At 44.9% G+C, this 57,671-nt stretch carries 49 protein-coding genes (2 of these 49 cut by a window edge); 18 read left to right on the top strand and 31 right to left on the bottom strand.

Going from position 1 to position 57,671, the window contains the following annotated elements; genetic code table 11:
- The 7 genes from rnd to yoaA all read right to left on the bottom strand — a co-directional run.
- Positions 1-336, bottom strand: the start of a protein-coding gene (rnd, locus tag L9Q40_RS00535; RefSeq protein ID WP_498791648.1) for a ribonuclease D. 783 nt of this gene lie to the left of the window's left edge; only the first 336 of its 1,119 coding nucleotides appear in the window; it begins with the start codon at positions 334-336; the stop codon falls past the left edge of the window.
- A 79-nt stretch (positions 337-415) separates the two neighbouring features.
- Complete coding sequence (fadD, locus tag L9Q40_RS00530) at positions 416-2,107, bottom strand: long-chain-fatty-acid--CoA ligase FadD (protein WP_498791647.1); 1,692 nt, start codon at positions 2,105-2,107, stop codon at positions 416-418.
- 105 nt (positions 2,108-2,212) lie between these two features.
- On the bottom strand, positions 2,213-3,067 hold the full coding sequence (locus L9Q40_RS00525) for an alpha/beta fold hydrolase (protein WP_491842649.1): 855 nt from the start codon (positions 3,065-3,067) through the stop codon (positions 2,213-2,215).
- Positions 3,068-3,073: 6 nt separating this feature from the next.
- On the bottom strand, positions 3,074-3,631 hold the full coding sequence (locus L9Q40_RS00520) for a Slp family lipoprotein (protein ID WP_434172016.1): 558 nt from the start codon (positions 3,629-3,631) through the stop codon (positions 3,074-3,076).
- Positions 3,632-3,678: 47 nt separating this feature from the next.
- Positions 3,679-3,984: a chromosome partitioning protein ParA gene (locus tag L9Q40_RS00515; protein ID WP_498791646.1), complete on the bottom strand. Its 306-nt coding sequence runs from the start codon at positions 3,982-3,984 to the stop codon at positions 3,679-3,681.
- Positions 3,985-4,033: 49 nt separating this feature from the next.
- Positions 4,034-4,735 carry a tRNA (adenosine(37)-N6)-threonylcarbamoyltransferase complex dimerization subunit type 1 TsaB gene (gene tsaB / locus L9Q40_RS00510; RefSeq protein WP_330471238.1) on the bottom strand — a complete coding sequence of 234 codons (702 nt, stop codon included), beginning with the start codon at positions 4,733-4,735 and terminating at the stop codon, positions 4,034-4,036.
- A gap of 57 nt (positions 4,736-4,792) precedes the next feature.
- Complete coding sequence (gene yoaA / locus L9Q40_RS00505; RefSeq protein WP_014231167.1) at positions 4,793-6,703, bottom strand: DNA repair helicase YoaA; 1,911 nt, start codon at positions 6,701-6,703, stop codon at positions 4,793-4,795.
- 215 nt (positions 6,704-6,918) lie between these two features.
- Here yoaA and purU point away from each other — a divergent pair, with 215 nt between their 5' ends.
- The 3 genes from purU (at position 6,919) to L9Q40_RS00490 (ending at position 9,959) form a co-directional block, all read left to right on the top strand.
- The gene (gene purU / locus L9Q40_RS00500; protein WP_014231166.1) at positions 6,919-7,752 is read left to right on the top strand and encodes a formyltetrahydrofolate deformylase; all 834 of its coding nucleotides are present in this window, start codon (positions 6,919-6,921) and stop codon (positions 7,750-7,752) included.
- A 208-nt stretch (positions 7,753-7,960) separates the two neighbouring features.
- Positions 7,961-9,583, top strand: coding sequence for a trypsin-like serine protease (locus L9Q40_RS00495; RefSeq protein ID WP_498791645.1), 1,623 nt, complete (start codon positions 7,961-7,963; stop codon positions 9,581-9,583).
- Positions 9,584-9,587: 4 nt separating this feature from the next.
- A complete protein-coding gene (locus L9Q40_RS00490) occupies positions 9,588-9,959 on the top strand; it encodes a hypothetical protein (RefSeq protein WP_409390361.1) in 372 nt (123 codons plus the stop codon).
- Between the two features lie 116 nt (positions 9,960-10,075).
- Here L9Q40_RS00490 and L9Q40_RS00485 read toward each other — a convergent pair whose 3' ends face one another.
- Positions 10,076-10,669, bottom strand: coding sequence for a VOC family protein (locus L9Q40_RS00485; RefSeq protein WP_330471241.1), 594 nt, complete (start codon positions 10,667-10,669; stop codon positions 10,076-10,078).
- Between the two features lie 274 nt (positions 10,670-10,943).
- Between L9Q40_RS00485 and argS the strand changes: the two genes are divergently transcribed.
- Together argS and L9Q40_RS00475 are read left to right on the top strand one after the other, a co-directional pair.
- The gene (gene argS / locus L9Q40_RS00480; RefSeq protein WP_014231162.1) at positions 10,944-12,677 is read left to right on the top strand and encodes an arginine--tRNA ligase; all 1,734 of its coding nucleotides are present in this window, start codon (positions 10,944-10,946) and stop codon (positions 12,675-12,677) included.
- Positions 12,678-12,782: 105 nt separating this feature from the next.
- Positions 12,783-13,211, top strand: a complete 429-nt coding sequence (locus L9Q40_RS00475) for an HIT domain-containing protein (protein ID WP_014231161.1) — start codon at positions 12,783-12,785, stop codon at positions 13,209-13,211.
- A gap of 67 nt (positions 13,212-13,278) precedes the next feature.
- Here the strand turns inward: L9Q40_RS00475 and L9Q40_RS00470 are convergent, their stop codons facing one another.
- From L9Q40_RS00470 to znuA, 5 genes are all read right to left on the bottom strand, one after another.
- A complete protein-coding gene (locus L9Q40_RS00470) occupies positions 13,279-13,509 on the bottom strand; it encodes a FeoC-like transcriptional regulator (RefSeq protein WP_498791644.1) in 231 nt (76 codons plus the stop codon).
- Complete coding sequence (feoB, locus tag L9Q40_RS00465) at positions 13,506-15,782, bottom strand: Fe(2+) transporter permease subunit FeoB (RefSeq protein ID WP_498791643.1); 2,277 nt, start codon at positions 15,780-15,782, stop codon at positions 13,506-13,508. The genes L9Q40_RS00470 and feoB overlap by 4 nt, the downstream gene beginning before the upstream one ends.
- Positions 15,782-16,009, bottom strand: coding sequence for a FeoA family protein (locus tag L9Q40_RS00460; protein WP_014231158.1), 228 nt, complete (start codon positions 16,007-16,009; stop codon positions 15,782-15,784). Before L9Q40_RS00460 ends, feoB begins: the two co-directional genes overlap by 1 nt.
- 874 nt (positions 16,010-16,883) lie before the next feature.
- Entirely contained in the window at positions 16,884-20,252 is a 3,369-nt protein-coding gene (locus L9Q40_RS00455; RefSeq protein ID WP_498791642.1) for an AraC family transcriptional regulator, read from the bottom strand.
- A 201-nt stretch (positions 20,253-20,453) separates the two neighbouring features.
- The gene (znuA, locus tag L9Q40_RS00450; protein WP_239949853.1) at positions 20,454-21,335 is read right to left on the bottom strand and encodes a zinc ABC transporter substrate-binding protein ZnuA; all 882 of its coding nucleotides are present in this window, start codon (positions 21,333-21,335) and stop codon (positions 20,454-20,456) included.
- A 78-nt stretch (positions 21,336-21,413) separates the two neighbouring features.
- Here znuA and znuC point away from each other — a divergent pair, with 78 nt between their 5' ends.
- Together znuC and znuB are read left to right on the top strand one after the other, a co-directional pair.
- Positions 21,414-22,199 (top strand): zinc ABC transporter ATP-binding protein ZnuC, encoded by a 786-nt coding sequence (gene znuC, locus L9Q40_RS00445; RefSeq protein ID WP_498791641.1) that lies wholly within the window; start codon positions 21,414-21,416, stop codon positions 22,197-22,199.
- Positions 22,192-22,977: a zinc ABC transporter permease subunit ZnuB gene (gene znuB / locus L9Q40_RS00440; protein ID WP_020336308.1), complete on the top strand. Its 786-nt coding sequence runs from the start codon at positions 22,192-22,194 to the stop codon at positions 22,975-22,977. Before znuC ends, znuB begins: the two co-directional genes overlap by 8 nt.
- A 128-nt stretch (positions 22,978-23,105) precedes the next feature.
- Here znuB and sucD read toward each other — a convergent pair whose 3' ends face one another.
- The 8 genes from sucD to sdhC form a co-directional block, all read right to left on the bottom strand.
- The gene (sucD, locus tag L9Q40_RS00435) at positions 23,106-23,978 is read right to left on the bottom strand and encodes a succinate--CoA ligase subunit alpha (protein WP_014231153.1); all 873 of its coding nucleotides are present in this window, start codon (positions 23,976-23,978) and stop codon (positions 23,106-23,108) included.
- Positions 23,978-25,144 carry an ADP-forming succinate--CoA ligase subunit beta gene (gene sucC, locus L9Q40_RS00430; RefSeq protein ID WP_014231152.1) on the bottom strand — a complete coding sequence of 389 codons (1,167 nt, stop codon included), beginning with the start codon at positions 25,142-25,144 and terminating at the stop codon, positions 23,978-23,980. Before sucC ends, sucD begins: the two co-directional genes overlap by 1 nt.
- Before the next feature lie 194 nt (positions 25,145-25,338).
- Positions 25,339-26,544, bottom strand: coding sequence for a 2-oxoglutarate dehydrogenase complex dihydrolipoyllysine-residue succinyltransferase (gene odhB, locus L9Q40_RS00425; RefSeq protein ID WP_498791640.1), 1,206 nt, complete (start codon positions 26,542-26,544; stop codon positions 25,339-25,341).
- Between the two features lie 28 nt (positions 26,545-26,572).
- Positions 26,573-29,398 carry a 2-oxoglutarate dehydrogenase E1 component gene (gene sucA / locus L9Q40_RS00420; protein WP_498791639.1) on the bottom strand — a complete coding sequence of 942 codons (2,826 nt, stop codon included), beginning with the start codon at positions 29,396-29,398 and terminating at the stop codon, positions 26,573-26,575.
- Positions 29,399-29,562: 164 nt separating this feature from the next.
- On the bottom strand, positions 29,563-30,273 hold the full coding sequence (locus L9Q40_RS00415) for a succinate dehydrogenase iron-sulfur subunit (RefSeq protein ID WP_014231149.1): 711 nt from the start codon (positions 30,271-30,273) through the stop codon (positions 29,563-29,565).
- A 14-nt stretch (positions 30,274-30,287) separates the two neighbouring features.
- Positions 30,288-32,054: a succinate dehydrogenase flavoprotein subunit gene (gene sdhA, locus L9Q40_RS00410; RefSeq protein WP_014231148.1), complete on the bottom strand. Its 1,767-nt coding sequence runs from the start codon at positions 32,052-32,054 to the stop codon at positions 30,288-30,290.
- The gene (gene sdhD / locus L9Q40_RS00405) at positions 32,055-32,399 is read right to left on the bottom strand and encodes a succinate dehydrogenase, hydrophobic membrane anchor protein (RefSeq protein ID WP_014231147.1); all 345 of its coding nucleotides are present in this window, start codon (positions 32,397-32,399) and stop codon (positions 32,055-32,057) included.
- Positions 32,393-32,785 carry a succinate dehydrogenase cytochrome b556 subunit gene (sdhC, locus tag L9Q40_RS00400; RefSeq protein WP_014231146.1) on the bottom strand — a complete coding sequence of 131 codons (393 nt, stop codon included), beginning with the start codon at positions 32,783-32,785 and terminating at the stop codon, positions 32,393-32,395. The genes sdhD and sdhC overlap by 7 nt, the downstream gene beginning before the upstream one ends.
- A gap of 394 nt (positions 32,786-33,179) precedes the next feature.
- Between sdhC and L9Q40_RS00395 the strand changes: the two genes are divergently transcribed.
- On the top strand, positions 33,180-34,469 hold the full coding sequence (locus tag L9Q40_RS00395; RefSeq protein WP_065299261.1) for a citrate synthase: 1,290 nt from the start codon (positions 33,180-33,182) through the stop codon (positions 34,467-34,469).
- A gap of 75 nt (positions 34,470-34,544) precedes the next feature.
- Here the strand turns inward: L9Q40_RS00395 and L9Q40_RS00390 are convergent, their stop codons facing one another.
- A complete protein-coding gene (locus L9Q40_RS00390) occupies positions 34,545-35,303 on the bottom strand; it encodes a Nif3-like dinuclear metal center hexameric protein (RefSeq protein WP_498791638.1) in 759 nt (252 codons plus the stop codon).
- 149 nt (positions 35,304-35,452) lie between these two features.
- Between L9Q40_RS00390 and L9Q40_RS00385 the strand changes: the two genes are divergently transcribed.
- Positions 35,453-36,205, top strand: coding sequence for a DUF1853 family protein (locus L9Q40_RS00385; protein WP_498791637.1), 753 nt, complete (start codon positions 35,453-35,455; stop codon positions 36,203-36,205).
- 107 nt (positions 36,206-36,312) lie between these two features.
- Here L9Q40_RS00385 and pgm read toward each other — a convergent pair whose 3' ends face one another.
- Both pgm and seqA read right to left on the bottom strand, forming a co-directional pair.
- Positions 36,313-37,959 carry a phosphoglucomutase (alpha-D-glucose-1,6-bisphosphate-dependent) gene (pgm, locus tag L9Q40_RS00380; protein WP_372378112.1) on the bottom strand — a complete coding sequence of 549 codons (1,647 nt, stop codon included), beginning with the start codon at positions 37,957-37,959 and terminating at the stop codon, positions 36,313-36,315.
- An 89-nt stretch (positions 37,960-38,048) separates the two neighbouring features.
- Positions 38,049-38,591: a replication initiation negative regulator SeqA gene (gene seqA, locus L9Q40_RS00375; protein ID WP_020333373.1), complete on the bottom strand. Its 543-nt coding sequence runs from the start codon at positions 38,589-38,591 to the stop codon at positions 38,049-38,051.
- Between the two features lie 152 nt (positions 38,592-38,743).
- Between seqA and L9Q40_RS00370 the strand changes: the two genes are divergently transcribed.
- From L9Q40_RS00370 to fldA, 3 genes are all read left to right on the top strand, one after another.
- Positions 38,744-39,511: an alpha/beta fold hydrolase gene (locus L9Q40_RS00370; protein WP_498791636.1), complete on the top strand. Its 768-nt coding sequence runs from the start codon at positions 38,744-38,746 to the stop codon at positions 39,509-39,511.
- Between the two features lie 111 nt (positions 39,512-39,622).
- Positions 39,623-39,844, top strand: a complete 222-nt coding sequence (locus tag L9Q40_RS00365; RefSeq protein ID WP_005461613.1) for a DUF2788 domain-containing protein — start codon at positions 39,623-39,625, stop codon at positions 39,842-39,844.
- Positions 39,845-39,892: 48 nt separating this feature from the next.
- The gene (gene fldA, locus L9Q40_RS00360; RefSeq protein ID WP_014231139.1) at positions 39,893-40,426 is read left to right on the top strand and encodes a flavodoxin FldA; all 534 of its coding nucleotides are present in this window, start codon (positions 39,893-39,895) and stop codon (positions 40,424-40,426) included.
- A gap of 53 nt (positions 40,427-40,479) precedes the next feature.
- Here fldA and L9Q40_RS00355 read toward each other — a convergent pair whose 3' ends face one another.
- On the bottom strand, positions 40,480-40,983 hold the full coding sequence (locus L9Q40_RS00355; protein ID WP_065299257.1) for a DUF4442 domain-containing protein: 504 nt from the start codon (positions 40,981-40,983) through the stop codon (positions 40,480-40,482).
- 202 nt (positions 40,984-41,185) lie between these two features.
- Here L9Q40_RS00355 and fcrX point away from each other — a divergent pair, with 202 nt between their 5' ends.
- Entirely contained in the window at positions 41,186-41,635 is a 450-nt protein-coding gene (gene fcrX, locus L9Q40_RS00350) for a ferric iron uptake transcriptional regulator FcrX (RefSeq protein WP_014231137.1), read from the top strand.
- 111 nt (positions 41,636-41,746) lie between these two features.
- Here the strand turns inward: fcrX and glnS are convergent, their stop codons facing one another.
- Positions 41,747-43,417 (bottom strand): glutamine--tRNA ligase, encoded by a 1,671-nt coding sequence (gene glnS, locus L9Q40_RS00345; RefSeq protein ID WP_498791635.1) that lies wholly within the window; start codon positions 43,415-43,417, stop codon positions 41,747-41,749.
- 235 nt (positions 43,418-43,652) lie between these two features.
- The gene (nagE, locus tag L9Q40_RS00340) at positions 43,653-45,224 is read right to left on the bottom strand and encodes an N-acetylglucosamine-specific PTS transporter subunit IIBC (RefSeq protein WP_014231135.1); all 1,572 of its coding nucleotides are present in this window, start codon (positions 45,222-45,224) and stop codon (positions 43,653-43,655) included.
- 492 nt (positions 45,225-45,716) lie between these two features.
- On the opposite strand from nagE, the gene nagA reads away from it, so the two are divergent.
- The 4 genes from nagA (at position 45,717) to asnB (ending at position 51,717) form a co-directional block, all read left to right on the top strand.
- Positions 45,717-46,853, top strand: coding sequence for an N-acetylglucosamine-6-phosphate deacetylase (gene nagA, locus L9Q40_RS00335; protein WP_014231134.1), 1,137 nt, complete (start codon positions 45,717-45,719; stop codon positions 46,851-46,853).
- Between the two features lie 2 nt (positions 46,854-46,855).
- Complete coding sequence (gene nagC, locus L9Q40_RS00330) at positions 46,856-48,070, top strand: DNA-binding transcriptional regulator NagC (RefSeq protein WP_020333369.1); 1,215 nt, start codon at positions 46,856-46,858, stop codon at positions 48,068-48,070.
- Between the two features lie 163 nt (positions 48,071-48,233).
- On the top strand, positions 48,234-49,823 hold the full coding sequence (locus L9Q40_RS00325; protein ID WP_065296489.1) for a cation:proton antiporter domain-containing protein: 1,590 nt from the start codon (positions 48,234-48,236) through the stop codon (positions 49,821-49,823).
- A 229-nt stretch (positions 49,824-50,052) separates the two neighbouring features.
- The gene (gene asnB, locus L9Q40_RS00320; protein WP_065296488.1) at positions 50,053-51,717 is read left to right on the top strand and encodes an asparagine synthase B; all 1,665 of its coding nucleotides are present in this window, start codon (positions 50,053-50,055) and stop codon (positions 51,715-51,717) included.
- Between the two features lie 66 nt (positions 51,718-51,783).
- On the opposite strand, the gene rfaH is transcribed toward asnB, so the two are convergent.
- Entirely contained in the window at positions 51,784-52,284 is a 501-nt protein-coding gene (gene rfaH, locus L9Q40_RS00315) for a transcription/translation regulatory transformer protein RfaH (RefSeq protein ID WP_014231130.1), read from the bottom strand.
- A gap of 327 nt (positions 52,285-52,611) precedes the next feature.
- On the opposite strand from rfaH, the gene L9Q40_RS00310 reads away from it, so the two are divergent.
- Positions 52,612-54,000, top strand: a complete 1,389-nt coding sequence (locus tag L9Q40_RS00310) for a peptide MFS transporter (protein WP_014231129.1) — start codon at positions 52,612-52,614, stop codon at positions 53,998-54,000.
- Between the two features lie 67 nt (positions 54,001-54,067).
- On the opposite strand, the gene hemH is transcribed toward L9Q40_RS00310, so the two are convergent.
- The 3 genes from hemH to htpG all read right to left on the bottom strand — a co-directional run.
- Entirely contained in the window at positions 54,068-55,030 is a 963-nt protein-coding gene (gene hemH, locus L9Q40_RS00305) for a ferrochelatase (protein ID WP_065296487.1), read from the bottom strand.
- A gap of 163 nt (positions 55,031-55,193) precedes the next feature.
- Positions 55,194-55,838, bottom strand: coding sequence for an adenylate kinase (adk, locus tag L9Q40_RS00300; RefSeq protein ID WP_014231127.1), 645 nt, complete (start codon positions 55,836-55,838; stop codon positions 55,194-55,196).
- 317 nt (positions 55,839-56,155) lie between these two features.
- Positions 56,156-57,671: the 3' portion of a molecular chaperone HtpG gene (gene htpG, locus L9Q40_RS00295; RefSeq protein ID WP_014231126.1), read on the bottom strand. Its footprint extends 389 nt past the window's final position; the window shows 1,516 of its 1,905 coding nt (coding positions 390-1,905); the start codon falls outside the window, past its right edge; the stop codon is at positions 56,156-56,158.

Here is a 57,671-nt window from a genome sequence, read left to right as displayed (position 1 = left end):
ATGCCCAAGAAACGCAGCCATAAGCTGAGTATCGACCATAGGAAATGGCGTGCAACCAAACGCATTCTGGAACACTTCGAGATCTTCACCACACGCATGCAGGACTTTTAATACCGAGGTATCTTTCAAAAGTTCAACGAAGGGTGACATGTCCGTCAGTTCTGTCGGATCGATTAAGGAAAGATTATTGCCGTCGAAAAGCTGAATCAAACCTAGCTGTGGATAGAAAGTTCTGATCCGTACAAATTCCGTATCCAACATAACGACATCTGCGTCTCTGGCTTGAGTGCAAACTTGTTCTAGGTCTTTGTTTTTAATAATAATCTTATAATTCACATGCTTCTCGCTATAAAAAATGCCAGCAAAACGCTGGCATTCTATCATTTTTTAATTCCGGCGACTTCACGAAATCGACTTATGCGCTCTTCTTCGCAAGCTCTGCATCGTTTTCTTCACGAAGAACACGGCGTAGAATTTTACCTACGTTAGTCTTCGGTAATTCTTCACGGAATTCAACCAGTTTTGGCACCTTGTATCCCGTTAGATGTTCGCGACAATGCGCAATCACTTCATCTTTCGTTAAGCTTGGATCGCGTTTAACGACATAGATTTTCACCAGCTCACCAGAAACATCGTTAGGCTGACCAATCGCTGCAACTTCCAGAACTTTACCGTGCAATGCGACAACATCTTCGATTTCGTTCGGATAAACGTTAAAGCCAGAGACCAGAATCATATCTTTTTTACGGTCAACAATATGCAGGAAGCCTTCGTCGTCAAACTTAACAATATCACCGGTTGATAACCAGCCTTCTTGGTTGATGGTGTCTTTGCTGGCCTCCGGACGCTGCCAGTAACCTTGCATCACTTGAGGGCCACGAACCTGAAGCTCACCCGTTTCAGTATTTGGCAGAGCATTGCCATCTTCATCAACGATACGAACTTCTGTCGACGGAACAGGCAAACCAATAGACCCATTGTATTCGATAAGATCATGCGGGTAAGCGGCCACCAGAGGAGAACATTCTGTCAGGCCATAACCTTCTAGCAGATAGCAACCTGTTGTCTTCAGCCATTTTTCTGCAACGGCGCGCTGAACGGCCATGCCACCACCAACAGACAGTCGCAGATTGCTAAAGTCCAGCTCATGGAAGTCTTCATTGTTAACCAGAGCGTTAAACAGCGTGTTAACCCCGGTGATAGCAGTAAATGGATGCTTTTGTAACTCTTTTACAAAGCCCGGAATATCACGTGGGTTGGTAATCAACAGGTTACGGCCACCCATTTCGATAAACAGCAGGCAGTTCACGGTTAATGCAAATACGTGATAAAGCGGTAATGCGGTCACAACCAGTTCTCTACCAGGAGTCAGCACCGGGCCATACGCACCTTTCGCCTGCAATACGTTTGCAATCATATTGCGATGGGTCAGAATCGCGCCTTTCGCCACACCCGTCGTACCGCCAGTGTATTGTAAAAATGCAATATCATCGCCAGACATAAATGGCTTCACGTACTGTAAACGACGGCCTTTGCCTAACGCTTTACGCATTGAAATCGCACCAGGCAGGTTATATTTTGGCACCATACCTTTAACGTATTTCACGACAAAATCGACAATCGTACCCTTCGCTCGCGGCAACATCTGCCCAAGGCTGGTCAGCACAACATGTTTTACAGAGGTGTTCTCAACAATTTGCTCTAACGTATTAGCAAAGTTAGAAACAATCACGATCGCTGTTGCACCAGAGTCGTTGAGCTGGTGTTCAAGTTCACGAGGAGTGTATAACGGGTTCACGTTTACCGCGATGCAACCTGCACGCAAAATACCAAACAGCGCAACGGGGTATTGAAGCAAGTTAGGCATCATCAGAGCAACTCGGTCACCCTTTTTTAGCTTTAACTCATTTTGTAGGTAAGCGGCAAATGCACGACTACGCTCTTCCAGCTTTCGGAAGGTCATAACCGAGCCCATGTTCATAAATGCTGGTTGGTCTGCGTACTTTTGTACAGACTGCTCAAACATTTCAACCAAAGACTCATATTGGTCTGGGTTAATGGTTTCAGGTACGTCACTTGGATAACGTGAAAGCCATGGTTTATCCACGATATTACTCCTCGTTCATCGCTGTCTTACGATAACAGCCTTTTTATTTTGAGGGCCATTACAGCACAGCGAAGGTGCTTGAGCACGAAACTCCCAAACACTTGTTTAAATTTTGTTAACTACACCAAGAATTCCGTCTGAAACTTCGAGTATTTGCTCTAAATGACAGTGATGACCTCCCGAGACAGTAATCACTTGTGGTGAATTCTGCCCCCAATCAGCTTGGCTGGAAGGTAAATTTTTGAATCCTTGGTCGCCCAATACGATCAGGTGTGGACAACGTATTTGGCTGGTGATTGAGTCCGCATGCTCTTGCGCCATTCGGTAAAGCGAAGCGCATTTTAACTTAGCGTCATGTCGCCAAAACCAGACATTTTCACGCTGTACTGTTCCGCGTTCTACGATTGGCAGAAGCTGTTCAGCGGTCAGCTGGTTGGCTTGCATGCGTAACTTTAGAGCCAGTTCAAAAGAAGATAGGGATCGTTCAGGCTTATTTTGTTGCCGATGTCGACTCAAAACGCCATCACGAAGTCTTTGCAAACTATTAGAAGGCGCCTCGGTAAGAGGACCAGCACCTTCGATTTGCACTAACGCTTCGACCTGCTCAGGAAACGCAGCACTATAGCAACTTGCGACTAAAGCACCAAGTGAATGACCTACTAATACCAGCCTGTTTGGCGATAATTCATCCAATAACTCATATAAGTCGGCAATATAATCGTGGAAAAGGTAATAATTGTCGGATGATTTGTGGCTGGACAAACCATGCCCAAAATGATCAATGGCTAATAAATGTAGAGTTGGGTTGAGCTGATGCATTTGCCCCATCAACGCTTTGAAGCTACCTGCGTTGTCTAACCAACCATGAAGAAAAACGACTGACAAGTCAGCCGTTTTTTCATTACCTATTTCAAGGGCTGCCATTGTTCCGGCAGCAAGTTCAAATCGACGCTCTTGCATAGCAGATTATTTGACCTGTTTGATGATTCTGCCATCTTGCGGAAAATCGTGACGGTCCATACGACAGTTAATTGAATAGCAAGGGTAAAGGAAAAGTGGTGTATCGTAAGTTCGTACTCGCTCTTCTATCGTCCATAAACGGTAGCCCTGACCTTTCATCAGAGGGAAGATGTATTCACGCTCGCCGATTTTCCCTTCTTCTTCACCCGCACTTTTTCCGACCACTGTGACTAAACGCCCTTTGCTAAATGCCACAGGCTCTAAATAACCATCGAAGTAAACGGCAAAACGGCCTGCTGGTTCAGCACTAATATCGGGCTTGCCCGTCTCGCTAATGGGTAAATTAACGATTTCTACGCGCGTTTTGTCTTTGAAGTTGTCGACTTTAGCGATGATCCCCCCTAGACGGACATCACTATTTACAAGCCCTTGCGACTCAGCAAACGTTTTATAGTCTGTGAGAACTTGCTCAGTTGTTGCATTCAATTCTTCAGGAAGAGAACTGCACGCCGACAGCCCAAATGCAGCTAACAAAACCAGAAAAATGTGTCGAGAAAATGTCATAAGCTACCATTGAAATCTATTTATCGGGAACGAATGAGTTTCGTCCATTACACATAAGTATCGACACCAAGCAATTGAGCCAGTTCCTCTTTTTTCGCTCGATTCATGACATCCATGTACTGTTCCATCGCTTTTCGTGCATTTCCCTCGGGAAGATCGTACTGCACTTGTGCTCTGTGAATCTGGGATTCATCCACTTGCTTTATGGAATGCGCGACCGCACTAGCAACTTTAGACGCCTGACCGACAGGTTGCTTAATCTGAGATTTTGTTACCTGCTTCTTTTTACTGACTTTGTTCGTGCGAGTCGAACCTGCTATCAGCGAGGGCGGTAATCCATTAATCGACGCCATAACGTTCCATAAAAAAGCGGGGTAATCCCCGCTTTTATCTCAATCTAAATTATTCGCGGCCCGGAAGTTTCTTCCAGGTCACATTATCGCGCAGATAAACCGGACTTGATTCTTCAACCGGAACCGTGTTGCCTTTTTCTAACTCTTGCTTGGCCAGAATCACGATGTCTTGAGAATCAGGGTAAAGTACGTCACTTGAAGTAACACTGAATGGCAAATTGGCCAGCTCTTCCTGATAAGCCCCCCAACCGGTACCTGCCGTTGTCCAGGTTTTATCGTCGGCTTGAGCTTCTTCAACCAGACGTGCAGGCGGAATCACACACTCTTCATCCACACCGGCCCACTCACCATTTTCCTGGCGAGAATAACGCGCCCAGTACACTTCACTCATGCGTGCATCAATAGCAACGGCAACATCCGTCGAACCATGAAGACGGTAGCTTGCTTGTGCCATCGCAGCGAGTGTTGACACACCAATCATCGGCAATTCAGCACCAAACGCTAAACCTTGTGCAATGCCGATACCGATACGAACACCTGTGAAGCTACCCGGACCACGACCAAATGCCAGTGCATCCAGTTCTTGTAGAGTCAGACCCGCTTCTTTCAACACTTCATCAACCATAGGTAAGACTTTTTTCGTATGGTCACGAGGTGCAACTTCACTGCGTGAAATCACTTGATCATTAACCAGTAGTGCAACTGAACAGTTTTCAGTTGATGTATCGATGGCAAGAATTTTTGCGCTCATTTAACTCTCTACAACTCTATTTGATTTGATTATGCCACAACACAGGTCTGTGGCTGATTATCCTGCTTTAAGGAAAGCTTTGATTCGTTCTAAATCTCGTGTTCTTGGAATCGGCGGTAAACTTCCCAAGAAGGTGCCACCATAATCTCGGGTCACCAAGCGATTATCACAAATGATCAATGCTCCATGATCTTTCTGATCCCGAATCAAGCGTCCTACGCCCTGCTTTAACGTAATCACCGCATCTGGAATTTGCACTTCAGCAAAAGGCTCGCCGCCACGCAGTCGACAATCTTCGATTCGGGCTTTGAGGAGCGGGTCATCAGGGGCGGTAAACGGTAATTTGTCGATGATAACACAGCTCAGCGCATCACCTCTAACATCGATCCCTTCCCAAAACGCACCCGTTGCCACCAGCAACGCATTTCCGAGCTCCATAAACTCAGCCAAGGTTTTTTGTTTACTCATTTCACCTTGCATCAGAACAGGCAAATCCAGCGTTTCACGGAACTGTTCACCCAACTCACGCATCATGCTATGAGAGGTACACAGAAAGAAGCAGCGTCCCTGGTTCTCTTCAATGACTGGCGCTAACATTCTCACCAGTTTATCCGCGAGCCCCGGACTGTTTGGTTCTGGTAAATAACGAGGTACACATAAGCGCGCTTGTTTTTCATAATCAAACGGCGATGGCAACGAAAACTGCTGTTTGGGCTTCAGACCTAAACGCTCGGTAAAATGTTTAAAATCTCCCGACACCGCCAAGGTTGCGGAGGTAAAGATCCAAGACCCCTGCTTAATTTCAATTTGCTCATGAAACTTATCGGCAACGGAAAGCGGAGTGATGTGCAACGCAAAATGACGGGGTGAAGTGTCATACCAATAGGAATAACCAGTGATGTCGACGTCACAAACACGGTTGATCCGACCTTTAATTAAATTGGCACGTTCAAATGCGGCATCCAGCAGTTGGCTACGGCCTAATGCAATTTTGAGAACATCAATGGCAAGATCGAGACTGTCGGTTAGCCGAACCAGTTCACGCTTGATGGATTCCGACTGCATCGCTTCTCGCCAGTTGCCACGAAATCCAGGTTCGCCAAGCACAATTCTCATGTCCATGGCACTTTGCAGTAACTTATCCCCGACCTTCTGCAATTGACGCATGTCTTTCGCTTCGGTTCGGTAAGCAATTTCAATGTCTTTAGCCAAATCATGAATTTGACGGCTAGAGACCGTCTGCCCAAAATATTCACTGGCAATGTCGGGTAACTGATGCGCTTCGTCGAAAATAAAGACGTCCGCCTCCGGGATCAACTCTCCAAACCCGGTTTCTTTAATCGCTAGGTCAGCAAGAAACAGGTGATGGTTCACCACAACCACATCGGAATCCATGGCTCGTTTGCGTGCTTTTAGTACAAAACAGTCGGTATAGCTTGGGCATTCTTTGCCCAAACAATTGTCGTTCGTCGATGTAATCGTCGGAATGATCATGCTGTCTTCCGGCAAATCTTCGCAGTCACCTAAGTCACCCGTTTTAGTTTCGGAAGACCACGATCTCACCTTAACTAATTGAGTCAGCAACGTGGGATCCGACTCGTTAGTGTGGCTTTCCACCATCTGACGGCTAAGGCGATCCAGACAAAGGTAGTTGGAGCGCCCTTTCAACAGCGCTACCTGACCATAAAAGCCCAGTGCATTCACCATGAGAGGTAAATCTCGATGGTACAGCTGCTCCTGCAGGTTTTTAGAACCGGTACTGATGATGACTTTCTTGCCGCTTAACAGAGCAGGAACTAGGTAAGCAAAGGTTTTGCCTGTTCCTGTCCCGGCTTCCACTACCAGTTGACTCTGATCTTTGATCGCACTACTGACGGCTTCTGCCATATCAATTTGGGGCTGGCGAGCCTGAAAGCCCGGTATAGCTTTACCTAAAGCGCCCTCAGAGGAGAATGTTTTTGCGATCATATCTGGGTCTGATTAGAAAAATTGCCGAGATTATAACAGACGATTGGCGCAGACATCAGCCTACAATATGACCTGCTTATTACTCATCGTAGATATTTTGTTGAAACCAGTCCCAGAATAGATTATTTATGGTGGAACATTGCGGTACGGTTGGTTCCTGTCAGCCAACGCACTTTTCGTACGCTTCATTTTTATTGCATGGAAGTCCCTAGTTTATGGAAAAGAAAACCCTGTTAACCCATTGTTCAGACGCTCCGGGTTTAATCTCAAAAATCACTAACATTTGTTACAAGCATCAACTAAATATCATTCACAATAACGAGTTTGTTGATAATACCAGCGGGCACTTTTTCATGCGCACAGAGTTGGAAGGTTACTTCAACGATCACACTCTTCTCGCCGATTTAGACCAGGCTTTACCTGCCGGTGCAAAACGCACGTTGGTTAGCTCCCGCCGTAAGCGTATCGTTATCTTGGTAACGAAAGAAGCGCATTGTCTGGGCGATATTCTGATGAAAAATTACGATGGTGGCTTAGATGTTGAAATCGCGGCGGTCGTTGGTAACTACGACAAACTGCAAACGCTGACTGAGCGATTTGATATTCCTTATCACTATGTGACGCATGAGGATCTCAGCCGCGAAGAGCACGAACAAAAAATGCTCGAAGTCATCGGCCAATACGATGCGGACTACATCGTTCTAGCGAAGTACATGCGCGTATTAACTCCGTCATTTGTTGAGAAATACCACCACAAAATCATCAACATTCACCACAGTTTCTTACCAGCGTTTATTGGTGCGAAGCCTTACCAACAAGCCTATGACCGTGGGGTTAAGATCATCGGTGCTACAGCGCACTTTGTGACCAATGATTTGGACGAAGGCCCGATCATTAAGCAGGACGTAATTCCTGTCGACCACAACTTTAGTGCACAGGACATGGCGCAAGCAGGTCGTGATGTCGAGAAGAACGTCTTAAGTAAAGCGCTTAATAAAGTGTTGAATGACCATGTCTTTGTCTACGGCAATAAGACCGTGATTCTGTAATAAGCTCTTCCGTCACATACCAGAACGACAAATAAACCCGCCTCTTTGGCGGGTTTTGTCTTTTCAGCACTATCCTGAGCTTTTAACGTTATAACTAAGCGATCTGCGCCGAAATTTTTCCATTTACTTACAATCATTTACCTCACGAATAATTTGGTTTATAAATCAATCTCCTTATAATAAACCAATTTAATAACGAGGAATTAAAATGAAAAAAACGTTAGTGGCTTTTCTGATTGGGATGACTTTACCTGCAACCACAATGGCAGATACTGACACTCTTAATCCTTTTCAGAATGATGTATCCACACGAATTATTGGCGGAGAGCCAGCCAATACAACAGACTGGAGATTTATTGCTTCAATCGTACATAAAGACCAGCCAGCCTACCTTGGCCACTTCTGTGGTGGTAGTTTCCTTGGCGGAAAATACGTATTAACCGCAGCGCACTGTGTTGAAGACACCAATGCAGATGATATCGATATCGTGCTTGGCCTCTACGACCAAACAAATGAGTCTCAAGCGCAGCGTATCGCAGTTCAAAATATCTATACACATCACGCCTATAATAGTTATACAACGAACAATGATATCGCCCTTATCGAACTTGCACATAGTGTCGATAGCGCGACTATCGAATTAGCAACGCCTACAGTATTAGATATTGTGCAAACAGGGGACAAGCTCCATGTCGCGGGCTGGGGCAATACCTCGACCACAGGTACAGTATTCCCAACCGTGCTACAACAAGTGGATCTGGAATATGTAGACCGCGCTACGTGCCAAAATCTGGAGGGAAATTATTCCAATGTATCAGATGATGGCATTTGTGCTGGGTACATCTCGGGAGGAAAAGACAGCTGTCAAGGAGATAGTGGCGGACCGCTCATTGTCGATGATAATGGCATCAACAAACTGCTGGGTGTGGTTAGTTGGGGTGAAGGGTGTGCTCAACCTGAGGCCTATGGCGTTTACGCCAACGTGGCCCACTTTCAGCACAACGGCTGGATAGATAGCCATCGCAATACCATCAGCTATACCCAGTATCGAGATCTTCGTCTGGTTGAGAGAAAAGCTCAACAGGAGACCTTTACCATTCGTAATGACGAGGTAGACTCTCCACTCAACATCACCGATGTTACCCTATCAAGCGGACTAACAATTGCCGAAAACACTTGTATAGAGACCCTGAGTCCTTCTGAAAGTTGTCAAATTACGGTGGGCTACTACCCAACTTATGCAGCTTCAGTGGAAACGATTGAAGTCACCACCGATCACCCGAAACTACCTAAGCTTTCGACCACCTTTGAATATATGGGTGTTGATAAGGCCAGCAATTCGTTGAGCAGTGCCATTCCGCTGACAGGTGTTAATGTTTATACCAATAATTACGCTTGGACAGCCGAAAATGGTGAACTTCACTCTGCAGATATGGGCGCTGCTACTGGTGAGTCTATCTTGTACCTCACTGATCTGCCTAAAGGCAAACTGACGATGGATCTGAAAGTGTTACCCGATGGTTTTGACTATTTTGTCGTCTATATTAATGGTCAAATGTATGATTACACCAACCAGCTTCTAGATTACACCGAGGTTTCAGCCGATCTTTACAGAACGTCAAATACGGTTATGTTGGCTTACGTGAAAAACTACGCAGAGACTGGTGGTTTTGACGCACAAGCGAATATTCGTAATATCAAAATGGCGGCTAGCGCGGATAACAATGGCGATAATAGTGTTAAGAGCAAATCCAGCTCAGGTGGCAGCTTATCTATTGGTCTGTTAATGCTGCTGGCTGCTGGCTCATTCCTTCGCCGAAAAAGAGGATAATCAGATGAAATATGCATTCAAAACAGTACTGCTTAGCTTGAGCTCTATCAGCTTGGCCGCTTGCTCAGCGAATGCAGAGATGCAAGAAAGTCTCACATCTGAGCACCAAGCAATGATGGTTGAAGCTTACCGAGTTAGTGAGAGTACGATTTCATTTATCGCCGAGTCGACAGGCTGTAGTCAAAACGATGACTTTAGCCTGAAAGTCGAGCAAAATTCTCAAACAAAGGTTCTGGTCACCATCGTCAGAGACAAAATGGATCATTGTAAACGAATGCCGTTTTCAAAGACCTTCACATTACCTTTGGGCGAAGAGTTGCAAGGCAAAAAGCTTTCCATCTCAAACCCAATGGGCAAGTCACTGACTAAAAAGTAATTCTCTAATTTAAAGGGAGCCTCAGCTCCCTTTTCATCTTCTACAACGAGAAAATTATCAACGAACTTGTTGAGACGGCAGTAATAAGCCAACCTCTCGCTCGAACGAGCTTGCTTTTATGCTTCAGACTCGACAATCGCCTTTAGTGAATGCGGATGAAGTTTGATACACACCCCTTGGTATTTAAATGCCACCGTTGGGTTGTTGAGGCGTTCCCCTTCCCCTTTCGGACTCGATAATTTGGTTTTCACGCCAATTTCTTCCAACTTTTCAAACTGCGCACCGAAATCCGGGTAAGTGTGTCTTAGATCAGCGAGAAACTCATCCGCCGTATCCGCATGAGACGGGATGACAAACTCTACATGCTCCCAACCTTCTGTTGGGTAAATTTTGCCTTCTGCCGGATACGGTAATTCCAAACACTCAATTTTCCACCCCCGGCTTTCTAGCATGTTTTCAAACTCAATCACGATGATTGGACGGCCATTGATATGCGCCTGAGAAATGACTTTACCGTACTGAGCCCATGCTTGATGGGCTTGTTGCGCCGTTTGAGTATCGTTGATACGCAACGCAATATGGTCAGCCTGAGCCAAACTCAAATCCAAGTGAAGCATTGAAGCCAGTGCTTCAATTTTTTCCACAAACGCGTCCAAGTCCTGGAGCATCAATTCGGGTGTTAAGCGTTTTTCTACTAATTCAGTCGTCATCGGTATTCTCTGAAAGGAGGATTTTGTCTTTTATAGAGTCGCAATAGTAAACCTAAAGCGCCTTATACCCAAATAGCTTCACTATGATGGGTTCAGCGAGGCAGGGCTTGTTTGGATGTACATTTCCATTCAGTCGAAAAAGTATAAATTTCCCCAAATCCTCTCTGTATGAAAAGCAATAAAGTTGTTATCATTAGCGCCATTTTTGTGAACTCCAACAGAACTCGACTCTGATTATAACGGGTTCTTAGTCCTCGAATTGAAGGAAACTCGTGTGAATATCCAAGCACTTATTAATGACAAAGTATCTCAGGCTCTAGAAGCCGCTGGCGCACCTGCAGGCAGCCCTGCAGCCGTTCGTCAATCAGCAAAGCCACAATTTGGTGACTACCAAGCAAACGGCGTAATGGGCGTTGCTAAAAAACTGGGTACTAACCCACGAGAATTTGCACAGAAAGTACTGGATGTTCTAGACCTTGACGGTATCGCGAGCAAAACAGAAATCGCTGGCCCTGGTTTTATCAACATTTTCCTAAGCGAAGAGTTCTTGGCGAAACAAGCGGATGCAGCACTAGCAGATTCACGTCTGGGTGTAGCAGAAGAAGAAGCGCAAACTATCGTCGCTGACTACTCGGCTCCAAACGTTGCAAAAGAAATGCACGTTGGTCACCTGCGTTCAACCATCATTGGTGACGCTGTTGTACGTACTCTTGAGTTCTTGGGCCATAAAGTGATTCGTGCGAACCACATCGGTGACTGGGGTACTCAGTTCGGCATGCTTATCGCTAACCTTGAGCGTGTACAACAAGAGTCTGGCGAAGTGTCTATGGAGCTGGCTGACCTTGAAGCCTTCTACCGCGAATCTAAAAAACTGTATGATGAAGACGAAGAGTTCGCAGTAAAAGCGCGTAACTACGTGGTGAAACTACAAAGCGGCGACGAGTTCTGCGCAGAAATGTGGAAGAAACTGGTTGACGTAACCATGATCCAAAACCAACGCAACTACGACCGTCTAAACGTTTCACTAACTCGTGAAGACGTTATGGGCGAGAGCATGTACAACGACATGCTACCTAAGATTGTTGCAGACCTAAAAGAGCAAGGTCTTGCGGTTGAAGATGACGGCGCGCAAGTTGTTTTCCTAGACGAGTACAAGAACAAAGACGGTGAGCCTATGGGCGTTATCGTTCAAAAACGCGATGGCGGCTTCTTGTACACCACAACAGATATCGCATGTGCAAAATACCGTTACGAAGAACTGGGTGCGAACCGCGTACTTTACTTCATTGACTCTCGTCAGCACCAACATCTAATGCAGGCTTGGACTATTGTTCGTAAAGCTGGCTACGTGCCTGAGTCAGTTTCTCTTGAGCACCACGCATTCGGTATGATGCTAGGTAAAGATGGTAAGCCATTCAAGACTCGTGCGGGCGGTACAGTACGTTTAGCGGACCTTCTTGATGAAGCAGAAGTTCGTGCAGCGCAGCTGATCGAATCTAAGAACCCAGAGCTAGATGCAGAAGAGAAAGAGAAGATCTCTAAAACAGTTGCGATGGCAGCAGTTAAATACTCAGACCTTTCTAAGCACCGTACGACTGACTACGTGTTTGACTGGGATAACATGCTTGCGTTCGAAGGCAATACTGCACCATACATGCAGTATGCATACACTCGTGTTGCTTCTATCTTTGCAAAAGCAGGTGTTGCCATGGATGACCTTCAAGGTGATATCCAGGTTACTGACGAGAAAGAAAAAGCGCTCATCGCAAAACTTCTACAGTTCGAAGAAGCGGTTCAATCTGTCGCTCGCGAAGGTCAACCACACATTATGTGTAGCTACCTATTTGAACTAGCAGGCCAGTTCTCTAGCTTCTACGAAGCGTGCCCTATCCTAGTTGCAGAAGACGAAGCTGTTAAACAAAGCCGTCTGAAGCTTGCTGCACTAACAGCGAAGACCATCAAGCAAGGTCTGTCTCTACTAGGTATCGAAACGCTAGAGCGCATGTAAGCGAATCTTAGCTAACGCTTAAAAACAAAGGCTGACGTGAGAGCGTCAGCCTTTTTGTTTATACTGAATTCAATCAATACAATTAAAAATGAATTGGAAAACAAAATGAGTTTTGAATTGCACCCTCAATTAGCAAAAGACACCACTGTTATTGGTCATTTTCCACTTTGCGTTGCTCTGCTACATAAAGATAATGCCGTACCTTGGGTAATTCTGGTTCCCAAGCGTGCGAACTTAAAAGAGCTGCACCACTTACCCATGCACGATCAGAGACAGTTCTTGTTAGAGTCTCAGGCGGTGAGCCAAGCTCTAGAAGCGACATTCCTTCCAGACAAGCTCAATATGGGAGCACTGGGTAACATGGTACCTCAACTGCATATTCATCATATCGCACGCTTTAAAGATGACGTCGCTTGGCCCGGGCCTGTTTGGGGCAACACTAAAGGTGAATTCCGCAGTGACGAAGAGCAAGATGAAGTCCTTGGGCGCATTCAGAATGTATTGTCACTCAGTTCTATTTTCCAAAAAGTATAGATCTGGCGCAGACTCCAGAGACGAAAAAGCCGCCCGTTAATATGGCGGCTTCTTTATGTCCGACGGTTTACATCGTCACTGTCAGTGAGAGTCCATCTTGCCGCGTCACCGCATAACGCATGCGAATCACATGATGTGCTTTATTGGTGTCAACCAAACGGGTGATACGTCCTTTGTTGATCCACACACTCAGCATTGCGTCGGCACCATCTTCACTCATGCCAAACTGCTTTGCCAACTCGGACTGCGACACCGCGCCGTTATCTGCAATATAGTTATAAAGCTGTTTTAAGATCATGCCACTTGTACCTCCAGCGAACCTTGCTGCTTCTTACCAATGCGCTTAAAGACACGATAAGTACCAAAGAAGATCGCCACGATCACTGCCATCCATATACCGCTTGTAACTGGGCTGTCCGCAAAGTGCATCATTTGATGATAGAAAGTCGCCGTTAGGTAAGCCAGCCCCATCGTCCAAACCGCAATAAAACGAGCAAAGTTATTACCAAATTCACGCACATACGCCCCCATTGCAGCAACACATGGCGTGTACAGCAGAATGAAGATTAAGTACGCAAACGCAGCATGGCCAGAAACAAACTGAGATTTAATGTTGCCAAAAATAGAGGCATCAATTTCTTGCTCTTCTGCTACCGCATATGAATCGGTTAAGTCACCAACCTCGATGCCTAATGGATCTGAGTAACTAAGACCGGCAAGGTTCTCAGGTATACTCATTACTGCTTCTTCTAAGCTACCTATTAGGTCGTATTCCGCTTCGTCACCGTCAGTTGGCGTGGTATATAAGCTGTTCAGCGTACCGACTACGGCTTCTTTAGCGAAGATACCGGTAATAATACCCACTGTCGCAGGCCAGTTATCCTTTTCGATACCAATTGGCGCAAACACGGGGGTGACAACCTGTGACGCTTTTGAAAGTACAGATTTCTCGCTATCTTCATTACCGAAGCTGCCGTCAGTACCAAGTGAGTTTAGAAAGCTAAGTAGCGCCACCACAATAACAATGGTTTTACCTGCCCCGAGTACAAAACGCTTGAGCTTTTGCCAGGTTTTAATCACAACATTCTGCAGTGTCGGTAGCTCGTAGTTAGGCATTTCCATGACAAAGCTGTCACTGCTACCCGGGTAAAGGGTATTTTTAAGGAACAGGCCGGTGAAAATGGCAGCCACAATGCCAAGCAGGTAAAGCGCAAATACAACGTTTTGACCTGAATCAGGGAAGAACGCTGCTGCAAACAATGCGTAAACAGGTAGGCGAGCACCACAAGACATAAACGGAACCATGGATGCTGCCAGCTTACGTTCACGTTCTTGATCAAGAGTTCGGGTAGCCATAATAGACGGGACATTACAGCCAAACCCTAAAACAAGCGGTACAAAGGCTTTACCTGGCAAGCCGATTTTCTGCATCACTTTATCCAGAACAAACGCCGCGCGAGCCATGTAACCAGAGCTTTCTAGTACTGCGAGGAATAAATATAGACAAGCAATGACTGGAATAAAGGTAGCGACCGTTTGAATACCACCACCAATACCATCAGCAAGCACAGTCACTAGCCATACAGGTAAGTGATCATCAAGTAGGTAATGGCCACCATCAACCAGTAACGCACCGACTCCGATATCAAAGAAGTCAATAAATGCGCTGCCGATATTAATCGAGAACATAAACATCAAATACATGACAGCAAAGAAAAACGGAATACCTACCCATTTATTTAAGATAAATTGGTCTAGCTTTTCTGTCACACTGCGACTGAGTTTGCCCTCACTACGGCGAATCTTCTTACACTGCTCATGCAAATGCGTATATTTGATATCCGCAACATGTAAATCAATATCCAGACCAAGCTTTGCAATCGACTCTAAAACCGTGCTTCTATCACTTTCTGAAAGACTGTTTAGAACCAGAGTGTCTTTTTCTAAGGCACGGATAGCAAGCGCACGATGAGAGACAGTTTGATCACTAAAAAGCGTTGAGACTTTTTCAATCGCCGCTTCCATTTGTTGACCATAGTTCAACGATATCTCTTTAAGCGCAACACCCTGAATGATGGATTTGTGCAATCGCTCTTTAAATTCTGCGACTTGTTTTTTGTCCGTCGCCGACAAACTGAGAACCGGGCACCCCAATGTCTTCTCTAACTCAGCCACGTTAATTACTTGACGTTCGCGCTTTAACGCATCCATCTTGTTCAGAACGACAATCATCGGACGACCAAGCTCGCGAAGCTGCAGCGTCATGTATAGACTGCGCTCCAAACTTGTGGCGTCGACAACATTGATGATCAAATCTGCTGGATGAGTTAGTACCGCACGTGAAGCAATTGATTCATCGATACTGTTGCTATCATTTCCGCTGTCTAATGAGTAAATGCCAGGAAGGTCTGTAAGAAAAAACTGGTCACCGGCATGTTTAAATTGACCCGTTTTTTTCTCGACAGTCACACCAGCCCAGTTACCGACCTGTTGCTTTGCGCCTGTTAAACCATTAAAAAGAGTCGTTTTGCCACTATTAGGATTACCTACCGTAAGTACTTGATACTGCATTACACCCTCTCCACTTCGATTTTTTGAGCAATCGTCTCTCTTACTGCAACAGACACACCACGAACTTCAACTTGTAATGGGTCACCCATTGGAGCTCGCCTAATAACTTTGACTACTGTGTTAGGCAATAGCCCCATTACCATTAGCTTTTTTCTTACGTCAGGTGAAAGACCATCTAATAAACGAATAGTCACCGAATCGCCGGGTATAATTTCTGATAGCTTCATTATGGCTCCAACATGATTATTGCTAATGATAAATATTTTCATTTAATAAATTGATGCTGCAATATTACTCCTATGTCTCCATTGATTTATTGTGTGAAATCAAAGTTACCATAATTGTTATCACCCTCCTTTAAACGTCAACTTCGTCAAGTTTGAGTACGTCAATTTCGTCAAAACTATCTTTATTGGCAATTTTTATCTTTATCAAAACGATAAAAACCCAAGCTGAAAATATAATTATTTCTTATATATCATTAACTTAAATTAACCACCCAAATATTGTCGCTTTTTTCACATTAATGTGTCGTTATTTTTATAAGAAAAATAAGTAACCCCTCGTATAGTTAACTCATCGAGAGGGCGACCTCTCAAATGTATTCCAGAGGTGGCATGTCTCATGCCACTCCGGCAGCAAGCGAAGGTGTCCTTGACACCCGTGGTATAGTCCCCCCGGCTATACCACGATATTTTTTTCATTGTTCCCTCCCTTTTAAACCACTACTCAAACCACACATTTACTTCCCTAATCGATATAGCTTTACACTAATAGACAAAGACACACGTTAGCTTTAGACATGTCAGCACCTTAAATGATCTGGCACTAACCAAGTGAGCGTTGGAAAGCGTAATGACACAATGATGTCTCTTTCTAAGACAGCACCATCCAACGACGACGGTATGATGCTAAGCAGTTAAGACATTGAGTTGAATTACTAGATAGGGAGAAGCGCTGAGCTTAAGAAAGAAAAATGGGGACAGTTCTGAGTGGCAAAAATTAGCTTTAATTTTTGCCGGAAAAGAACCGAGAGATAAATATCGCCCACTTAACTCAGACACCTACCGGAAGCCAAAACGACAAGTAGCATGACGTGACTTATTGGTTCTCTTGAGTCAGTGCAAACTTCGAAGGAGGCAAGCCAAAATATAATCTGAACTTCTGGCTAAAGTAAGACGGGTCGTTGAAACCACAATTAAATGCAACTTCACTGATTTTCTCTCCGGCGAGTAGCTGCTCACAGGCGGTTTCTAAGCGTACTTCTGTTAGATAATCTTTTAACGTTCTTGACGTGGCTGATTTGAAACGCCTTTGCAAACTGCGTTCCGACATAAATAACATTTTTGCCGCTGATGCAGTACCGAACTCAGCATCGTGGTAATGCTCAGCCACAAGCTGGTAAACCTTTTGCAACCACTCATCTTCCGGGCTAACTAAGTCTTCAAGCTCTTTATCTGGCGTAAACTCTGATAAAGGCTCATCTACATGACTAAGCTCTTGAGCGACTGGCCATGTGATCTCAATTTTGTTCTGCGACTCGGAAGTAAATACCGCTAAATGACCGCCACTCTCGCTGACTAATTGTGAGATGCTGTCTATTCCCAGATCGTTAGCATTCCCATTTGAAACCCGACTTAACGATACCTTGTTCGTCAATTGGCTACCGTAATCTATAAAATTTAACCATACGGATTCACTTCCTTCAGACAGCATGATTTTGACCGTTTGTCCGCGATATGAACGCTTAATGATATTGGCAAAAATACTGTTAAAAATGACGTCTAAGTTGAAGCTCTCCAGAGCGATTCTACTCGATTTGTTTTCGTCAATAATCTCAACCAGGATACCCGCTTTCGAAAAGTCTTCTTTCCATACATCCACTACAGATTGGGTTATTTGGCTCAAATTGTAGTTTTGGCTGCCGCCACAAGATTCATCCGGAACACTTCTCAATTCATTTAATTGCCAATAGGCTTTAGCAAAATGATCTTGCGTTAACGCATCAATTGCCTGGGGATATTTAGAAGCAAGATGATCAACGCTTGATTTGATTGATTGAGCAACATGATCAACCAACAGGTTTCTCACTTGGATCTGCTTGCGAAGTTGTTGGTTACTGGCGAGCAGTACACGGCTTTGGTGTCTGAGCTGATTGGTTTTGAGAGTAACTTGTGCGGCCAACGCCCGATTGACTTGCACCATATAGCGAGAGCGCCAATACGTGAGTAAACCCATAATAATGAGCGTGGCCGCTAGGAAAGCAAATATCGCCAGAGAAGATAAATACCATGGTTGCTTTACCTTAAAGCGAGACTCTAATCCAATCAGACCCGCAGCAACTTGAGACTGGCTACTTACCTGAAGATGATACTCGCCAGAATTAAGGTGTTCCAAGGTAAGTTGTCCGCCTTCCAATGTTTGCCAAGGCTCACCATCACTCAATCGATAATACAAGTTTTGGCTATCGGGCCTTGGCATGGTGCCAAAGCGGAAGCTTAATGATGAGCCATAAGGTAACTCAACGCCATCAAGGTTGGCACTTCCTACCTGAATAACTTCATTTTCATGCACTACCTGGCTAACGATAAACGTGGACTCAGGGGCGTTGGAGACCCTCAGAGTTGAGGCTTTGGCTTTGACCAGACCATACTTCGAGCCAAGCACTAGCTCGCTATCCTGATCTTCATCTCCCTGTATTACAGTACATATTCCTGGCAGAAACTCATTGTTTATCAAACCGGATGAAGAAGAGAAATGCTTTACCAACTCTCCAGAAAGATGGTAGTAGCTCAGCCCGACAGACGAAGCAAGCCAAACACCTTGAGCGTCACTGATCATGCAGGCAGGTTTGGCATTAGAAACGCTCAACTCTACAACTTGCTCTGAATCACCGACATTAACCGTTTTAAATAAACCATAAGACGAAGCAAACCAAAGGTTTCCGTCAGCGGCAGTTAGAATATCTAGAGATTCACCGAATTTTTCCGAGAAACGCTTGAAGCGAATTTGTTCATTGTCATATTCATAAACACCGTGATCAGTACCAATCAATAATCGATCTTGCGTATCGTACAAGCTTGTTATTTTTGCAGGTAAGTACTGGCTAACCAACCATTCACTGCCTAGGTTCCTTACCCGTTGATTGGCGATATCAACGTTATACAATTGATAACCGCTTGCAACCCAAAGACGTGAAGCATCATCAGCAGCAAGGTGTTCAACCGCATGTCCTGCCATTACTTGTAAGTAAGGAAAAGAGACCTCTTTTAAACCATCAAGATCGAATACTTTCAACCCTTCCGAGGTTGCGAGCCAAAGCAATCCTTCTTGAAACACGAGATCATTGATTGGAGTGTGAGACTCGAGGATTATTTCGTTTCCGTGCAATCCTCTCCGGTATAGTTTGTAATCATCTGCAAACCACAAGGCACCATCAGGTCCCGTCACTGTTTTTCGGATTCTTCCCGATAGTGTTTGTGAATCGTAACTACTGAAGGTAATTCGCTCAAACTTTTTACTGAACATGGAGTAGTAACGGATCCCCTGTCCCGTTGCTATCCACATCCCCCCTATGTTGTCACTCAACAGTGAGAAAATCTTATTACTGTCCAGCTCTAACTCTAGGAAACTCGAGGATTCAACTTCCGTCACCTCCCCAGTCAAAAACGAATATAAGTACAACCCGTGCTCCGTCCCAACCCAATACTCTTGGTTGGTCTCAGCAAACGTTAATACATGTGATCCGCCGACTTGGGTAACTTGCTTATTCGGCTCATTGATATTGAAAACCAACGCTCCCCGAAGCGTCCCAACCAATATTTCTCGTCGTGTAGGAGAGTAGTAGATTTTTTCAATGTAGTTCTGACCAGATTCAGCGACATGATCAAAGGCGTTTCCTTCAGACAGATAGAAGCCCGAAGTCGTGGCAAGTGCCCATTTATTTTCTATAAAAATCGCATCATTAATATAGACGTAACTGTTGTTACTATGATGATAAAGATGGAGTAATGAATACGTTTTTAACTCACTGGTTTCTATATGGTAAGTATAAAAGTGTGCACCATCACTAACCCAGATATAGTGGTTAGAAGCGCCGATCTTTCTGATTTGGGAGCCGGGGTTAAGGCTGAACACCAAACGCCGCTCTTGATTTGGATAGGTTTGGTAGACTTCATTCTCAACGAAAGTCCAAAACGCACCTTTATTGTAGGCAAGTTGCTTGACAGGGCTCTTCAAAAAACTGCCTGATTTAGGAAGTATATTCTGGCCATCATAGAATAAAACACGTCCATGAACGTCGTGTATCCAAAGGCCGCCTTGCTCGCCTAAATACAAATTTTCCGCCGCAACAAAAGTCCCCTTAACCTGCGTAGGCAAAGGGTAAAAAATCGCATTGGCTTTATTAAACGCAAATGCATGACATGAAATAACGGCTCCAACGAGTAATAGAGCCAGATAGCGTAGCAAGACGAAACCTTTAATATCTAAATTTATGCCGACTCGTCACATTTCATGTCTTCCTCGACATGGTTATTTCGAGTCGCTAATTATTGGATAATAATATCTCAATTGGCTGTTGATAAAAGGCTCGCCTTACCAAAGGTTGCAATTCTTACTACTGGATCACGTAAAAAAAGAAAATTCCCACAGAGAATAACAACCCTATAACTATTTGTTGCCTAAACACTGCTCGAAGCTATCTGCCATACCTGACAGAAAAGTGAAGTAACTTCCCGGTTTAGATTCAACTGAGCTGCCTAACGGATCTAGCTCACCTTTAGCCACATTACTGCCACGCATTACGCTTTCAACGACTGCTGGGGTAAATTGTGGTTCCGAGAACACACAGGCAACATCTCCAGAACTGAGCGCTTTGCGTATTTCAATCAATGTTTTCGCACCTGGCTTACGGTCTGGACTGACCGTAAAGGCACCAAGTTGATTCAGTTGATAGCGCTGTTCAAAGTAGCCATAAGCATCATGAAATACAAAATAGCCTTTATCTTTTACTGTATCGAGTTTGCGCTTAATTTCACTATCCGTTGCAGCTAATTGCGCTTCGAAGTGAGAAAGGTTTTCTCTATATTTATTCGCGTTAGTAGAGTCAATCTCGATAAGCTTTTCCGCCAATGCGTTAGCGACTTGTTTGACTGGTTCAACACCAAGCCAAAAATGCGGGTCGTAAGAGCCATGGTTATGCCCGTCGTGATCATGGTTGTGCTCATTATCAAATTCACGTAATGATAAATTAGGGATATCACTGATCGTCATTGTATTGGCTTTTCCTGCCACGACTTTCTCAAGAAAAGGCTCTAGGTCATGTCCATACCAAATGACCAGATCAGCTGAGGCAACTTTCTTCACGTCTGAAGGACGCAGAGCGTAATCATGCGGGGAAGTATTTGACTGGAGCAATACCTCTGGCTCCGTCACGCCTTGGGTTAGCTCTGCCACCACCAATTGAATAGGTTTTATACTGGTAAGCACTGTCACCGCCTGCGCAGGTAACGTTAGCATTGCCGAAGCAATAAGAATTAAAGCTCTTTTCATAGTTTTACTTGGGATATCGAGTGGAAAGTGCAATAATGTTACATTATAACATTATTGATTTGCAAACGAGTTTCATTCATGTCCTCATTAGTCCATCTGGAACACTTATGCGTCGAATTCGATGAGCGCAAAGTTCTGGACAACATCAGCATGGAATTAACCAAGGGTAAAATAACGACCCTGATTGGCCCCAACGGCGCTGGGAAATCAACTCTAGTAAAAGTCATATTAGGGCTCCAGAAGCCAACTAGTGGGAAATTATCTAAAAAAAAGAAATTAAAAATTGGTTACGTCCCACAAAAGTTAAAGCTCAATGACTCTTTACCATTAAATGTCACTCGCTTTTTAAATTTGGCAGGCAAATACAGCAAGCAAGAGTGCATTGATGCACTGAGGCTTGTCGGCGCTGAACACCTAATCAGCAGCAATATGCACAGTCTGTCTGGTGGTGAAAACCAGCGTGTCCTCCTCGCACGAGCTTTGCTTCAGCGTCCTGAGCTTCTTGTTCTTGATGAACCCGCTCAAGGTGTGGATATTCAGGGACAAATCGACCTGTATGATCTAATAGAGAGCATTCGTCACCGCTTTGATTGCGCTATTTTTATGGTTTCCCATGATCTGCATTTGGTGATGGCTAAAACTGATGATGTGATTTGCTTGCATCACCACGTTTGCTGCTCCGGTTCTCCTGCGGCAATTACCCAGGATCCATCTTACATCGCCTTATTTGGCAATGCGGGTAGAGAATCACTAGCCTTTTATCATCACGACCATCATCACCATCACGATCTGTCCGGTGATCCGGTTTCCGGTGATGCATCATCTTGCGCCAAGCATAACCACGGACACCATCACCATGATTGAGTTTCTGCTCCCTTCTATTCTTGCCGGTATTGGCATCGCAATTATCGCAGGGCCATTAGGCTCATTCGTCGTCTGGCGTAAAATGGCCTACTTTGGCGACACGCTAGCCCATGCCTCTCTAATGGGTCTGGCGCTTGGTTTTTTGCTAAATGTGAACATTTACCTCGCTCTACTCGTGTGCTGTTTGGCTCTTGCCGTACTGCTGGTAACACTGCAAAAGCAACAATTGGTCGCCACTGACACCTTACTCGGTATTCTGGCTCACAGCTCACTATCAGTAGGCTTAGTATCGGTTAGCTTTCTGGATAACGTGCGCGTTGACTTGATGAGTTACTTATTTGGTGATTTGCTCGCTGTTTCATTGCAGGACTTGATATTTATTTATGCGGGTGTTGTTGCCGTTAGTGCATGTTTATACATTTTCTGGCGCCCATTGCTATCGAGCACGGTCAGCGAAGAGCTTGCCGCAGTGGAAGGCGTGAATACCGATCTTGTACGTCTGGTACTGATGTTGATGGTAGGCGTTGTGATTGCGGTAGGCATGAAGTTTGTCGGTGCATTGATCATGACATCACTGCTTATTATCCCAGCGGCAACGGCTCGAAAACTGTCTTCCACACCAGAACAGATGGCGCTGTTTGCCTCCATTATCGGTTCGATTTCTGTATTGATGGGGTTAAGCCTGTCCTGGCACTTTGACACACCAGCTGGCCCTTCCGTTGTGATAAGCGCAACTTCGCTGTTTATGCTAAGCCAAATCATCCAACGTAAAGCATAAGAATGTTGTCTGTTTGAGTTTGATTATTGCGAAGTTTCACTCGCTTTACTTGTTTTCATTCTTAACCAAACTCCACGATCAAAAAAGCCTGGCAATTGCCAGGCTTTTGTATTCTAACAAGGTGGAAATTACCAGCCTGTTACTTCGCGTAGACCTTTACCGATCTCTGCTAGAGATTTAACTGTCTTAACGCCAGCTTCTTCTAGTGCCGCGAACTTGTCTTCAGCAGTACCTTTACCACCAGAGATGATCGCACCAGCGTGACCCATACGCTTACCTGGAGGCGCAGTTACACCAGCGATGTAAGAAACAACTGGCTTAGTCACGTTCTCTTTGATGAACGCTGCCGCTTCTTCTTCTGCTGTACCACCGATTTCACCGATCATTACGATCGCTTCAGTTTCTGGGTCTTCTTGGAACAGTTTCAGGATATCGATGAAGTTTGAACCTGGGATTGGGTCACCACCGATACCAACACACGTAGACTGACCGAAGCCTTCGTCTGTCGTTTGCTTAACTGCTTCGTAAGTAAGTGTACCAGAACGAGATACGATACCCACTTTACCTTTCTTGTGAATGTGACCAGGCATAATACCGATCTTACACTCATCAGGAGTGATAACACCCGGACAGTTAGGACCGATCATGCGAACGCCAGTTTCTTCTAGCTTCACTTTTACGTCGATCATATCTGTTGTAGGGATACCTTCCGTGATAGTTACGATTAGCTCGATACCTGCGTCAATCGCTTCTAGGATTGCATCTTTACAGAAAGGTGCTGGTACGTAGATTACTGTCGCTGTTGCGCCAGTTGCTTCTACTGCTTCGCGAACTGTGTTGAATACAGGTAGACCTAGGTGAGTTTGGCCGCCTTTACCTGGAGACACACCACCAACCATTTGCGTACCGTATGCGATAGCTTGCTCTGAGTGGAAAGTACCTTGACCACCAGTGAAACCCTGACAGATTACTTTAGTGTCTTTGTTAATTAATACAGACATTATTTAGCCTCCGCAGCAGCAACAACTTTCTGAGCAGCATCTGTTAGCGACTCAGCAGCAATGATATCAACATCAGAATTAGCAAGAACTTCGCGACCTAGGTCTGCGTTAGTACCTTCTAGACGAACAACAACTGGTACGTTTACACCTACCTCTTTAACCGCACCGATAATACCTTCTGCGATCATGTCACAACGTACGATACCACCGAAGATGTTTACTAGTACTGCTTTCACGTTGTCATCAGATAGGATGATCTTGAATGCTTCTGCAACACGTTCTTTAGTAGCACCGCCACCTACGTCTAGGAAGTTAGCAGGTTTGCCGCCGTGTAGGTTTACGATATCCATCGTACCCATTGCAAGGCCAGCACCGTTAACCATACAGCCAACGTTACCGTCTAGTGCTACGTAGTTCAGTTCCCACTGAGCTGCGTGCGCTTCACGCTCATCTTCTTGTGATGGATCGTGCATTTCACGAAGTTTAGGCTGACGGTATAGTGCGTTTGAGTCGATGTTGATTTTGCCATCAAGACATAGCAGGTTGCCTTCACCAGTAACAACAAGCGGGTTGATCTCTAGTAGAGCCAGGTCGTACTGAGCGAACATCGTGCCAAGACCCATGAAGATCTTAACGAATTGTTTGATTTGGTCACCTTCAAGACCAAGTTTGAACGCAAGCTCGCGACCTTGGTAAGCTTGTGGGCCTACTAGTGGATCAATTGCTGCTTTGTGGATCAGTTCCGGAGTTTCTTCCGCAACTTTTTCGATTTCCACACCGCCTTCAGTAGAAGCCATGAAAACGATCTTACGGCTAGCACGGTCAACTACCGCGCCTAGGTAAAGTTCGTTAGCAATGTTTGATGCTTCTTCAACAAGGATTTTTGTTACAGGCTGACCATTTGCATCTGTTTGGTAAGTGACTAGGTTCTTACCTAGCCACTTTTGCGCAAACTCTTTTACGCCATCTTTTGTATCGTGTAGCTCTACGCCGCCCGCTTTACCGCGGCCACCAGCGTGAACCTGACACTTAACGACTTTCTTAGCTGTACTAATACGGCCTGCTGCTTCAAAAGCTTCTTGTGGTGTATCACACGCGTAGCCTTCTGGTACAGGTAAACCGAATTCTGCAAACAGCTGTTTGGCTTGGTATTCATGCAAATTCATTTCGATATTCCGTTTGTTTTTTCCCAAAGGGATTTATTATTTCCATAACGCTGCAGTCTTGGCTGCTTGTACGTCTGTAGGGTCTTCTCAAATCAATCACTCAGTGATTCAGATGAAGGCCAGACGTCGAGCTAGTCTAGCCATTGAATTTTTTAACGTCTAGCTACACAAGGCAACTAGACGTTTTAGCGATATTAAACGTCTAATAGGAGACGTGCTGGATCTTCTAGTAGCTCTTTAATGGTTACTAGGAAGCCAACTGACTCACGACCATCGATTAAACGGTGATCGTAAGATAGCGCTAGGTACATCATTGGCAGGATTTCAACCTTACCGTTCACAGCCATTGGACGCTCTTGGATTTTGTGCATGCCAAGAATCGCCGATTGCGGTGGATTGATGATAGGCGTAGACATTAGTGAACCGAACACACCACCATTAGTGATAGTGAAGTTACCGCCCATTAGCTCATCTACGGTTAATTTGCCGTCACGACCTTTGATAGCCAGCTCTTTGATGCCTTTTTCGATATCAGCGAAACCTAGCGTGTCACAGTCTTTAAGTACCGGAGTTACCAGACCACGTGGCGTAGATACCGCCATGCTGATATCGAAGTAGTTGTGGTAAACGATATCATCACCATCGATAGACGCGTTTACTTCTGGGTAACGTTTTAGTGCTTCAGTTACGGCTTTCACGTAGAAAGACATGAAGCCTAGACGTGTACCGTGACGCTCTTCGAACTGGTCTTTGTACTGCTTACGAAGATCCATGATTGGTTTCATGTTGACTTCGTTAAACGTCGTTAGCATCGCTGTGCTGTTTTTCGCTTCTAGAAGACGGTTAGCAACTGTCTTACGTAGGCGAGTCATCGGTACACGTTTTTCACTACGTGCCGCAGCAGGAGCTTCAACGGCTGGCGCTTCAGCTTTTGTTGCAGCTTTTGCGTTTGCTAGGTGCGCTTCAATATCTTCACGAGTGATACGACCGCCAACACCAGTGCCTTTCACTTGACCTGCTTCCAGGTTGTGTTCAGCCAGAAGACGACGAACTGCAGGACTTAGCGCATCATTGCTCTCTTCAGTAAGTGCCGCTTTGTGACGCTTATCTGGAGACGCTTGAGTGCCTTCTGTTGTATCTGCTGTTGGTTCACCAGCAACTGCACCCGGCTTGATTTTAGCCAGAAGCTGTTTTGAAAGTACCGTCGCACCTTCTAATTCAACAATAGCTTCTAAAACACCAGCTTCCGGAGCTGGCACTTCTAACACTACTTTATCTGTTTCGATATCAACCAGTACTTCATCACGCTCAATAGCGTCGCCTGGTTGTTTGTGCCATGTCGCAACGGTTGCATCTGCAACTGATTCAGGTAAATCTGGAACCAGAATTTCAATTGTCATATCTGTTTCTTCCTTTAACTTCTAGTTCTTAATTCGAAGTTTTTGAGTTCACGTTCAGAGCGTCTTCAACCAACGCTTTTTGCTGTTTCAAGTGCACCGACATGTAGCCAACTGCTGGCGAAGCAGAAGCTGGGCGACCTGCGTATTTAAGATCTGCACCTGCAGGAATAGCGGCACGGAAGTTATGTTGACTACAGTACCAAGCACCTTGGTTCTGAGGCTCTTCCTGACACCACACGAAGTCTTCAACGTTAGTGTATTGAGCAATAGCGGCTTGTACTTCTTCCATTGGGAATGGGTAAAGCTGTTCAATACGCACAATTGCGATGTCTTCTTGTTCGTTATTGCGGCGTTGCTCTAACAGGTCGAAATACACCTTACCAGAACAGAACACAACACGTTTCACTTTGCTTGCTTCCAGGTTATCCACTTCTGGGATAGCTGCCTGGAACGACCCTTCCGCAAGGTCTTCGATAGAAGAGGTGCAAAGCGGATGACGAAGCAATGATTTAGGAGACATGACAATCAGTGGTCGACGCATTGGGCGTACAACCTGACGTCGAATCATGTGGTAAACCTGCGCTGGCGTTGAAGGAACAACTACCTGCATGTTTTGCTCTGCACACAATTGTAGGTAACGCTCTAGACGCGCAGATGAGTGCTCTGGACCCTGACCTTCATAACCGTGAGGTAGAAGCATGGTTAAGCCACATAGACGAGCCCACTTCTGTTCACCAGAAGAGATAAATTGGTCGATAACCACTTGAGCGCCGTTAGCGAAATCACCAAACTGTGCTTCCCAAATCGTTAAGCCGCCTGGCTCTGCGGTTGCGTAACCGTATTCAAACGCTAACACCGCTTCTTCTGACAATACAGAGTCGAATACCTGGAAAGGACCTTGCTTATCATGAACGTTCGCTAACGGAATGTACGTACTTGCATCCGTTTGGTTGTGAAGAACTGAGTGACGGTGGAAAAAGGTACCACGGCCTGAGTCCTGACCGGAAATACGGATACGCTTGCCATCGTCAACCAATGTTGCGTAAGCCAGTGTTTCTGCCATACCCCAGTCAATCGCTTTTTCACCAGTCATCATTGCCAAACGGTCGTTGTAAAGCTTGTTTACACGACTTTGTAACTTATGACTTTCTGGGTACTGACATAGACGGGTACCAAGCTCAACCAGACGTTGTTTGTCGTATTGAGAATCCCATTGCATGTCCCACTCGTGGCCAAGGTATGGAGACCAGTCAACAGAGTGCAATGCCATTGGACGCCACTCTTTCACCACGACTTCACCGCGGTCAAGCGCATCACGATATTCGTTGACTAACTGAGTCGCAGTTTCAATATCTGATTCGTTTTTATCGATCAGAACATCGGCGTAAAGCTTACGTGGTGTTGGGTGTTTCTTGATCTTTTGGTACATCAAAGGCTGAGTTGCATTTGGCTCATCTGCCTCGTTGTGGCCATGACGGCGATAACATACCAAGTCAATAACTACATCACGTTTAAACTCGTTACGGTAATCCAATGCGATACGCGTAACAAACGCAACCGCTTCTGGATCATCAGCATTAACGTGGAAAATCGGTGCCTGTACCATCTTAGCGATATCAGTACAGTACATGGTCGAGCGAGTATCACGTGGGTTAGATGTCGTGAAACCTACTTGGTTGTTAACAACAACGCGAACCGTACCACCAACACAGAAACCGCGCGACAGAGACATGTTGAATGTTTCTGCAACCACGCCCTGACCAGCAACAGCTGAGTCACCATGAATAGTGATAGGAAGAACTTTACTGCCTTCTTTGTCACCTAAACGGTCTTGACGGGCGCGCACAGAACCGATAACCACTGGGTTTACGATTTCTAAGTGCGATGGGTTAAATGCCAGCGCTAAGTGAACATCGCCACCCGGAGTCGCGAAGTCCGCAGAGAAACCTTGGTGGTATTTAACGTCACCCGTTCCCCACGTTTCATCATGCTTGCCTGCGAACTCATCAAACAGATCTTGTGGTTTCTTACCGAGTACGTTCACCAACATGTTCAAACGACCGCGGTGAGCCATACCAATAACCACTTCACGCATGCCACTGTTACCTGCATGACGGATCAACTCTTTGGTCATTGGAATAAGCGCGTCACCACCCTCTAGAGAAAAGCGTTTTGCGCCTGGGAACTTAGCGCCTAGGTAGCGCTCAAGGCCTTCCGCTGCTGTCAGTTCTTCTAGGAAAGTACGTTTTTCATCGTTGTTGAATGATGGCTGGCCTGAGACAGACTCCAGACGTTGTTGAATCCAACGCTTTTGTTCTGTGTCAGTCATGTGCATGTATTCAGCACCGATGGAGCCGCAGTAAGTTTTATTGAGGGCTTCGTAAATGTCTCTCAACTTCATGGTTTCTTGCCCAATAGCAAAAGAACCTACGTTGAAAGTTTCTTCGAAATCTTCTTCGGTAAGATTATGAAATGCTGGATCCAACTCAGCAACGGTTGGACGTTGCCATAGACCTAGTGGATCTAATTCTGCAGCTTCGTGCCCGCGGAAACGGTATGCGTTGATTAGCTGTAGAACTTTTACTTGTTTTGCATCGACATCTGGGTCACTAACTTGGACATTGTAATGCTTTGTTTCTTGAGCGAGTCGTCGGAAGTAGTCACGGACACGTGAATGCGGCTGTTCTGCCACTTCTTTTGAAGGCTTAGGCAAGCCGTCAAAAACACGTTTCCACTCCTCACTTACCAGATCGGGATCACTTAGATACAGTTCGTAGAGTTCCTCTACATACGTTGCATTGGCGCCAGCCAAGTGTGAAGACTCGAGCCATGCCTTCATCACGCCGTTGTGCATATTTTCCCTTAACCAGTAGTTTTCACGTTTGCTTCGGTCTACGCCGAGCTATAAATAGCCGACTTAAAAAATCGGCAATTTTAATATTCTTCTACTCGAGTTTTGCAGTTGCAGTGAAGTGATTTATTTTACACAACACTGCAACTGTATCCATTGCGAGTAAATTACACCGAGCGATTTACCAGCATCGACTTAATATGGCCGATTGCTTTCGTCGGGTTAAGTCCTTTAGGACAAACACTTACACAATTCATGATGCCGTGGCAACGAAAAACGCTAAATGCGTCATCAAGATCTGACAGACGTTCATCTGTAGCAGTATCACGGCTATCAATTAACCAGCGGTAAGCCGCTAGAAGGCCTGCAGGACCAATAAATTTGTCCGGATTCCACCAGAATGATGGACAAGACGTTGTACAACATGCACACATGATACATTCGTACAAACCGTCTAGATGTGCACGGTCATCTGGAGACTGCAGATTCTCACGCGAAGGCGGTAATGCACCATCATCGATTAAGAATGGCTTAACTTTCGCATAGTTATCATAGAACTGCGTCATGTCAACAATAAGATCACGTACCACAGGTAGACCTGGTAGAGGACGAATTACGATCTTGTCGCCTTGTAGTGCAGATAACGGTGTTATACATGCCAAACCGTTTTTACCATTCATGTTCAGGCCGTCAGAGCCACAAACACCTTCACGGCATGAACGACGGAATGCGATACTTGGATCTTGCTCTTTAAGCAGAATCAACGCATCCAGAACCATCATGTCTGAGCCTTCTTCTACATCAAGTGTGTAGTCTTTCATGTAAGGCTTAGTGTCTACATCTGGGTTGTAACGGTACAAAGAGAAGTTCAGTTTCATAGTCATATCCTCCCTTAGTATGTACGTACTTTCGGCGGGAACGCGTCACGGTGTACTGGCGTCATGTTAACATCACGCTTAGTCATCGCTTCAGTTTCCGGGTTGTAGATTGAATGGCATAGCCAGTTCTCGTCATCACGATCTGGGAAGTCGAAACGAGCGTGCGCACCGCGGCTTTCCGTACGGTAGTTCGCAGCAACTGCTGTTGAGAACGCTGTTTCCATCAAGTTATCTAGCTCTAGACACTCAATACGCTGAGTGTTGAACTCTGAAGACTTGTCCGCTAGGTGAGCATCTTTTAGACGTTCACGGATAACTTTAAGCTCTTCCAGACCTGTTGCCATCGCATCACCTTCACGGAATACCGAGAAGCTGTTTTGCATGCAGCTTTGCAGGTCTTTACGGATTTGTACTGGGTCTTCGCCACCAGTGCTGTTTTCCCAACGCATAGTACGCGCCAGAGAAGCTTCGATGTCTGATTCAGTTGCAGGACGAGCTTCAACTTGTGCTGCTAGTGTTTCACCAAGGTGAAGACCTGTCGCACGGCCGAATACCACCAAGTCTAGTAGTGAGTTACCACCTAGACGGTTTGCACCGTGAACCGATACAGAAGCGATTTCACCACAAGCGAATAGACCTTGAACTTCCGCTTCGCTGCCATCAGCAAGCTGTTTAATTGCTTGACCAGAAACCTGAGTTGGAACACCACCCATCATGTAGTGACAGGTTGGGATTACAGGAATTGGTTCTTTAACTGGATCAACGTGCGCGAATGTACGAGACAGTTCACAGATACCAGGTAGACGTGACTCAAGCACTTCTTTACCAAGGTGATCCAGTTTCAGTTTAATGTGTGGACCCCATGGGCCATCGCAACCACGACCTTCACGGATTTCGATCATCATTGAACGCGCAACCACGTCACGACCCGCAAGGTCTTTCGCGTTTGGAGCGTAACGTTCCATGAAACGTTCGCCGTCTTTGTTCAGAAGGTAACCACCTTCACCACGACAACCTTCTGTTACAAGAACACCTGCGCCAGCGATACCCGTCGGGTGGAACTGCCACATTTCCATGTCTTGCATAGGAACGCCCGCACGTAGAGCCATACCAACACCATCACCAGTGTTGATGTGTGCGTTAGTTGTTGAAGCGTAGATACGACCTGCACCACCAGTAGCAAGAATGGTTGCTTTTGATTTGAAGTAACAGATTTCGCCTGTTTCCATACAAATCGCTGTACAACCCATGATCGCGCCATCTTGGTTTTTCACCAAGTCTAGTGCATACCACTCAGAAAAAATGGTTGTCTTGTGCTTAACGTTTTGTTGGTAAAGCGTATGAAGAAGCGCGTGACCTGTACGGTCTGCCGCTGCTGCTGTACGTGCAGCCTGCTCACCACCAAACTCTTTTGACTGACCGCCAAATGGACGCTGATAGATAGAACCATTATCAAAACGAGAGAATGGAAGACCCATTTTTTCTAGTTCGATAACAGACTCAGGACCATTCTTACACATGTATTCGATAGCGTTTTGGTCACCAATGTAGTCAGAACCTTTTACGGTATCGTACATGTGCCACTGCCAATCATCCTTATGCGAGTTACCTAGAGCAACGGTGATACCACCCTGCGCAGATACTGTATGAGAACGAGTTGGGAATACTTTAGATAGCAAAGCACATGAAAGGCCTTGCTCTGAAATTTGTAGTGCAGCGCGCATACCTGCACCACCAGCGCCGATTACTACGGCGTCAAACTCACGAACTGGAATAGACACTTACGCACCCCACAAAATAAATAGACCAGAGAAGACATAACCGAATAGAACGGCAATAACACCAAGTTGTAATGCGCCACGAAGTTTCGCGCACTTAATATAGTCGGTGAACACTTGCCACATACCAACCCAAGCGTGAATCAGTACAGAAACAAGAGCCAACATGGTGAATACTTTGGTGAAAGTGCCACCAAAGAATTGGGTCCAAGATGCGTAAGAGATATCTGAGAATGCACAGAAGCTAACCAGATAAATCGTGTATAGAGTCATAATGATGGCAGTAGCACGAATCAGTAGGAAATCGTGTACACCGTTACGACCAAATGAAGAAACGTGTTTTACCATACCATTATCCCCGCCAATAGTGACAATACTGCAGTCGCACCAAAAGCAGCTTTCGCGCTCATCGTGCCTGAATCTAGCTCTTCAAAGTAGCCTAGATCCATCATCAGGTGACGGATACCACCAGCAATGTGGTATGCAAGTGCAGTTAAAATGCCCCATAGGATGAATTTTACGAAGAAGCTATCGACGATATCGGCGGCTTCCATAAAACCCATTGGGGATGACAGAGAAATGGACAGTAACCAAAGTAGTATACCTACCGCAACAAACGTGATTACCCCGGACACACGGTGCAGGATGGATGCGATTGCTGTGATAGGAAAGCGGATGGTCTGTAAATCTAAATTAACAGGTCTTGACTTTCTTTCTTTCACGGGCTTGCTCACTCAGCTCCATTGAGCATTTATTGTTATAACCAATTTCAGCGTCCAAATGTACAAAAGTTAACATTTATTTAACAGATACGACCGATAATCACCGAGAATATTGTAAACAAGTTGTTAACACCGGGAGCCATTACCAAACCTCACACTTTGTTATAGCCCCGAATTTATAAGGATTTAACTAAAATTTTCTTTGCCAATATACGGCGAGCAACATTCTAATACAATTGGTGTAACAAATTATGCTACATAGAACAGATTTTTAACGATTTTCAAAGAAAAAATCATAACAAGTGCACACAAAGATGTAGAAAAATTGACTTTACGCCTTAACAACAGTAAAAACATTGCACACAAACATCCTGGACGGATTAAATAATAAACAAAGGAGATTGTTATGGCGGATAAGAAAGCGACCCTTCATGTTGAAGGCAAAGCGCCAATCGAACTGCCAATTATGGAAGGTACTTTAGGTACTCCTGTAATTGATGTTCGTAAACTAGGAGCTAATGGTTACTTTACTTTTGACCCTGGTTTTCTTGCCACTGCATCTTGTGAATCATCAATCACATATATCGATGGCGGCAAAGGTATTCTTTTGCACCGCGGTTACCCGATTGATCAATTAGCCAATAACGCAGATTACCTAGAAGTATGTTACATCCTTCTTTATGGTGAAGCCCCTACCCGAGACCAATACGAGCAATTCAAGAAAACCGTTACTCGTCATACTATGGTACATGAGCAAATCGCAAGCTTTTTCCACGGCTTCCGACGTGATGCTCACCCAATGGCGGTAATGTGTGGCGTAGTCGGTGCATTAGCAGCCTTCTACCACGATTCGCTCGATATTAATAACGACGAACACCGCGAAATTGCGGCGTACCGTCTAATTTCGAAAATGCCTACACTGGCGGCAATGTGTTACAAATACTCTGTCGGCCAGCCATTTATCTACCCACGCAACGATTTAAACTACGCGGAAAACTACCTACACATGATGTTTGCAAACCCATGTGAAGAGTATGAAGTGAACCCTGTCGTTGCACGTGCTATGGATAAAATCTTTACACTTCACGCGGATCACGAACAAAACGCGTCAACATCAACAGTACGTCTTGCTGGTTCTTCTGGCGCTAACCCATTTGCATGTATTGCCGCTGGCATTGCATCTCTTTGGGGCCCAGCGCACGGTGGTGCTAACGAAGCATGTCTGAAGATGCTGGAAGAAATCGGCAGCGTCGATAACATTCCAGAGTACGTAGAACGTGCGAAAGATAAAGATGACCCATTCCGTTTGATGGGCTTTGGTCACCGTGTTTACAAGAACTACGATCCACGTGCAACCGTAATGCGTGAAACGTGTCACGAAGTTCTAAAAGAGCTAAACATCCAAGATCCTCTATTAGACGTAGCGATGGAACTTGAGCGTATCGCTCTTTCTGATGAGTACTTCGTTTCTAAGAAACTGTACCCGAACGTAGATTTCTACTCAGGTATTATTCTTAAAGCGATCGGTATTCCAGTATCAATGTTTACGGTTATCTTCGCTCTATCTCGTACCGTTGGCTGGATTGCTCACTGGAACGAAATGCACAGCGATCCGCTAAACCGCATTGGTCGTCCTCGTCAGCTATACACTGGTGAGGCACAACGTGAATTTTCGCCTCTTCATGAGCGTGAATAATCACTGAGTGAAATGCGAAAAAAAGGGTTGAGATATGAATCTCAACCCTTTTTATTTTTTGCTTATTGTTCTGCGCTAAACCGGATTATCAATATCCACAAACTCGACTTGTAAGCCGTATTCATCAGCCAACCACTTACCAAGCGCTTTGATACCGTAACGCTCTGTTGCATGATGTCCCGCTGCGAAGTAATGAATGTCCATTTCTCTCGCAGTGTACGTTGTGCGCTCAGATATTTCACCTGAGATAAAGGCATCTAGCCCGTGCTGCACGGCCAATTCAATAAAGTCTTGCCCGCCACCGGTGCACCAGCCTACGGTCTCAATCATTTTATCTGCATTTTCTGGTGCAATATGCAGCGGTTCTCTCTCAAGTACTTGATTGATCTTGCTCGCAAAATCAGCACCTGACATCGGCTTTTTCAAACGTCCATACATCGCGACTGACTGCAGATGACCTTCTAGGCCGCCTTCAACGTCAATTTCCAACAATTTTGCCAGCTCAGCGTTGTTGCCAAGTTCAGGGTGAATATCAAGAGGAAGATGATAACCGTACAAGTTAATGTCATTTTTAATTAAACTGCGGATTCGCTTTCCTTTCATACCACGAATTGGTTCAGGTTCACCTTTCCAGAAGTATCCATGATGGACAAGCAATGCGTCGGCATTAAGTTCAACCGCTTTATCGATCAAAGCCTGTGAAGCCGTAACACCAGTAACTATACGGTTTACGGTTGGAATCCCTTCTACCTGCAGCCCATTCGGTGCGTAATCTTTAATTAACTGTGGTGATAGTTTATCGTTAAGAATTTGTTCTAGCTTTAAGTTATTCATCATCACTTCCAATTTCTAATGCATGTTTAAAGTGTATATCGAACCTAGATACTGATGCCAGACATCGTGTCCCCATCGTTGGCAAATTTCGTTACAATAATACTGCTTCGTCACTTTATTGCTAAAGCTAAGGGTTAAAAGGAAACGGGATGAATCAATTGCAACGCTTTTATGATTGGATCGCAACATCACCACCACTTTTTCAATTACGACCACCGTTTGCAACACTTGAAGATTTATCCGTAGCTCCGTTATGCGAATCTGAACAATATAGTGGTAATCCAAGACTGGGCTTTTTATATCAGCATTTGTGCACGGCTGTGCTTTCTAATTCCGAGCGATACCAAGTTGTCGCAGAGGAGATTCAACTCAATGACCACACTGGAAGAACGATTGGTGCAGTGGATTTAGTGTTGCAAAATACGGAGTCAGGTCAGTTGGAACATTGGGAAGTTGCCATTAAGTTCTACCTGCTTCATCAAGGCGTTTGGTACGGCCCCAATGCCCATGATCATTTACATAAAAAACTGGATAGAATGCTGACTCATCAATTAAAAATGAGTGAAAGACCTGAATTCCAGCAAATTCTCCCACTAGATACACCACCAGAAGAGCGATTGCTGATGCAAGGCCGCCTCTATATTAATCCGTTTTCTTCGGAGACAACGCCAACGGAGTGTTTGGGTTATGAGCTTAATGCCTCTCAAATAAGCGGGTATTGGTGCTACCAAAGTCAATGGGACTTGATTCCAAAGCCGCTTTATCATCTGAGCAAACCTTGTTGGGCGATGGGTACCGATGACTTTTCCCACCCGATTGAGAAACCGTCGGGCCGATTTGAGCATGCACAAACTGAAGATGGTGAGTTCTGGTTTATTGTACCGGATCACTGGCCAAACTAGCTTTGATGCGCTGAACGCTATCTTCTTTAATCTATGAAAAATCAAAATAAAAAGGGTTGATGCTTTCACATCAACCCTTAGCTTTACGATTTAGAAAATTGTCTCGTCTACAGACCCGCGGCTGCAAATACCTGATTAACAATTTCTTGTGCTTCGGCTTCGATTTGTTTTAGGTGCTCTTCACCCTTGAAGCTTTCGCAGTAAATTTTGTAGATGTCTTCTGTACCAGATGGGCGAGCCGCAAACCAACCGTTTTCAGTGGTGACTTTTAGACCACCGATCGCCGCACCGTTACCAGGAGCGTGAGTGAGTCGTGCCGTAATTGCATCACCAGCGAGTGTTTCTGCAGAGACCATTTCCGGAGACAGTTTTTTCAGTACGTCTTTTTGAGGACCGTTTGCTACTGCTTGAATTCGGTTGTACTTAGATTCACCATGCTTCGCAGCCAGCTCTTCGTAGTACTCTTGAGGGTTTTTACCCGTTACTGCTGTGATTTCTGCTGCTAGTAGACAAAGCAGGATGCCATCTTTATCTGTTGACCAAGGAGTACCATCTTTACGTAGGAAAGAAGCACCCGCACTTTCTTCACCACCGAAGCCGAACTTACCCGTGTAAAGGCCATCAACAAACCATTTAAAACCAACTGGTACTTCACATAACTCGCGACCAAGATCCGCTACAACACGGTCGATCAGTGCGCTCGAAACCAGTGTCTTACCAACCGCGACGTCTTTACCCCACGCATCACGATGTCGGTATAGGTAGTCGATACATACAGCCAGATAATGGTTTGGATTCATCAAACCTTTTGGTGTCACAATACCGTGGCGGTCATAGTCTGGGTCATTACCAAACGCCAAATCGTATTCATCTTTCAGCGCCAACAGACCTGCCATTGCGTATGGTGAAGAACAGTCCATACGAACAACGCCATCTTTATCCAGTGACATAAATTGGAATGATGGGTCAATCGCTTCACTAACCAAAGTCAGATCTAAGTTGTAAGCCTTGCCAATTTGACGCCAGTAGTCGATACCACTGCCACCTAATGGATCAACACCAATCTTTAGGTTCGCTTTTTGGATAGCTTCCATATCGATCACGTTAACCAGATCATCGATATATGGTTTGACTAAATCGGCTTCCACAAACAAGTCAGAAGATTTTGCTTCTTGCAGAGGCAGACGTTTCACGCCTCTTAGATCTTCTGCAATCAGTGCATTAGCGCGGTCTTCAATCGCTTGAGTCAATTCCGCTTCCGCAGGGCCGCCATGAGTCGGATTGTATTTGATACCGCCGTCTTGAGGTGGGTTGTGCGAAGGAGTGATCACAATGCCATCTGCTTTCTCATCGTGTTTGATGTTGTAAGTCAGAATTGCGTGAGAGATACCTGGAGTTGGTGTGTAGCCATTATCTTGCTGAACGATCACTTTTACACCGTTCGCAATCAAAACTTCGATAACACTAGAAAAAGCAGGCTCTGACAATGCGTGCGTATCTTTACCGACAAACAGTGGCCCTGTCGTGCCCTGCTCTGCACGCACTTCTGCAACCGCTTGTGCAATAGCCAATATATGATTTTCGTTAAAGGTATGCTTGTCTGCAGTACCACGGTGACCTGATGTACCGAACTGAACCTTGTGGTCTGGGTTGGTCGAATCAGGTTGAAGTAAGAAATAATTCGCAACTAACGCCGGAATATTATGAAGATCTTCCTGCTGCGCTTTTTGCCCAGCACGAGGGTGCATAGCCATGTCTGACATCCTTTCTATAAAAATAACAAACTAAAAAGCCTCATAATATCCGCTAAATGCTAAACATTATGAGGCTTCTATCAGGTTTCTTAGATTGAACCTGTTACTTTTTCTATCAAGTCCGGTTGGAATCCCATGTGCGCCATCACTTGTTCAACCATTTGTCTCTTGCGGCTGGTATTATTATTTGTGATAACCCAGAACGGTGTTTCTGGAATGGCCTTAGGTTTGGTTGTATTGCCGTTAGCCAGCAGGGTTTCTTCATTATCAGCAAAGTAAACGCGCTTACGTCCCTTCACATTTGTCGCTTGTGCGAATCCTTCTGGATTTAATTTGTGTAATGTTGATAGAACCAACATGAAGCGATCAATCGCTTTCTTAAGATCAGCAAACTCATCAGATATTAGCAGTGAACGCATTTCTTTCACTGTATCTATTTGCTCTGTTTTACCTGCATCTTTACTTACTACAATCCCTTGTGGCTTTTCTACTACAGGCGCAACTTTTGCTTCCTGCAACTCACCATCAAGGTTTAAAAGGCGTCGCAAAATATCCGAGGCACTTTCGCCGATATGCTTAGTTTGACCAGCAATGTAACGGTATAGATCCTCATCAACCTCAATTGTTTTCATTCGCTTTTCACATTCTCAATGTTTAAACTCTGTGGAATTATACCCAAATAACTTCAAGAAGCTAGGTTCAGCGAGAATGACTTGGAGTCATTTGGCTATACAATGAGATCCTTGCGGATACTCCACGTTAAACCCATCACGAATAAGATAAAATGTCAGCATTACTCAACTATAAGCAGGAAGGCCAAGGCCAAACAGTTGTTTTGATTCATGGATTGTTTGGTAGTTTAAGTAATCTGGGCCTTTTGGCTCGTGATCTTGTCCAAGATTACTCGGTGATCAGTATTGATCTACGCAACCATGGCCTCTCTTTCCACTCGGATACCCACACGTACAGCGATATGGCACAAGACGTTGCCGAGTTGCTTCACCACTTAAACATTGATCCGGCCATCATTATCGGGCATTCGATGGGGGGTAAAGTTGCGATGAAACTTGTCGACATCGCCCCACAATTTGTCAAACAACTGGTTGTATTAGACATCGCTCCGGTCGCCTATACGACGAATCGTCATGACAACGTTTTTAACGGTCTTCAAGCGGTCATAGCCCAAGAACCAACGAGCCGTCAGCAAGCGATGGATGTGCTGGCGCAACACGTTGAGATAGATGGCGTGAGACAGTTTCTTTCGAAGTCGCTATATAAAGACGGAGATAAAATGGCATGGCGCTTTAACATAGAAGGCCTGTTGAAAAATTACGCGGAAATTATTGGCTGGCAAGAGATAACACCAACCGAGATCCCAACCCTCTTTATTAAGGGTGGAGATTCTGATTATTTAATGCCAGAGCATCAACCTGCCGTACAAAGACAATTTAAGCGTGCCAAAGCACATATCATCGCCAACACAGGGCATTGGTTACATGCAGAAAAGCCAGCCGAAGTCATGCGAGTGATCAGGAAACACATTTCGGCTTAACAAATTCACCAACAACCATTGATTATTGGAATAACCACTCTGGTATTGCATTAACTTTACTGGTTAACAGTGGTATAGTGCGCGCAATAATTTTCGGCATGAAGGACTACAATGCTCTACGACTACATGGATATGCTCGAATCTATCGGGCTCGATCTTCTTTTTGCTGCTATCTTCTTCTTCATCGGGATGGCAATAAAAGATGTGCTAAAGCAAGGCAATGTACCTGTTTTTGGTCGTCGTATTGTATGGTTAGTCCTTTTTCTAGGCTGCGCTGGTTTTATCGCAAAAGGGATAATTCAGCTAACGTGGGAAGGCTCGGGGTTAGGCTAAACCCTTAGTACCATCGCCAACAACAAACAATGTAAAGGTATAGACTCTATGGCAAGTGTAGGTATCTTCTTCGGTAGCGACACAGGTAATACTGAAGCCGTTGCAAAGATGATTCAAAAGCAACTAGGTAAGCAACTAGTTCACGTTCAAGACATCGCGAAAAGCAGCAAAGAAGACATTGATAACTTTGATCTTCTACTTCTAGGTATCCCGACTTGGTACTATGGTGAAGCTCAGTGTGATTGGGATGACTTTTTCCCAGAGCTTGAGCAAATTGACTTCTCTACGAAGTTAGTTGCTATCTTTGGTTGTGGTGACCAAGAAGACTACGCAGAGTACTTCTGTGATGCGATGGGCACCGTGCGTGACATCGTTGAGTCAAAAGGCGGCACTATCCTTGGCCATACATCAACTGAAGGCTATGAATTCGAAGCGTCTAAAGCGCTTGTTGAAGGCGACGATAGTCAATTCGTCGGTCTGTGTATCGATGAAGACCGTCAACCAGAGCTAACCGATGAACGTGTTGAGAACTGGGTAAAACAGATTTACGAAGAGATGTGTTTAGCTGAGCTTGAAGGCTAATCGCAAAATCTTATTTAAGACCTCCGCTCTGGAGGTCTTTTTGTATGTAACGTTTACGAGGATTCCGTTACGACCTCCTCCTCTCGGTACTGAGGCTTTTTACGAACATAGAGCTTGCGTTTTACCTCAGACACCACGTTCCCATCCTTATCCTTGATATAAATAATGAACTCGGGAAACCATTTGTCTCCATTACGTGTCTTTTCAAATATATCTTCAATCATCCCTTCTGAGATTTCAAAATCTGCGTACAAGTCACTGTGTCCGGGCTTAATGAAGTTAATGCTGGCTTCTTTATCCCACACATAGTACTCCTCCCGCAGAATCCCAATCAGCATCATTGAGTAAATGGGATCTGTAAGAGAAAAAATACTTCCTCCATATTGAGTCCGATTGGCGTTCTTATTCCACCAGCTCAATTTCAAACGTACTTTCACCAAACGAAAGTCTTCAGAAATATGTAAGATTTTAATTCCAGCTCCCCAGAATGGGGGCCAAAGATTGAGCCCAAATTTTATGATTCCTGGTTTGTAAATTTTGGCAATCCGCTTATCCATTGCAATCCCTGCTCTCTGCGCGATTTATGTTACTAAAATGTAACTGGTAAGAGCTCTAATATAATTGACCAATTTCTAATTTACAAAGAAAGAATATATTAACCCTTTGAAGTTCGTGGTTTAATGTTTTTGGCCATTCGCCTATAATGGTAGGAATATTGAATTCTGTTAAATCGCTGCAGATGATCCAACGGGAAAGTATATGTCAGATAATAATCAGGCGCTGAAGGATGCGGGTTTAAAAGTAACCCTTCCAAGGCTAAAAATTCTAGAAGTACTTCAGCAGCCAGACTGCCAGCACATCAGTGCTGAAGATTTGTACAAAAAGTTGATTGATCTAGGTGAAGAAATCGGTCTAGCAACCGTTTATCGAGTACTCAACCAATTCGACGATGCAGGTATCGTCACTCGTCACCACTTCGAAGGTGGTAAATCAGTTTTTGAACTGTCGACTCAACACCACCATGACCACCTAGTTTGTCTAGACTGTGGTGAAGTTATTGAGTTTTCAGACGATCTTATCGAAGAGCGTCAAAAAGAAATTGCGTCTAAATACAACGTAACTCTGACTAACCATAGCCTTTACCTATACGGTAAATGTGGTGATGGTAGCTGTAAAGACGATCCAAACGCACACAAGCCAAAGAAATAATCACTAAATATAAATAAAGCGCTCAATGAGCGCTTTTATTTTAACGGTTCTCTCTTCACCAAATATAAAAAAATGCCAGTCTCAGGACTGGCATTTTTATTTTTAGCTCAATTAGTTAGCTTCAATTTTCGCCCAAGTATCGCGAAGACCAACTGTGCGGTTGAACACTAGTTTATCAGCGCTTGAGCCTTTCGAATCAGCACAGAAGTAGCCCATACGCTCAAATTGGTAGCCTTCTTCTGCTTGTGCAGACGCTAGACTTGGCTCAACGAAACCATTAATCACAACAAGTGAGCCAGGGTTAATCGTCGACGCAAAATCTTCAGCAGCAGCAGGATTCGGAACCGTGAATAGACGGTCGTATAGACGAATTTCCGCTGGTAATGCTTTATCCGCTGATACCCAGTGGATTACACCTTTTACTTTACGGCCGTCAGCAGGGTTCTTACCCAGAGTATCAGCATCGTAAGTACAGAAAATGGTAGTGATGTTGCCTTCTGCGTCTTTTTCAACACGCTCAGCTTTGATCACGTAAGCACCACGCAGACGCACTTCTTTACCTAGCACCAAGCGCTTGTACTTCTTGTTCGCTTCTTCGCGGAAGTCTTCACGCTCAATCCAAACTTCACGAGTAAACGGTACTTCGCGCTCACCCATTTCTGGTTTATTCGGATGGTTAGCAAGAGATAAGCTTTCTACCTTACCCTCTTCAAAGTTCTCAATAACAACTTTTACAGGATCAAGTACAGCCATTGCACGCGGTGCATTTTCGTTCAGGTCATCACGAATACAAGATTCTAGTGAGCCAAACTCAATCATGTTGTCTTGTTTTGTAACACCAATACGTTTACAGAACTCACGAATAGATGCTGGCGTAAAGCCACGACGACGCAAACCAGAAACAGTTGGCATACGCGGGTCATCCCAGCCGTTTACTAACTTTTCAGTCACTAGTTGGTTCAGCTTACGCTTAGACATTACTGTGTATTCTAGGTTTAGGCGGCTGAACTCGTACTGATGAGGGCGACAATCAATGGTGATGTTGTCTAGTACCCAGTCGTAAAGACGACGGTTATCCATGAACTCAAGCGTACAAATTGAGTGAGTGATGCCTTCTAACGCATCTGAGATACAGTGGGTAAAGTCGTACATTGGGTAAATGCACCACTTGTCACCTGTTTGATGGTGAGTAGCAAAGCGAACACGGTATAGTACCGGATCACGCATAACCATGAATGAAGAACCCATGTCGATCTTAGCGCGAAGACAAGCTTTACCTTCTTCAAACTCACCCGCGCGCATTTTTTCAAACAACGCCAGGTTTTCTTCTACAGGGCGATCACGGTACGGGCTAGGCTTACCTGGCGCTTTTAGTGTGCCGCGGTATTCGCGAATCTGCTCTGGACTTAGCTCATCTACATACGCTAAGCCTTTATTAATCAATTCAATTGCATATTCGTAAAGCTTATCGAAGTAGTTTGATGAGTAACATACTTCACCACTCCACTCGAAGCCTAACCAGTTTACATCTTTCTTGATAGACTCAACGTATTCGATGTCTTCTTTTTCAGGGTTTGTATCATCAAAACGTAAGTTACATTGACCCTGGTAGTCCTGAGCAATACCGAAGTTCAAACAGATAGACTTAGCATGACCGATATGCAGGTAGCCATTCGGCTCCGGCGGGAATCGAGTATGCACGCTAGTGTGTTTACCATCCGCTAGATCCTTATCAATGATCTGGCGAATAAAGTTTGATGGACGAGCATCAGCTTCACTCATCTATAGCACCTCAAAATATTAGTATTGTCAGAGAAAACGGCACTCTGCATCCAAGTATGGAAATGCAGAGTGAATTACTTCTAATGATCCACAATTCTAAGCAATTAGACAACAAGAACTCGTGCTAAATCGGCAATATTTATCGAGTTAGCATGAAACCGCAGCAGAATAGAAGCCACAATATAAAAAAAGACCTCCCAAGGGAGGTCTTCTTCGATTCATTCATACAATGTGATTATGGTAATTTCACATTCGAAAGGTCTTCGTTAGCACCGATTGCTTTCATTTCGCCAGCAACGATTTCTGCTAGAGGACCAAGGATAACTTGAAGGTTGTTCTCACCTAGTTTCACAACACCTTTAGCACCAAGTTTTTTCAGTACTGCTTCATCAGCTACAGAACGGTCTTTCAGAGTCAAACGTAGACGAGTGATACAAGCATCGATTGCCGTTAGGTTCTCGTGACCACCAAGAGCTTTTAGGTATTGGCGAGCCAAGTCACCACTCTTCGCTTCACCAGATGGTGCAGCTGCTGTCTCTTCATCACCTTCACGACCAGGCGATTTCAGGTTGAAAGCGCGGATAGCGAATGTAAATGTGAAGAAGTATAGAGCACCAAAGCCAAGACCAACTGCACCAAGTAGTAGAGGTTTAGTTGCTAGACCGAAGTTCAACACGTAGTCAATTAGACCAGCAGAGAATGTGAAGCCGTGTAGCGTACCAAGCATGTTAGCAACAACTAGCGACAGACCAGTGAACACTGCGTGAATCGCGTAAAGTGCAGGAGCTAGGAACATGAACATGAACTCTAGTGGCTCTGTGATACCAGTTAGGAATGCACAGAATGCTACTGAGAACAGTGCACCACCAACTTGGCCACGTTTTTCAGCAGGCGCTGCAAAGTACATAGCAAGTGCCGCACCAGGAAGACCGAACATCATGATTGGGAAGAAGCCGTTCATGAATGCGCCAGCACCTTTGTCGCCACCAAAGAAGCGATGTAGGTCACCAGATTTAATTGTCTCTGTCACTTCTTTCACTGTTGCTGTGATTTCAGGTGTTACTGAGTTAGCAAATTCAAATGTGTGAGTTTGACCAACAACAAGCGTCTTAGCTAGAGCTGGGTCTACACAAAGCTGCTGTACTGTAGGCAGAGCTTGACCTGCAGCAGAAGCACCCGCAATTAGGACTTCCTGACATGACCCCATACCGAACCAGAAGAACGAGTTTAGTACGTGGTGTAGACCGACAGGAATCAGCGCACGGTTAAGCGTACCGTATACAAACTGACCGATAGCACCAGATGTAGAGATAGCGTGAGCAAGTGCGTCCAGACCACCTTGGATCGTTGGCCATACAATACCACCAACAGCACCAGCGGCTAGAGCAAAAAGGCCCGCCATAATAGGCACTAAACGTTTACCAGAGAAGAATGCCAACCACTCAGGAAGACGGGTAGCATGAAAAGCATTGTAAGAGTGACCGGCAATGATACCTGCAATGATACCGCCGAAGAATGACATGTTAACTGAAGCATCAATTGTTGACGCTGTCGCAGTGAGTACGAAGTACGCAACCGCACCAGCAAGACCTGCAGCACCTTGGCCGTCTTTTGACAAACCGATAGCGATGCCGAGACCGAACAGTAATGGAAGGTTAGAGAAGATTGAACCACCCGCTTGCGCCATAAACGCAATATCAAGTACATCAGGTTGGCCCAAACGCAATAACAAACCTGCGATTGGCAAGGTCGCGATAGGAAGCATAAGAGCTTTACCCAACTTCTGCGCGTATCCGAGAATATTCACCTTTAGTTCCCCCTATAGGATTAGATGTTATGTTGAATAACTTATTTTAGTCGTTCAATTTAGTCCTCTTCAGTTTATGACATTAATTTTGCTCCGCAAATTAAAAGCTCACTGTTTGTGATCCTAATCACCAGAATTCACCCTAAAAGGAGGTTTTTGCTAGCGGGATCATAAAACTTATTTTATCATACAAAAAAATGGCATTTGCAAGATAACATCCTCGCACTTTATGTAAGGAAGAATCAGTGTTATTTTAGTCTACAGCGAGTAACCACGGTAACTTCGCTCTGAAAAAGAATCAGTAAAAAAGTTCATTTATCATTTTTCAGTCCGTTATAGTTAGTTACTCCACCATGGTCGAAATAAACACAACTTGCCTTATGTAACTCGTTATCTAATTTCTTGGTAAATACTAAGTAACCACATGACTCAAATCGTCATCCTTTAGATAGCATTACAGACATGAATTCTAACTATAAGGACTAGCTGACTATGTACGCGCTAACTAACTGTAAAATCTATACCGGTAGTGATGTTCTACAAGAACATGCGGTCATCATCGAAAACGACCTAATTCAATCCGTTGTACCAGTTGCCGAACTACCGAAAGGCATCGAGGTGAAAGATCTAAATGGTGCGAACCTAAGTCCAGGATTCATTGACCTTCAACTAAACGGTTGTGGCGGCGTTATGTTGAATGACGACATCACACCAAAAACAATGCAAATCATGCATGAGGCAAACCTCAAGTCTGGTTGTACTAGTTACTTGCCGACACTGATTACCTCTTCAGACGAAGACATGCGTGCCGCGATCACGGCAGCTCGCGAATACCACGATAAATACCAAAATCAATCACTAGGTCTACACTTGGAAGGACCGTATCTTAACGTCGCGAAAAAAGGCATCCACAATGTCGACTTTATTCGCACCTCAGATGAAGACATGATTGATCTGATCTGTGCTAATAGTGACATCATCGCGAAGGTGACGCTTGCACCAGAGCAGAATGACCCTGAGCATATTCGACGCTTAAAAGCGGCTGGTGTGGTCGTTTCTATCGGACATACTAACGCTACGTATAAAGAAGCTCGTCAAGGCTTTGAAGCTGGTATTTCCTTTGCGACTCACCTGTTTAACGCGATGACACCGATGGTTGGACGCGAACCTGGAGTGGTTGGTGCAATTTACGATACGCCAGAAGTTTATGCTGGAATTATCGCCGATGGTTTCCACGTAGACTACGCAAACATCAGAATTGCTCATAAAATCAAAGGTGAGAAGCTTGTTTTGGTGACGGATGCCACAGCTCCAGCAGGTGCTAACATTGATCACTTTATTTTTGTCGGTAAGAAAGTATATTACCGAGATGGTAAGTGTGTTGATGAAAATGGCACACTAGGCGGCTCAGCCCTGACTATGATTGAAGCAGTTCAGAATACGGTTGAGCACGCAGGTATCGCTTTAGACGAAGCTCTACGTATGGCCACATTGTATCCAGCAACCGCTATTGGGGTTGAAGATAAACTTGGCCGAATTCGAACAGGCATGGTAGCAAACCTGACTGTTTTCGATCGTGACTTCAATGTAAAAGCGACGGTTGTTAACGGACAATACGAGCACAATTAAGCATGAATGGCGGACAAATTGGTAATGTAGATTTAGTAAAACAGCTTAACAGCGCTGCGGTATACAGGCTGATAGATCAGCAAGGTCCTATCTCCCGTATTCAAGTCGCGGACGTTAGCCAGCTGGCTCCCGCGAGTGTTACCAAAATAACCCGCCAACTTTTAGAGCGTGGCCTGATTAAAGAGGTCGCGCAGCAAGCTTCTACCGGTGGTCGCCGAGCTATCTCACTGACCACTGAAGTAAAACCTTTTCATTCAGTCGCCGTTCGTCTGGGACGTGACTACATTCAGTTCTGCTTGTACGACTTGGGCGGTACCGCACTTGCCGAAGATCAGCATGAGCTGCACTACACCAATCAGGAAGACTTGATTGCTGGTTTAATCGATTTACTGAAAAGTTTCATGAATCGCAACCAGGATAAAATCGAGCAGTTGATTGCCATTGGTATTACCCTGCCAGGCTTAGTTAACCCATCTACCGGTGTGGTTGAGTACATGCCAAATACGGATGTTGATAACCTGGCCCTTGGTGAAATTGTTAGCGAGAAGTTTAATACCGCTTGTTTCGTTGGTAACGACGTTCGCGGAATGGCTCTAGCAGAGCACTACTTTGGCGCAAGCCAAGATTGTCAGGATTCAATTCTGGTCAGTGTCCACCGCGGCACGGGTGCAGGTATCATTGTTAATGGCCAGGTGTTTCTTGGCTTTAACCGTAACGTTGGTGAAATTGGTCATATCCAAATCGATCCATTGGGTGAACAGTGTCAATGCGGTAACTTTGGCTGTTTAGAAACAGTTGCTGCAAACCCAGCAATCATACACCGTGTAAAGCAGCTAATCGCGCAAGGTTACGAATCTAGCCTAACTGAGCTGGAAAATATCACCATTCAGGATGTGTGCGAACATGCAGTTAACGGTGATGAACTCGCCAAGCAAAGCTTAGTTCGTGTTGGTAACCAGCTAGGTAAAGCGATTGCTATCACCATCAACCTATTTAACCCACAGAAAATTGTTATCGCTGGTGATATTACCGCAGCGCAAGAAATTGTATTCCCGGCAATTAAACGTAACGTTGAAAATCAATCGCTAAAAACGTTCCATAACGCTCTTCCTATTGTTGCCTCACAAATCGACAAGCAGCCAACTATGGGTGCATTCGCCATGATCAAGCGTGCAATGTTAAACGGGGTTTTGTTACAAAAGTTATTGGAAGACTAAGTTTATTCCAACAGTTGAGTTACAATCTCGGGCTGTGCTTGCACAGCCCGTTTTTGCATATCAGGAAACTCAACCCAATTACTGCAAATTAGCCTTGCTCTAAGCGATTTTCCCTGCGCAATTACCTGACAATAATTTACTGGCATAGGTATTACTTATCAGTATGGAAATAATTCTAATAACAACGGCATTTTTGGCTGGCTTCCTTGCGCTAAAGTGCTCACTCCCTCCACTCGTTGGCTTCTTACTCGCAGGATTCGGATTACACGCATTTGGCTACCAAAGTAATGAGCTGATCGTTGACCTAGCCGACCTCGGCGTTACCCTATTATTGTTTACTATCGGCCTAAAACTCGATGTAAAAACGCTGCTATCAAAAGAAATCTGGGGAGGTGCGACCGCACATAACATCCTCTCCACAGCGGTGTTCACCATCACACTCGGTGGTTTAAAACTACTCGGCATTACCTCTATGGCGGGTATGGATCTTGGGCAGATTCTTTTACTGGCGTTTGCTTTGTCATTTTCGAGTACCGTTTTTGCAGTTAAAACACTGCAAGAAAAAGGTGAGATGAGTGCCACTTACGGCACCATCGCGATCGGTATTCTGGTAATGCAAGATATCTTCGCAGTTGTATTTCTGACGGCTTCTACCGGTAAAATTCCTGAATGGTACGCCATAGCACTGTTCGGTCTTCCCCTCCTTCGACCAGTTTTTTACAAATTACTAGACAAAGTAGGCCACGGTGAGATGTTGGTCCTATTCGGTATATTCTTCGCGCTTGTCGTCGGAGCTGGTCTGTTTGAGCTAGTAGGCATGAAGCCAGATCTTGGTGCACTGATTTTAGGCATGTTACTGGCTGGTCACCGAAAAGCCTCTGAGCTCTCAAAATCCCTGTTTAACATGAAAGAGCTCTTCTTAGTTTGCTTCTTCTTAAATATTGGGTTATCGGCATCGCTGAGTTTTACTGGTATCGCACTCGCCATTTTATTTATTCTGCTGCTGCCGATTAAGGGCTTGCTGTACTTTTTAACCATTAACTACTTTAACTTTCGGGTCCGCACTTCATTGCTCGCGTCACTATCCCTGTTTAACTACAGCGAATTTGGCCTGATAGTTGGTGGTCTAGCGTATAAAATGGGCTGGATGCCAAGTGACATGCTCGCTGCCATTGCTGTTGCTGTGTCACTTTCATTTATTATCGCTGCGCCACTAAACCGTTTGAGCAATAAAATCTATCAACACTCAGGCAAGTGGCTACAAGAGACCGCCGCGGAGAAACTGAATCAACGTGATCAGTTAATCAATCCAGGACATGCTCAGGTACTAATCCTTGGTATGGGCCGCATTGGCACGGGTGCTTACGATGAGTTATGCGCTCGTTACGGGAAGATATCGCTTGGGGTCGAAATTCGCGAGGATGGCGCAGTTAAGCACCGTGAAGAAGGTCGTAATGTCATTTCCGGTGACGCAACTGACCCAGATTTTTGGGAACGAATTCTCGATACAGGACACGTCCAGCTGGTGCTATTGGCAATGCCTCACCACCAGGGTAATCAGACCGCATTGGAACAGCTGCAACGCCGTCACTATAAAGGCCAGATAGCCGCAATTGCAGAGTATCCAGACCAACTAGATGGCCTTCTGGAAAACGGCGTACATGCTGCATTCAATATCTATAATGAGGCTGGTAGTGGTTTCGCAAGACATGTTTGTCAGCAATTGCAGCCTAAATTCACACCAATAAAGTAAGCACTCATGTGAATAAGCAATAAAGCCTTCGTTCAAAAAGAAGGCTTTTTTTGTCTTCTTTTTATACCAAACCTTAATTTCATTCATCAAAACGGACGAATAATTAGAAATTATTCACCAGCAAGGGGATTTTATAAATTTTTTCATCACAAAGCGTTGCTTTTTTTACTCAAACTGGCAAATTGAAGCCATACCGATTAGAAATTGTTTAGTTTAAAAAGGAAGTTGTATGTGTTCAGTATTTGGCATTTTAGACATTAAAAGTGACGCAGCAGCGTTACGCCCTATCGCATTAGAAATGTCGAAAAAGCTTCGTCACCGAGGCCCAGACTGGTCTGGTATCTACTCTTCAGATAGAGCGATTCTGGCTCATGAACGCTTGGCAATTGTTGGCCTAAATAGCGGAGCTCAGCCACTGTACAGCCCTGATAATAAGCTAATCCTTGCGGTAAACGGCGAAATCTACAACCACAAAGAGATCCGCGCACGCTACGAAGGCAAATATGAATTCCAAACGGATTCAGATTGTGAAGTTATTCTAGCGCTTTACCAAGACATGGGCGCAGATCTTCTTGAAGAACTGAACGGTATCTTCGCTTTCGTTCTTTACGATGAAGAGAAAGACGAGTATCTGGTTGGCCGTGACCATATCGGTATTATTCCTCTTTACCAAGGTCATGATGAGCACGGTAACTACTACGTGGCTTCTGAGATGAAAGCGCTAGTGCCTGTATGTAAAACAGTGAGCGAATTCCCTCCAGGCAGCCACTACAGCTCTAAAGACGCAGAGCCACAACGCTACTACGTTCGTGACTGGAACGAATACGCTGCAGTTCAAGGGAACAGCACAAGTAAAGAAGAGCTAACTGAAGCGCTTGAAGCAGCAGTTAAACGCCAGCTAATGACTGATGTACCATACGGTGTACTTTTGTCAGGTGGTTTAGACTCTTCTATCACTTCTGCGGTCGCTAAACGTTTTGCAGCGATGCGTATTGAAGATGACGAAAAATCAGAAGCTTGGTGGCCACAACTGCACTCTTTTGCGGTTGGCCTTGAAGGCGCACCAGACTTGAAAGCAGCGCGTGAAGTTGCAGACCAAATCGGTACTGTACACCATGAAATGACTTACACAATTCAGGAAGGTCTTGATGCGATTCGTGATGTGATTTACCACATCGAAACGTATGACGTAACCACAATTCGTGCTTCAACGCCAATGTTCCTGATGGGACGTAAAATCAAAGCGATGGGTATCAAAATGGTACTTTCAGGCGAAGGCGCAGATGAGATCTTTGGTGGTTACCTATACTTCCACAAAGCACCAAACGCGCAAGAGTTCCACGAAGAAACCGTTCGTAAACTGCTTGCTCTAAACATGTTTGACTGTGCTCGTGCAAACAAATCACTTGCAGCATGGGGTGTTGAAGGCCGTGTACCTTTCCTAGATAAAGAGTTCATTGATGTTGCAATGCGTCTGAACCCAGCCGACAAAATGTGTGGCAACGGTAAAATGGAAAAACACATCCTACGTGAGTGTTTTGAACATTACTTACCAGAATCAATCGCTTGGCGCCAAAAAGAGCAGTTCTCTGACGGTGTAGGTTACAGCTGGATTGATACATTGAAAGAAGTAGCAGAACAGAAAGTAACGGAGCAACAAATGGAAACGGCTAAATTCCGCTTCCCTTACAACACGCCAACCACTAAAGAAGGTTATGTGTACCGTGAAATCTTTGAAGAACTATTCCCACTGCCATCAGCAGCAGAATGTGTTCCGGGCGGCCCATCTGTCGCTTGTTCTTCAGCAAAAGCGATTGAATGGGATGAGTCATTCCAAAACTGTGTAGACCCATCTGGTCGAGCAGTACAGGCCGTTCACAACGACGCTTACTAATTAAAAGACACGAATGAAAAGAAAAAGGGCTGGTTTAACCAGCCCTTTCATTTATATATCAACATGTTATTTTAAGTCTAAATCATTATTGTCAATACTGACTGGAACACGTTTGGTAATCATCTGCACGAGCATAATTGAACGCTTCTCCCCATCTTGCTCCTGGAAAATAGCATCAATACCAGCAAACTGACCACTTTTGACCCGAATCTGATCACCGCGCTTGGGCATGCCTTCACAGGCCACTTTTTCATGAACGCACTTTTCTATTTTCTTCAGTTCAAAAACCAAATCGCCCTGAATTTCTTTTGGCTGAGCGCCAAAGCGGACAAAATCAATAACCCCACGGGTGGAACGAACTGATGTAAAGTTCGGCCCTTCCTCGTAATCAAAACGAGCAAACATATAAGAAGGGAACAGTGGTTCTTCGACTTTCTGTCTTTTACCACGTAATATTTTTTCGACTTCGACAGTCGGATAAAAGCACTCCACCCCTTGATTTTCAAGGTGTTGCTTCGCCCTAACCTGCTCTCCTCGTTTACAATAAAGTAGATACCAACGTTTCATTTTTTACTAGCCATTTATCTTTTTCATGCATCCTAGCATTAAGCCAAAGATGAGTCATGAGCAATTCGTTCATCTATATAATTATAAATAAATATCGCTCGCATAACCTAATTTCTCTTTGATGGTTGTATGAATATTACACACAACCAAAAATGAAAAATTAGTTTTAACCACATAACAACCCATCAATTATTCCATAAATAAAATGAAAAACAGAGACTTATACAGGCATAGGTGCAATTGTATAAAATTTTTTGTTTGTTAATTGTTAAATTTAAAGGTATATATTTTCTCCGAAAAATGTAACAACTATTATTAAAAGATCCTATGACAAACCAACATCAATATTTTGGCCACCCTCGTGGCTTATTTTTACTGTTCGGCACAGAATTGTGGGAGCGTTTCTCTTACTACGCAATGCGTGCCATTCTCGTACTTTATCTCACAGATACCACAATGAATGGCGGTCTGGGCTGGTCGACTAAAGACGCACTAGACCTATACGGCATTTATACTGGCCTTGTTTACATCACACCTCTGATCGGTGGCTACCTGGCAGATAACTACTTAGGCCAACGCCGCTCCATTTTACTCGGTGGTGCATTAATGGCTATTGGTCAATTTACCTTGGCATTGCCAGCCGATGCACTGGGCCTTGGCTCTCTTCACACCTTTTATTTAGGTCTTGCGCTTCTGATCTCAGGTAACGGCTTGTTTAAGCCGAATATCTCAACGATGGTGGGTGACCTATACAACGAAGGTGACAACCGTCGTGATGGCGCATTTACCATCTTCTACATGGGTATCAACCTTGGCGCTCTGCTCGCTGGTGTCGTTTCTGGCTCGGTGACCAACTCATTCGGTTGGAAAGCTGGTTTCGTTGCTGCGGGCATCGGTATGCTTATGAGCCTTGTGATGCAAATAAGCTTCGCTCAATCCTGGCTAGGTGATATCGGCCGCGAACCAGCAGCCAAACGCGCACTAGCAAATCAGAAATCAACCAAGAAGCAGCCACTTACTAAAGAAGAAGTGGACCGTATTAAAGTCATTCTGGTCATGAGTCTTTTCACTATCGTGTTCTGGGCTGGCTTTGAGCAAGCTGGTGGCCTGATGAATATCTACACCCAGCAATACACTGACCGTATGATTGGCAGCTTTGAAGTCCCTGCGGCTTGGTTCCAGTCACTTAACCCGTTCTTTATTATTACGCTTGCACCTGTGCTTGCGGTACTGTGGGTTAAGCTAGGCAAACGTGAGCCAAACTCACCAGTGAAATTTGCAATGGCGATGTTCTTCCTCGCACTAGGCTTCCTATGTATGGTTGGTGCGGTACTTGAGCAAGGCGGTGATACCACAGTGAAAACATCAATGTTGTGGTTAGTGGGTGCTTTCTTCTTCCATACACTGGGTGAACTTTGCCTATCTCCAATCGGCTTGTCTCTGGTAACCAAACTTGCGCCTCTGCGTTTGGCATCATTAATGATGGGTGCATGGTTCGGCTGTAATGCGATTGCAAACTACGTAGCTGGCTACGTGGGATCCCATGTTGGTGAGCTCGGTGCGATGGCAATCTTTAGCGGCATCGCAGCGAGCGCGACGGTCAGTGGTCTAATTTTGCTGTTGTTCTCTAACACGCTCGTGCGCTGGATGCACGGTGCTGAAAGTTCAGCGAGCAACGCGGAACAAGTAGAAGAGCAACAAGTACAAGTTGCTTAATACATCATTCAAAATAAAAAGGGTCGCACTTGCGACCCTTTTTGTTAAGAACATTTCATGACAACGATTAAAGCTTATTGCGAACCAACTCCGCCATCATCTCAATATGTCGATCATCATCATTCAGGCAAGGAATGTAATTAAACTGCTCACCTCCTGCTTCTAAGAAAATGTGTTTGTTCTCTCCCGCGATTTCTTCTAGCGTTTCCAAACAATCCGAAGAAAATGCTGGTGTCATGATATCAATCTTTTTAATACCCTTGGCAGGCAACGTTTCCAGAGTTTTATCAGTGTATGGCTGTAACCACTCTTCACGCCCAAAACGGGACTGATAAGCCATCCCTATCTGCGTTTCATTCAACCCAAGTGCTTCACCCAGCAAGCGAGTCGTCGTTTCACAATGTTGAGGATAAATGTCACCGTTATCTGCAAAACGTTTCGGTATGCCGTGATAGGAACATAGCAGATACTCCCCTTGCCCATGTTCAGCCCAATACGCTCGCACAGATTGAGCCAAGGCATCAATGAACATTGGATGGTCGTGATAATCACGAATTAAGCTATATGCCGGTATGACGGGTAATTTCTTAAAAGCTTTGGTTATCCCATCAGACACCGCCGCTGTTGTTGTGCCTGAATACTGAGGATACAAAGGCAATACGATGACCTCATCGACCCCTTGCGACAGTAAGGCTTCAAAACCAGCGTGTAAACTTGGATTACCATAAGTCATGCCAAGCTCTACGGGCATATCTAACTGCTTAGCCAGTTTCTTCGCTTGACGCTTTGAGTACACCATCAGAGGGGAACCCTCTTCCATCCAAACGGATTCATAAAGTTTGGCAACTTTTGGCGCACGTATTGGCAAAATAACCCCGTGCAAAATTGGACACCAAAGCCATCGTGTCATGTCGACCACACGGTGATCATGAAGAAACTGGCTCAAGAAGCGCTTTACAGCAGGAGCAGTTGGTTCGTCAGGTGTACCCAAGTTAACCAGAAGCACACCTTGTTTTTTTATTTTTTGCATAGCGTCCCTTTGTTTCCAGCGTGTACCAACGCCAGCTATTTTAACCAGCAAGAATGATAAGATATGACTGGAATTGGTATTATAAAAATGTATAAAAAAAGCGACCTTACGGTCGCTTAACTATAACAAAATTCTTAAAAATTTTGATAATAGGTATTACCTATTATGCTAATGCCTTCTCGATATCAGCACTTACTTCAGAAACTTGCTTAGTACCATCGAATTTTAGGTACGTAGTTTTACCAGCTTCTGCTTCTTTACCGTAGTAGTTGATAAGTGGCGCAGTTTGCTCATGGTAAACACCTAGACGTGCACGTACTGTTTCTTCTTTGTCGTCATCACGAACAACAAGATCTTCACCAGTTACGTCATCTTTACCTTCCACTTTAGGTGGGTTGTAAACAACGTGGTAAGTACGACCTGAAGGAAGGTGAGCACGACGACCAGCCATACGCTCAACGATCACGTCATCAGCAACGTCGAATTCAATAACGTAATCAACGTCAACACCCATTTCTTTTAGGCCATCAGCCTGAGGGATAGTGCGAGGGAAACCGTCTAGTAGGAAGCCTTTTGCGCAATCGTCTTGAGCGATACGTTCTTTGATAAGGCCAAGGATGATTTCATCAGAAACTAGCTGACCAGCGTCGATAACAGCTTTCGCTTGTTTACCAAGCTCTGTACCTGCTTTGATCGCCGCACGAAGCATATCACCAGTAGAGATTTGTGGAATACCGTATTTATCCATGATGAAGTTTGCTTGTGTGCCTTTACCTGCACCTGGAGCACCTAGAAGAATGATGCGCATGATTTATCCTCTTTAATATTTAAGATTTATACCGAAGCTCACAATAGCCTGCCTACTCAAGTTTCAAACCTAAGAAGCAATCGCAACGATAAGTTTCGGTATAACGTTAGGCGGCAAAAATACACGCCTTGTGACTGACATTCAAGTCACAGATTCTACCACAGGTTATGTGAGCAAAGAGTGAATTAAGACTAAAGAATGTTAACAACCGCATCTTTATGCCGCTATTGACTATTAACTCAACATCTATAATGCAAATTTATGCGATAACAAACAAAAAGCTCGCGATACGCGAGCTTTTTAATGTGTATTGACTATTAAACCTTAGTCAAAAGCTGGTTGATCGCACCTAAGAATTGCGCAGGGTCTTCCATTGAACCGCGTTCAGCAAGCATCGCCTGCCCTAAAAGTACCTCAACCCAGCGGCCAAACGCTTCCTCGTCAGCTTCATCAGCCATGCGTTTAACCAGTTCATGCTCCGGGTTGATTTCGAAGATGTACTTCACTTCTGGCACTGCCTGACCTGCTGCCGCAAGAAGCTTCGCCATTTGAGTCCCCATCTCGTAATCATCCGTCACCACAACCGCCGGTGTTGAAGCCAACTTGAACGTTGTGCGAACTTCTTTTACGCGATCGCCTAAGTAAGACTTAGTGCGTTCCACAACTGACTTAAACTCTTCCTCAGTCTCTTTCTGCTTTTCTTTCTCGGCTTCATCTTCGAAGTTGCTCAGATCCAGACCCGCTTTAGTGATTGACTGGAACTGCTTACCGTCGAACTCAGTCAGGTAGTTCATTAACCACTCATCAATGCGGTCGTACATCAGGATAACTTCGATGCCTTTTGCTTTGAACTGCTCTAAGTGCGGGCTATTTTTCGCTGCGGCGTAGCTGTCTGCTGTCAGGTAGTAGATCTTATCCTGACCTTCTTTCATGCGCTCAACGTAGTCAGCCAGTGCGACAGTTTGCTCAGCAGAGTCAACTTCAGTAGACACGAAACGTAACAGACCAGCGATCTTCTCTTTGTTTGCGAAGTCTTCAGCCGGACCCTCTTTCAGTACAAGGCCAAACTCTTTCCAGAATGACTGGTATTTTTCTGAGTCATTCTTTGCCATGCGCTCTAGCATCGTCAATACGCGCTTGGTACAAGCATTGCGCAATGACTGAGTCACTTTGTTATCTTGCAGAATCTCACGCGATACGTTTAGCGGAAGATCGTTTGAATCTATCAGACCACGCACAAAACGCAGGTAAGACGGCATAAACTGCTCTGCGTCATCCATGATAAATACACGTTGAACATACAGTTTCAGACCAGATTTATGGTCACGGTTCATCATGTCCCATGGTGCTTTAGACGGGATGTAAAGAAGACTCGTGTAGTCGTTTTTACCTTCAACGCGGTTATGACTCCAGGTCAGTGGATCCGCGAAGTCATGCGAAACGTGCTTGTAAAACTCTTGATACTCTTCTTCTGAGATATCAGATTTATTGCGAGTCCATAGCGCTTGAGCCTTGTTAATTTGCTCCCACTTTTTCTCGCCAGTTTCATTGCCTTCGTCATCACGTACCGCTGTTTGGATAGAAACCGGGATACCGATATGGTCAGAATACTTACTGATCACTTCGCGCAGACGCCATTCACTCAAGAACTCTTTACCTTCTTCACGCATGTGCAGAATGATGTCGGTACCGCGAGCGTCTTTTACGATGTTTTCAATCGTATACTCACCTTCACCCGCAGAGTGCCATTGCACGGCCTCTTCTGCTGAAACACCTGCAGCACGAGTGCGTACCGTAACTGCATCTGCCACGATAAACGCAGAATAGAAGCCG

The sequence above is a fragment of the Allocatenococcus thiocycli genome (assembly GCF_921292965.1).
In the GTDB taxonomy this organism is placed as follows: Bacteria; Pseudomonadota; Gammaproteobacteria; order Enterobacterales; family Vibrionaceae; genus Vibrio; species Vibrio natriegens.
This window is presented reverse-complemented; position numbering and strand designations above follow the sequence as displayed.

Coding starts and splice junctions, on each gene's coding strand:
- nagA (WP_014231134.1), top strand. CDS start 45,717: ATGTACGCGCTAACTAACTGTAAAATCTATACCGGTAGTGATGTTCTA.
- sucC (WP_014231152.1), bottom strand. CDS start 25,144: ATGAATTTGCATGAATACCAAGCCAAACAGCTGTTTGCAGAATTCGGT.
- rfaH (WP_014231130.1), bottom strand. CDS start 52,284: ATGAAACGTTGGTATCTACTTTATTGTAAACGAGGAGAGCAGGTTAGG.
- yoaA (WP_014231167.1), bottom strand. CDS start 6,703: ATGATCGCAAAAACATTCTCCTCTGAGGGCGCTTTAGGTAAAGCTATA.
- pgm (WP_372378112.1), bottom strand. CDS start 37,959: ATGGCTATGCACCCTCGTGCTGGGCAAAAAGCGCAGCAGGAAGATCTT.
- odhB (WP_498791640.1), bottom strand. CDS start 26,544: ATGACAATTGAAATTCTGGTTCCAGATTTACCTGAATCAGTTGCAGAT.
- L9Q40_RS00525 (WP_491842649.1), bottom strand. CDS start 3,067: ATGCAAGAGCGTCGATTTGAACTTGCTGCCGGAACAATGGCAGCCCTT.
- znuC (WP_498791641.1), top strand. CDS start 21,414: ATGTCCTCATTAGTCCATCTGGAACACTTATGCGTCGAATTCGATGAG.
- sucA (WP_498791639.1), bottom strand. CDS start 29,398: ATGCACAACGGCGTGATGAAGGCATGGCTCGAGTCTTCACACTTGGCT.
- L9Q40_RS00325 (WP_065296489.1), top strand. CDS start 48,234: ATGGAAATAATTCTAATAACAACGGCATTTTTGGCTGGCTTCCTTGCG.
- L9Q40_RS00390 (WP_498791638.1), bottom strand. CDS start 35,303: ATGAATAACTTAAAGCTAGAACAAATTCTTAACGATAAACTATCACCA.
- nagC (WP_020333369.1), top strand. CDS start 46,856: ATGAATGGCGGACAAATTGGTAATGTAGATTTAGTAAAACAGCTTAAC.
- sdhD (WP_014231147.1), bottom strand. CDS start 32,399: ATGGTAAAACACGTTTCTTCATTTGGTCGTAACGGTGTACACGATTTC.
- znuA (WP_239949853.1), bottom strand. CDS start 21,335: ATGAAAAGAGCTTTAATTCTTATTGCTTCGGCAATGCTAACGTTACCT.
- L9Q40_RS00355 (WP_065299257.1), bottom strand. CDS start 40,983: ATGGATAAGCGGATTGCCAAAATTTACAAACCAGGAATCATAAAATTT.
- asnB (WP_065296488.1), top strand. CDS start 50,053: ATGTGTTCAGTATTTGGCATTTTAGACATTAAAAGTGACGCAGCAGCG.
- seqA (WP_020333373.1), bottom strand. CDS start 38,591: ATGAAAACAATTGAGGTTGATGAGGATCTATACCGTTACATTGCTGGT.
- sucD (WP_014231153.1), bottom strand. CDS start 23,978: ATGTCTGTATTAATTAACAAAGACACTAAAGTAATCTGTCAGGGTTTC.
- L9Q40_RS00470 (WP_498791644.1), bottom strand. CDS start 13,509: ATGATCTTAAAACAGCTTTATAACTATATTGCAGATAACGGCGCGGTG.
- fldA (WP_014231139.1), top strand. CDS start 39,893: ATGGCAAGTGTAGGTATCTTCTTCGGTAGCGACACAGGTAATACTGAA.
- L9Q40_RS00395 (WP_065299261.1), top strand. CDS start 33,180: ATGGCGGATAAGAAAGCGACCCTTCATGTTGAAGGCAAAGCGCCAATC.
- hemH (WP_065296487.1), bottom strand. CDS start 55,030: ATGCAAAAAATAAAAAAACAAGGTGTGCTTCTGGTTAACTTGGGTACA.
- L9Q40_RS00310 (WP_014231129.1), top strand. CDS start 52,612: ATGACAAACCAACATCAATATTTTGGCCACCCTCGTGGCTTATTTTTA.
- feoB (WP_498791643.1), bottom strand. CDS start 15,782: ATGCAGTATCAAGTACTTACGGTAGGTAATCCTAATAGTGGCAAAACG.
- L9Q40_RS00485 (WP_330471241.1), bottom strand. CDS start 10,669: ATGACGACTGAATTAGTAGAAAAACGCTTAACACCCGAATTGATGCTC.
- L9Q40_RS00385 (WP_498791637.1), top strand. CDS start 35,453: ATGAATCAATTGCAACGCTTTTATGATTGGATCGCAACATCACCACCA.
- L9Q40_RS00370 (WP_498791636.1), top strand. CDS start 38,744: ATGTCAGCATTACTCAACTATAAGCAGGAAGGCCAAGGCCAAACAGTT.
- L9Q40_RS00415 (WP_014231149.1), bottom strand. CDS start 30,273: ATGAAACTGAACTTCTCTTTGTACCGTTACAACCCAGATGTAGACACT.
- L9Q40_RS00495 (WP_498791645.1), top strand. CDS start 7,961: ATGAAAAAAACGTTAGTGGCTTTTCTGATTGGGATGACTTTACCTGCA.
- L9Q40_RS00460 (WP_014231158.1), bottom strand. CDS start 16,009: ATGAAGCTATCAGAAATTATACCCGGCGATTCGGTGACTATTCGTTTA.
- znuB (WP_020336308.1), top strand. CDS start 22,192: ATGATTGAGTTTCTGCTCCCTTCTATTCTTGCCGGTATTGGCATCGCA.
- L9Q40_RS00520 (WP_434172016.1), bottom strand. CDS start 3,631: ATGACATTTTCTCGACACATTTTTCTGGTTTTGTTAGCTGCATTTGGG.
- purU (WP_014231166.1), top strand. CDS start 6,919: ATGGAAAAGAAAACCCTGTTAACCCATTGTTCAGACGCTCCGGGTTTA.
- L9Q40_RS00490 (WP_409390361.1), top strand. CDS start 9,588: ATGAAATATGCATTCAAAACAGTACTGCTTAGCTTGAGCTCTATCAGC.
- L9Q40_RS00475 (WP_014231161.1), top strand. CDS start 12,783: ATGAGTTTTGAATTGCACCCTCAATTAGCAAAAGACACCACTGTTATT.
- fcrX (WP_014231137.1), top strand. CDS start 41,186: ATGTCAGATAATAATCAGGCGCTGAAGGATGCGGGTTTAAAAGTAACC.
- adk (WP_014231127.1), bottom strand. CDS start 55,838: ATGCGCATCATTCTTCTAGGTGCTCCAGGTGCAGGTAAAGGCACACAA.
- tsaB (WP_330471238.1), bottom strand. CDS start 4,735: ATGAGCGCAAAAATTCTTGCCATCGATACATCAACTGAAAACTGTTCA.
- L9Q40_RS00515 (WP_498791646.1), bottom strand. CDS start 3,984: ATGGCGTCGATTAATGGATTACCGCCCTCGCTGATAGCAGGTTCGACT.
- glnS (WP_498791635.1), bottom strand. CDS start 43,417: ATGAGTGAAGCTGATGCTCGTCCATCAAACTTTATTCGCCAGATCATT.
- L9Q40_RS00365 (WP_005461613.1), top strand. CDS start 39,623: ATGCTCTACGACTACATGGATATGCTCGAATCTATCGGGCTCGATCTT.